The sequence below is a fragment of the Kitasatospora sp. NPDC015120 genome, from assembly GCF_043080305.1.
Taxonomy (GTDB): domain Bacteria; phylum Actinomycetota; class Actinomycetes; order Streptomycetales; family Streptomycetaceae; genus Kitasatospora.
In genome coordinates this window covers 84482-133660 of sequence record NZ_JBIBVJ010000017.1, presented here as the reverse complement: position 1 = coordinate 133660, position 49179 = coordinate 84482, and the positions used below count along the sequence as shown (strand labels likewise).

Below are 49179 nucleotides of genomic sequence, written 5' to 3'. Positions count from 1 at the left end.
TCCCCCGCTACATGGTCCCCGCCGCCTTCGTCACCATCGACGACATCCCCCTCACCCCCAACGGCAAGCTCGACCACCGAGCCCTGCCCGCGCCCAACCGGGAGACGGCCGACGCCAACCGGCGTCACACGCCGCCCCGCACGCCGGTCGAGGAGAAGCTCGCCGCACTGTGGCGCGAGGGCCTGGACGTCACGCGGGTCGGCGTCGAGGACAACTTCTTCGACCTCGGCGGCGACTCCATCCGCGCCGTGCGGATGCTCAACTCCGCACGTCAGGCCGGTCTGGACCTGTCGCTGTGGATGATCTACGAGGCCCGCAGCCTCGCGGAGCTCGCCGGCCTGGTCGGCAGCGAGCAGTCCGACGACGCCGACCGGACGCCGCTCCTGCCGGGCCAGCTCCGGTTGCTGGAGGAGGGCGGGCCGCTGGCCCGTTCGGTCCGGGTGCCGGTGACCGAGCCGCTCGACCCCGAGCTCCTGGAGCAGGCGCTGGCGGCCGTGGTCGCCCAGCACGAGGCGCTGCGCTTCCGGCTGGACTCCAGCGGCACCGCGCCGCGCGGCTGGACGGCGCCGCACGAGTCCGCGCAGCTGGTGCGGACGGTCGACCTGGAATCGGTGCCGGCCGAGCGCCGGGCCGAGGAGATCGCGCTGGCCACCGCGGCCGACCGTGCCGGCCTGGATCCGCAGGCCGGTCCGGTGCTCAGGGCCAGTCTCTGCCGGTTCGGCGGGGACCGGGTGCTCGGCAGCGAGCAGCTCCCCGAACTCTGGCTCACCGCCCACGACCTGGCGGTCGACGCCGACTCCTGGGACACCCTGCTCCTCGACCTCGACGCGGCGTACCGTCGCCTCTCCGAGGGCCGGCCGGCCGAGTGGGCCCGGCCGGCGATGACCTGGCGGCAGTGGGCCGGCCGGGTGGCCAAGCGGGCGGGTGACGCGGAGATCGTCGACCAGGCGGACTTCTGGCTCAACCGGCAGCCGCAGGTCGAGCTGCCGGTCGACCACCCGGAGGCCGTGAACACCTGGGCGGACCGGCGGACGCTCACCACGGTGCTGGCGCCGGAGCCGACCGCCGTGCTGCTCGGCGGTGCCGAGGCCGAGCAGACCCTGCTCGGGGTGCTGGGGCGGGTGCTCACCCGCTGGACCGGCAACGACCGGATCGACATCGAGGTCGGCCGCGACCTCCGCCGCGAGGTTCCCGAACTCCGTGGTGCGGTCGGTGCGTTCGCCGACGGCTTCCCGGTCTCGCTGTGGCTTCCGAAGCGCCGGGACACGGCGGCCGCCGTGCGGTCGGTCTGCGAGCAGCTGCGCGGTGTGCCGGAGCCCTGGTACGGCTACGGGCTGCTGCGCCGCCTCGCGCCGGACGCCGTGGTCGCCGAGGAGCTGGCCGCGCAGCCGGCGCCCCGGGTCCGCTTCTCGTTCGCCCGCCCGGAGGACTCCGTGGGCCGTGGCCCGGCCCTGCCGGGGCTCTTCCTGGCACCGCGCCGGGAGGACGAGGTCCGCGAGGGCTCGGCGGGCCGCGGGCACCAGCTGTCGGTGCGCGCCGAGGTCCAGGACGGCCGGCTGTACCTCGGCTGGACGTACAGTGCCGATCTGCACACCGAGGACACGGTGCGGAAGCTGGCCGAGAGCCTGGTCGCCGAGCTGGGCACCCTGCTCACCGCACCCCGGGCGAACAGCGCCCGGGCGAACGGCGCCCAGGCGGACAACCAGCAGCCGGACAACGAGCAGGCGCAGCGCGACCGCAGCCGCGGGGCCGCTTCGGCCATCGGGCTCGCCATGCCGGAGCTGCTGGCCCGCCACGAGGTGCCGGGCGTCAGCCTGGTGCTGATCCAGGACGGCGAGATCGCCTCGGCCGAGGCGTTCGGCACCCTGGCCGCCGGCGGCAGCGATCCGGTCACCACCGACACGGTGTTCGCGGCCGGTTCGCTCAGCAAGCACGTCACCACCTTCGCGCTGCTCCGGCTGCTGGCCGAGCGGGGCCTGGACCTCGACGAGGACGTCAACGCGCACCTCACCTCGTGGCGGATCCCCGGCGACCCGGCGCCGAAGGTGACGTTCCGTCAGCTGCTCGGCCATCTGGCCGGCTTCGCCCAGCACCCGCGGCTCAACCGGTTCGCCCCGGACGAGCCGGTCCCGACGGTCCTGGACGTCCTGCACGGGCGGCCGCCGGCCGTGACGCCGCCGCCCCGCTTCGCCTCGGCCCCGGGCAGCGCGTTCCTGATGAACACGCTCCACATCTCGATCCTCCAGCAGACGATGAGCGACCTCACCGGGGCGCCCTTCGACGAGGTGGTCCGGACCCTGGTGTTCGGTCCGCTGGGGATGGCGGGGAGCAGCTTCGATCCGGCGTTCCCGAGGACGGGCGGGCGCCCGGTGGCCCTGGGCCACGACGAGCCCGGCCGGCCGCTGCCCGGCGGCTACCAGGTCTACGCGGAGTCGGCGGCGGCCGGTCTGTGGACGACGGCGACCGACCTGGCCCGGCTGGCCGTGGAGGTCCGGCGCGGCTACCTGGGGCTGCCCGGCGCGCTGCTGCCGCGGCCGCTGGTCCGGGAGATGCTGACGCCTCGTTCGGGCCGGCCGTACGGCTGGAGCACGATCGTCGACGACAGCGGGGCCGACCTGGAGTTCGGCCACGGCGGACAGGCGATCGGATACCAGGCGATGTCCGGCCTGCGGGTCCACTCGGGCCTCGGCGGGGTGCTGCTGACCAACGCGACGGCCGGCCGGGAGCTGGTGAAGCGGGTCATCGCCGAGGTGTGGCCGAGCCAGCAGCGGCTGACCGGCCTGTGGCAGCGCGGCCTGGACGACGCCGCGGCCCGCCGGGCCGAGTCCTGACCCTCCGGGTGCGGCCGGGCCCCTCCCGGCCCGGCCGCACCCGGCCCGTACCGATCAGAGCCGACGAGTGGAAGGGAAGACTATGAACACGGCGATAGCCGTCGGTCGTGTGGTCGAGTTGATCGAGGCGCAGGTCGATGCCGCGCCGGAGGCGGTCGCGGTCGTCGCCGAGGGGGCCCGGCTGAGCTACGGCGAGCTGGACCGGCAGGCGAACCGGATCGCCCGGCGGCTGATCGCCCTGGGCGTGCGGCCGGACCGGCCGGTCGGGGTGATGCTGCCGCGCGGCCCGGAGTTGCTGCCGGCGCTGCTCGGGGTGTGGAAGGCGGGCGCGGCGTACCTCCCGCTCGACCTGGGGCTGCCCGCGGGGCGGCTGGAGTTCATGCTGGCGGACAGCGGCGCGGCGGTGCTGATCTGCCGGGCCGGCGCCGCCGGGCGGGTGCCGGCGGGCTTCACCGGGGCGGTGCTCGAACTCGGGGAGGACGGTCCGGCCGTGGAGTCGGACGACAGCTCGCGCCCGGAACGGGCCTCGGACCCCGAGCAGTTGGCGTACGTGATCTACACCTCGGGTTCGACCGGCACCCCCAAGGGCGTGATGGTCACCCACCGTTCGCTGCTGAACGTGGTGCGCTCCGTGACCGAGGACGTGGGGGCCGGCCCGGCGGGCACCTGGCTCGCGGCCACCTCGGTCTCCTTCGACATCTCGGCGTTGGAGCTCTACTCGGCGCTGCTCGACGGCGGCCGGGTGGTCCTGGCCCCGGACGCGGACGCGCGCAATCCCGCGGCGCTGCTGCGGCTGGTCGCCGAGCGGGGTGTCAGCCACGTGCAGGCGACGCCCTCGGGCTGGCGGCTGCTGCTGGCCGCCGGCTTCGACCGGCCGGATGTCCACGCGCTGGTCGGCGGGGAGGCCCTGCCGGTCGCGCTGGCCGGTGAACTGCGGCGCAGGGTAAGCCGGTTGACCAATGTGTACGGTCCGACGGAGACGACCGTCTGGTCCTCGTTCTGGGAGGTTCCGCAGCGGCCGTCGGAGGTGCTCCTCGGCGGCCCGCTGGCCAACACCCGGCTGCACGTGCTGGACGGTGCGGGCCGCCCGGCGGGCGACGGCGGGACCGGCGAACTCTGTATCGCCGGCGACGGGTTGGCCCGCGGCTACGCCAACCGGCCGGATCTCACCGCGGAGCGCTTCGTCCCCGATCCCTGGGGGGAGCCGGGGGCCCGGATGTACCGCACGGGCGACCTGGTGCGGCGCGGGCCCGGGGGCGCGCTGGTCTTCCTCGGGCGGATCGACACCCAGGTCAAGATCAGCGGGTACCGGATCGAACTGGGCGAGATCCAGGCCAGGTTGATCGAGCACCCCGGGGTGCGTGACGCCGTCGTCACGGTGCGGGAGGCGGGTGAGGGAGACCTTCGCCTGATCGCCTACCTGGTGCCCGTGGACCGGGCGCCGGAGGTGGCCGCGCTGCGGGCGCACCTCGCCGCGAGCCTGCCGGACTACATGATCCCGAGCACCTTCATGGCGATCGCCCGGATTCCGCTCAGCATCAGCGGGAAGGTCGACCTCCAGGCGCTCCCGGCGCCGGCCCGGGCGTCCCGCCGGCCCGCGGGACCCGGGCGATGAGCCCTGCCGCGGGAACCGCGGGCACCGCCGGCACCGCCGGCACCGCCGGGAACCCCGACGCCCAGGACACCCCCGACGCTCCCGGCACTCCCGACGCTCCCGACGCTCCCGGCACCCCCGGCACCCCCGGCACCGCGGAGGCCCGGCAGGCCCCGCCGTCCGGCCATCCGCCGCTGCACCGCAACCGGGACTTCACCCGGCTGTGGCTGAGCGCCGGCATCTCCCGGTTCGGCTCCTGCATCGCCATGGTGGCCTTCCCGCTGCTGGCGCTCTACCACACCGGATCGGCGGCCCACGCCGGACTGGTGGGCTTCGCGGCGGCGCTGCCGAACCTGGTCGTCCAGCTGCCGGCCGGCGCCTTCGTGGACCGCTGGGACCGCCGGCCGGTGATGCTCTGGTGTGACGTCATCGGGCTCCTGACGGTGGCCAGTGTCGCGGTCGCCGTCGCCCGGGACGAGGTGTGGCTGCCGCATCTGATGCTGGCCGCGTTCGTGGAGATGAGCCTGGCCACCTTCTACGACCTCGCGGAGCGCGCCGCGGTGCGCAGCGTCGTCTCGGCCGAGCAGTTGCCGACCGCGATGTCGCGCAACGAGGCGCGCGGTTCGGCCATCGGTCTGCTCGGCCAGCCGGCCAGCGGTCTGCTGCTGTCGGCCGCCCACTGGCTGCCGTTCGGCTTCATGGCGGCGGCGAACCTGCTGGCGCTGGGCATGCTGGTGCGGCTGAGGCGGGATCTGCGGGCGGTGGTGGGCGAGCGGTCCGGCCGCCGGCTGTACACGGACATCAGGGACGGGGTCAGCTGGCTGTGGCGGCGGAGGTTCGCCCGGTTCCTGGTCGGGTTCTTCGCGGGCAGCAATCTGATCTTCACCGTGCTCTCGCTGACCGTGATGGTGATCATCCAGCGCAACGGCGGTTCGCCGGCCGACTTCGGGATCGTGGCGGCCGCCCGCGGGATCGGCGGGATCGCCGGCTCGCTCGTCGAGCCGCACCTGTCGCGGCGCTACCGGCTGCACACCGTGCTGGTGATCGTGACGACGCTGTGGGTGGTCCTGATGCCGTTCGTGGCGCTGCTCCACCGGCCGGTGGCGCTGGCGCTGGTGCTGGGCGGTCTGAGCTTCGCCTCCGGGATCCTGAACGTGGCCGCCTGGGTGTTCCAGGTGCAGAACACGCCGGACGAGATGCAGGGCCGGGTGAACGGCACCGCGCGGTTCCTGGGCGCGGGCTTCAACTCCCTCGGTGCGCTGGGCTGCGGCTACCTGCTCGACGCGATCGGGACGACCAGGACCTCGATGCTGCTGTGGGCGGCGGTCGCGGCCCTCGCCGCCGTGGTCGCCTTCAGCCGCACCGCGCGCACCGAGAAGGATGTGGATTGATCCGCATATGACTCATATAGCTGATGTATAGGCATTCTTCGCATCATCGTTCAGTGCATTCATCTCGTCCTTCGACCGGTTGTCCCGGAGGGATCCCCATGACGCAAACGGGCGGCAAGTGGTTTCAGGGGTACGGCGCCGCGGCCCGTCCCGCTCTGCGGTTGGTGTGCTTTCCGCACGCGGGCGGCGTACCGACGTTCTTCCACGGCTGGGCGGCGCACCTGCCGGAGGACATCGAGCTGCGGGCGGCCTGCTACCCGGGGCGCCAGAGCCGCATCCACGAGCGGCCGGTGGAGTCCATGACGGCGCTCGCCGACGAGGCCGCGCAGGCGCTGGCCCCGCTGCTGGACACCCCGATGGCCTTCTTCGGGCACAGCATGGGCGCGGCGCTGGCCTACGAGGTCGCCCGCCGGCTGGACGAACGCCACCGGGTCCAGCCGGTGCGGCTGTTCCTGTCGGGCCAGCCGGCGCCGCACCGCAGGGAGCCGAGCCGGCTGCACCTGGAGGACGACACGACGCTGGTCGCGGCGGTGCGCCGGCTCGGGCTGTCCTCGGCCGACGCGATGGCCGATCCGGAGCTGCTGACCCTGACGCTGCCGGCACTGCGGGCGGACTTCCGGGCGGTGGAGACCTATGCGCCGGAGCCGGCCAAGGTCCGCTGCCCGGTGGTGGCCTACAACGGCGACCAGGACCGGGACTGCCCGCCCGAGACGGTCCGCGCCTGGTCGGAGCTGACCACCGGCCGGTTCGAGTACCGGGCCTTCCCCGGCGGCCACTTCTACCTGGAGGCGCACACCGCCGCGCTGCTGCGGCACCTGGTGGGCCACCTCAGGGACGACCTGCGGCTGGCCCGGGCGGTCCGGGCCGCCGGGTCGCCGGTGCGGGCGGGGGGCGCGTGATGGCGCCGCAGGTCCTCCCGCTCTCGCACACCCAGGAAGCGCAGTGGTTCCTGTACCGGCTGGCGCCGCACAGCGGGGCGTACAACACCGGGCTCGCGGTGCGGATCCGCTCGGCCGTCGACCTCGCGCGGCTGCGGTACGCCGTCGCGGCGCTGGGCGAGCGGCACACGATGCTGCGCTCGCGCTTCGACGTGGTCGGCGGCCGGCCGGTGCGGATCGAGGAACCGCTGGGCGAGCCGGTGCTGACGGTGCGCGAGCTGCCCGGCGCGGACGACCCGGCCCTGCGGGCGGCGGTCCGTGAGGAGCTCGTCCGGCCGTTCGTGCCGGAGTCGGGCGCGCCGTTCCGGTTCGTCCTGCTGACCCGGGGGCCCGCCGACGCGGTGCTGCTGGTCGCGGGGCACCACATCGCCACCGACGCGGCGTCGAACGCTCTGCTGTTGGGCGATCTGCTCAAGAGGTACGAGCGGCCCGCCCCGGCCGGACCGCCGCCGGCGGGCCGCTACCACGACCACGTCGACAAGGAGCGCCGGCTGCTCGCCTCGGCCCGCGGCACGGCGATGGGCGGCCACTGGCGCGAGGTCTGCGCCGAGGTTCCGGCGGCCGAGCTGCCCGCCGACCACCGGCGGCCGGCGGGCCAGTCCTTCGCCGGTGACACCCTGCGGGTGACCGTGCTGCCCGAGCTGGCGGGGCCGGCGCTGTCGGCGGCCGCCGAGTGGGGGGTCACGCCGTACGCCTTCCTGCTGGCCGCCTTCCAGGTGGTGCTGCACCGCTCCACCAGGCAGCGCGAGTTCCTGATCGGTGCCCCGGTCACCACCCGGCTGAGCAGCCGGATGCGCGAGGTGGTCGGCAACTTCATGAACACCATCGTGCTGCGGGCGACGTTCGCCGACGGGGCGACCTTCCGGGACACCGCCGTCGCCGCCAACGCGCAGATCCGCGGCGGCATGGACGCGGGGCGCTACCCCTTCCCGCTGGTCGCCCGCGAGTCGCGCAGCCGGCGGGCCCCCGGGCGGTCGGCGCTGTTCCAGATCACCTTCAACATGCTGTCCACCGCCCATGCGGCGGTCGGGCTGCGCCCGGTGCTGGACACCACCGACGAGGACCGGGTCACCCGGTGCTCCGGGCTGCTGCTGAGCCCCTGGCACCTGCCCCAGCAGGAGGGGCAGGTCGACCTGGCGGTCGACGTGCTGCAGAGCGGCGACGCGTTCGCGGTCGATTTCCGCTACGACACCCGGCTGTACGAGCGGGCGACGGTCGAGCGGCTGGCCGGCCACTATCTGCGCGCGGTCGAGCTGGCGGCCCGCACCCCGGACGCCCGGGTCGCCACGGCACCGCTGTGGCACCCGGTGGGCACGGGACGGCCGGCCGGTCTCGCCGGCCTCACGACGACGAGGTGAACCGCTCCCGTACCGGGTCCGCGGCAACCATGGAGAAAGGAAGTGCGGGATGGGCGACTACCTGGTCGACCGGCTCAGGCGGTACGCACAGGACCGGCCGGAGCGGGACGCGGTCAGCTTCGTGCAGGTCAGCGGGTCCAGCCGGACGACACTGACGCTGGGCTTCGCCGAGCTGGACCGCCGGGCGCGCTCGGTCGCGGCCCGGCTGCGCTCCCGGTGCGCCGAGGGTGACCGGGTCCTGCTGCTGTACCCCACCGGGCTGGACTTCGTCGAGGCGCTGATCGGCTGCATGTACGCCGGTCTGGTGGCGGTGCCGGCGCCGCTGCCGGTGAACAACGGGCGCCGGGGGCCGCGCACGGCCGCGATCCTGCGCAACGCCGGCCCCGCCGTGGTGCTGACCGACAGCCGGTCGCTGGCGGACGTCGTCGAGGCCGTCGCGGAGGCGGGCGCGCCGGAGCTCGCCTGCGTCGCCGGCGACACCTTCGGGCCGGACGAGGACGCCGCCGGGCCGCAGCCGTGGATCGGCGCCGACACCCCGGCCTTCCTCCAGTACACCTCGGGCTCCACCAGCGACCCCAAGGGCGTCGTGGTGACCCACCGCTCGCTGGCCGACAACATCCGGTACATGGAGCGGACGTTCGGCCTCGACGAGTCGATCACCTCCTGCAGCTGGCTGCCGCTGTACCACGACATGGGCCTGGTCGGGATGCTGCTGGCCCCGCTGTTCCTCGGGACCGGCACGGTGCTGCTGTCGCCCGGCGACTTCCTGCGCCGGCCCTACCTGTGGCTGCAGCTGATCGACGAGCACCGGGTGACCAACACGGCGGCCCCGAACTTCGCCTACGAGCTGTGCGCCCGGCAGGTGACGGCGGAGAAGGCGGCGGCGCTGGACCTCTCCAGCCTGCGGACGGCGGTGAACGGCGCGGAGCCGGTCAACCCCGGGACGCTGGCCCGCTTCAACGAGCGCTTCGCGGTCTCGGGGCTCCGGCCGGACGCCGTCGCGCCGTGCTTCGGCATGGCCGAGGCGACCCTGCTGATCACCGCCACGCCGCGCGGCCGGCGGGCGCCGGTCATCGAGGCGGACCGGGCGGCCCTCGAACAGCACGTCCTGGTCCGCGCGGGAAGCGGCGCCGGAGCCGCCGACGGCACGAACGGCGCGAACGGCGCGAACGGCACCGACAGCGCGGACCGCACGAACGGCCCGGCGGAGGCGGACCGGCTGCCGCTGGTGAGCAGCGGCCGGGCCGACTGGATGGACGTGCGGATCGTGCACCCGGAGAGCCGGGTCACCCTGCCCGAGGGGGCGGTCGGCGAGATCTGGGTGCGCGGCGAGAGCGTCTCACCGGGCTACTGGAACAACCCGGAGGAGTCCGCGCGGGCCTTCCGGGCCGTCACCGCCGAGGGGGAGGCCGGATTCCTGCGCACCGGCGACCTCGGGGCGTTCGAGGACGGCGAGCTCTACGTGACCGGCCGGATCAAGGACATGCTCATCATCCGCGGCCGCAACCTCTACCCGCACGACATCGAGCGCGAGGTCGCCGCGATGCACCCCGCCTTCCGGGGCCTGTCGGGCAGCGTCTGCTCGGTCCCCACGGACCAGGAGGACCTCGTGGTGATGCAGGAGCTGCGCGTCCCGCGCGGCGAGGAGGTCGACCCGGGCGAGCTGGCGCGCCGGATCCAGGAGGAGCTGGCGGGCTCGCTCGGGGTGCGGCTGCCCAGCGTGGTGCTGCTGCGCCCGGGGCACGTGCACCGCACCACCAGCGGCAAGGTGCAGCGCTCCCTGATGCGGGAGCTGTTCCTGAGCGGCGGCCTGAAGCCCGTGCACGAGGAGCTGAGCCGGCCGGTCGGGCGCCGCTACCGGGCGGCGGCCGGGGCGGGGGGTGCCGCGTGAGCGCGCCGGACACCACCGTGGCGGCCGCGTTCGACCGGCTGCTGGGCGATCCGCACGACGCCGGACGGCTGTTCTCCTACCCGCGGTGCGCCGAGCTGGACGAGCGGGAGGAGTTCCCGCTGGAGATCTGCCGCGAGCTCGACGTCCTGGGCCTGCCCGCGCAGTACGTGCCCGCCGGGTACGGCGGGGCGCTGGACAGCTTCCCGGAGGCGGTGCAGCTGGTCCGTGCCCTGGCCCGGCGCGACCTCACGGTCGCCGTCGCCCACGCCAAGACCTTCCTCGGCGCGGTCTCGGTCTGGGTCGGTGGCAGCCCGGAGCAGGCCGAGGCGCTCGGCGCCGACGTCGCCCGGGGCACCGTGGTCTCCTGGGGCCTGACCGAACGCGAGCACGGCAGCGACCTGCTGGCCGGGGAGGTCCGGGCCGAGCGCGTCCCGGGCGGCTACCGGATCGACGGGGAGAAGTGGCTGATCAACAACGCCACCCGGGGCGACCTGGTCAGCGTGCTCGCCCGCACCTCCCCGCAGGGCGGCCCGCGCGGCTTCAGCGTCCTGCTGGTGGACAAGCGCCGGCTCGGCCCGGCGCAGTACCGTCCGCTCCCGGCCGCCCGGCTGCACGGGATCCGCGGCGCGGACATCAGCGGCGTCGTGTTCTCCGGGGCCGAGGTGCCGCGGACGGCGCTGGTCGGCGCCGAGGGCGACGGCATCGAGACGGTGCTCAAGAGCCTCCAGCTGACCCGCACCCTGTGCGCGTCGCTGTCGCTCGGCGCGGGCGACCAGGCGCTGGGCATGGCCACCGGCTACGCACTGACCCGGCTGAACCACGGGCGGCGGCTGATCGACCTGCCGCAGTCGCGCCGGCTGCTCGCGCAGTCCTACGCGGACCTGCTCGCGGCGGAGGCGCTGACCCTGGTGGCCGGCCGGTCGATCCACGCGCTCACCGAGGAGCTCGCGCTCGTCTCGGCGGCGACGAAGTACCTGGTCCCCGCCCTGGTGGACCAGGCCCTCGGCCGGCTCGCCCGGCTGATCGGCACCCGTTCGCTGCTGCGCGGCGACACCTTCGCCGACGGCCGCTTCCAGAAGGTGCTGCGCGACCACCGGATCGTCGGCATCTTCGACGGCAACTCGGTGATCAACCTGCACGCGCTGGTCAACCTGTTCCCGCTGATCGCCCGCGGCCACCGGCGCGGCGCCGCGCCCGGCGCCGGGCTGCGGACGGCGACCACCCTCACCGAACCGCTGCCCGCGTTCGACCCGGGGCGGCTGGAGCTGCTGCCCCGCGACGGCTGCGGGCTGCTGCGGGCGCTGCCGGCGGCGGTCGAGGAGCTGCACGCCCTCGCGGACGCCGGCACCGTCCCCGCCTCGCTCGCCGGGTGCGCGGCCGAACTGGCCGGCGTCGCCGAGGAGCTGATCGGCCGGATCGGCGCCTACCGGCCCGTGCCGGCGGGGGCCCCCGCCGAGGCCTTCGACCTCGCCGAGCGCTACGCCCGCTGCCTCGCCGCCGCCGCGGCGGTGCACCTGTGGCTCCGCAACCGGGACTCCGAGCTCGCCGTGGCGGGCCACGGGCTCTGGGACTCCGGGCTGTGGCTGGAGGGCTGCCTGGTGCGGCTGCTGCGCTCGCTGCGCCCGGTCCGCACCGCGTACCTCGCCGCCGACGGCGGACAGGACCCGGAGCAGGCCGTCGACCGGCTGGTGGACCCGCTCGTCGACCAGTTCACCGCCGGGCGGCTGCCCTCGCTGCTGCCCTACCAGCTCACCGGAGCCGCCGCATGACCGCCACCGACACCGCCTCCCCGGCCCGGCCCGCACCGGCGGGCCCGTTCGCCGACCTGGACACCCCGGACCCGCTGGAGCTGCTGCTCGGCGACCCGACCGACCCCGGCAACCCGGTCGGCTACCAGGCGTTCGTCGACGCCGACGAGCACGGGGACTTCCTTCCCGCCGGCCGCAAGGCCATGGAGGCCTACGGGATCGGCGCGGAGTTCGTGCCGACGGCGCTCGGCGGCCGGCTCGCGCAGGCCGACCAACTCGCCCGGGTGCTGCGCACGGTGTTCCGCCGGGACGGCGCCCTGGGCCTGGGGTTCGGCGCGATCAACCTGATCGCCTCCTCCACCGTCTGGGCGGCCGGTGACCGGGCGCAGCGCCGGTGGCTGGCCGACGTCCTGCTGGGCAACGGCCAGACCGCCGGCGCGATCACCGAACTCGCCCACGGCGACGACCTCGCCCGCACCCGGCTGACGGCCACCCCGCGCGGCGCCGAGCTGGTGCTCGACGGCCGCAAGGAGGTGATCAACAACATCGCCCGGGCGCACGCGATCACCGTCCTCGCCAGGACCAGCACCGAGCCCGGCAACCGCAGCCACTCGCTGCTGCTGGTCGACCCGGCCGCGGTGCCGCGCGACCGGCTGCGCTTCCTGCCCCGCTTCCGCACCTCCGGGATGCGCGCCACCCACCTGGGCGGGGTGGAGTTCCTGGAGTGCCCCGTCCCCGCCTCGGCGGTGGTCGGCGAGACCGGCGACGCCATGGAGACGGTGCTGCGCTGCTTCCAGGTCACCAAGTCGGTGGCGAGCAGTGCGATGGTCGGCGCGCTCGACACCATGCTGCGCACGGTCACCGACTTCACGCTGCGGCGCCGGCTGTACGACCGCACGGTGGCCGAACTGCCCCACGCCAGGGCGCAGCTGACCGCCGCGTTCACCGATCTGCTGGTCTGCGACAGCCTGGCGACCACGGTGTGCCGCTCGCTGCACGTGCTGCCGGGCCAGACCAGCGTCTACGCGGCGGCCGCCAAGTACCTGGTCCCGATGATCGCGCAGAACGCGGCCGACGGCCTGGCGGTGCTGCTCAGCGCCCGGTCGTTCCTGCGCGAGGGCCCGCACGCGGTGTTCCAGAAGCACCTGCGGGACCTTCCGGTCGCGGCGCTGGCGCACTCCGGGGCCACCATCTGCCAGGCGACGATGATCCCGCAGCTGCCGAGGCTGGCCCGCAAGAGCTGGTTCTCCTCGGCCGCGCCGGACCCGGTCCTGTTCCGGTTCGGCGAGCCGCTGCCGGACCTGGACTTCGGCCGGCTGGCGGCCGGCGCCGGGCCGGACGACCGGCTGATCGCGACCCTGCCGGCGGCCGACCTCTCGGCCGATCCGGCGCTGCGGGTGCTGCACGGACGGCTGCTGGAGGAGCTGCGGGCCCTGAAGGACGGCTGGACCGGGCTGCCGCCGCGCAACCGGACGCCGTTCGCCGGGCCGGTCGCCTTCGAGCTCGCGGAGCGCTACGCCGTCCTGCTGGCGGCCGCCGCCTGCGTGGGCGTGTGGCAGCACAACCAGGACCACCCCAGCCCGTTCGTCCGCGACCCGGCGTGGCTGGTCTGCGCCCTCGACCGGCTGACCGCGCGGCTGGGGTACGACCCCGTCGACGGCGCGCGGGAGGCCGGCCGCGCGGTCTTCGCGGAACTCACCGCCCGGCACGCGGCCAACACCGGCTTCGACCTGATCGGCCGCCGGCTCTGCTGAGCCGGCGCCACCGCCCTCCCCACCACCCTCCCCACCGCTCGGAATCCCAAGAGAGGAACCCGATCATGACCGCCCCCGTCGAGGAAGCCGTCGACTGCCCCACCCCGGAGGAGATCCGCGCGCTGCTGATCCACCACGTGGTGTCCTTCCTGGAGTGTCCGGAGAGCGACATCGACCCGGACGTCCCCCTGATCCAGTACGGCCTGGACTCGATCTTCGCGCTCACCCTGTGCGGGGACATCGAGGACGAGTACGACATCGACATCAAGTCGACCCTGGTGTGGGACCACCCCACCGTCAACGGCATCACCGGCTACGTGCACGGGATCCTGAGCGAGAAGGCGCGGGAGATCTGATGGCCCCCGACACCGCCGTGCCCACCGAGCCGCTGGACCTGGCCTCCTTCGGTCCGCGGATGCTCACCGACCCCTACCCGGTCCTCGCCGAGCTGCGCGAGCGCGGCCCGGCCCACCGGGTGCGGCTGTTCGACGGCAGCGAGGCGTGGCTGATCGTCAGCTACCCCGAGGCCCGCGCCGCACTCGCCGACCCCCGCTTCCGCAAGGACTGGTCGGCGGCCGACCCCGCGCTGCGCAAGGAGGTGATGGGCGACGGCAGCGAGGGCGGTTCGCGGCCCAAGGTCGGCCGGCACATGCTGTCCGCCGACCCGCCGGACCACACCCGGCTGCGGAACCTGGTGTCCCGGGCCTTCACGCCGCGCCGGATCGAGCGGCTGCGCCCGACGATCCAGCGGACCACCGACGACCTGCTCGACGCGATGCTGCCGCAGGGGCGCGCCGACCTGCTGGACGCGCTGGCCTACCCGCTGTCGATGGCGGTGATCTGCGAGCTGCTCGGCGTGCCGGTGCCCGACCAGGAGCAGTTCCGCCGCTGGTCGGGCTACCTGGTGGTGAACGACCGGACCCCGGCCGCCGCCGAGGCCGCGCAGCGCTTCCACGCCTACCTCCGGGAGCTGGTCGCCGCCAAGCGGGAGTCCCCCGGCAGCGATGTGCTGAGCGCGCTGATCCAGGTCCAGGACGACGACGGCGACCGGCTGTCCGAGGAGGAGCTGCACGCGACGACCCTGCTGCTGCTCCTGGCCGGCCACGAGACCACCCTCAACATGATCGGCAACGCGGTGCTCTCGCTGCTGCGGCACCCGGACCAGCTGGCGGCGCTGCGCGCGGACTGGTCGCTGATCGACGGCGCCATCGCCGAGTCGCTGCGCTACCAGGGCCCGTTGAAGACCGCCAGCGTCCGCTTCGCCGCCGAGGAGGTGCGGATCGGCGACACGGTGATCCCCGCCGACGGCAGCCCCGTGCTGGTGGCCCTGGCGGCGGCCGACCGGGACCCGGGCCGGTACCAGGACCCGGACCGCTTCGACATCACCAGGAACACCACCGGGCACCTGGCGTTCGGGCACGGGGTGCACTACTGCCTCGGCGCGCCGCTGGCGCGGCTGGAGGGGGCGGTGGTGGTCCGGTCGCTGCTGGAGCGCTGCCCGGACCTGGCGCTCGACGTGCCGGTCGAGGAGCTGGGCTGGCGCGGCGGCATCGCCCTGCGGGGCATGACCGAACTGCCGGTCCGCTTCACGCCCGTGCGCGGGTGACGGCCGGTCCCGGGGCGGGGATCCCGGGCACGGGGGCTGTAGCCAGTACCCGGGCGAAGACGGGTAGCAGGGGGAGCGACCGCGCCCCGCGATTCGGGAATCGTGGGGGGCACGCCGCCCCGCCCGCGCAGAGCAGGAGACATCCCCGTGACAGCCGTCCCGCCCGCCACCCCGTCCCGGCGCCGTAGCACGGTCGGGCGGGTCGTGGCGGGCACGGCGGCGGTGGCCTCGGCGGCGGCCCTGGCCGGCGCCGCGTCCGCCCCGTACGTGCGGCGCGAACGCTTCGACCGGCCGCTGCCCCTGCTGTCGCTGCGCCGGCTGGACGGCCTGCTGCGGGCCCGGGCGGGCGAGCGGCTGCTGGAGATCGGCCCCGGTTCGGGGCGTCAGGCCCTGCACGTCGCGCCGCAGTTGGGCCGCGAGGGGCGGCTGGACATCGTCGACGTCCGGCACCGGGCGCTGGACCGGGTCGTGCGCAGGGCGGCGGGCAACGGCATCGGCACCGTCGTGCCGTGCCTGGCCGACGTCCACCACCTCCCGTTCGGCGACGCGGTCTTCGACGCCGCTTACCTGGTCACGGTGCTCGGCGCGTTCCCGGCCCCGGCGGGGACGCTGGCCGAGCTGCGGCGGGTGCTCAAGCCGGGCGGCCGGCTGGTCGTGGGCGAGTGCTTCCACCGTCACCGGCTGCGGGTGCCCGCCCTGGCCGCCCACGCGGCCCGCGCCGGGCTGCGGGTCGAGGCGCTGAGCGGCCCGTCCTTCGCCTACTACGCGCTCCTCCAGCCGCTTCCCGGCCGCCGCTGACGGCCGGGGCACCGTCAGCGGGCGCGCCGGGCGTAGGCCTGGGAGACGGCGACGAGCTCCCGGGCGTCGGCGCCGAGCCCGCTCGCGGAGGGGAACGCCACCCGGGTGGCGGGCAGCGCGGCGTTGGGATCCTCGACGGCCGGCTTCAGGGCGAGGGCCTCGGCGATGTGGCGGGCGAGGCGGTCGGCGGGCCCGCCGGCGAGGTCGTCGGCGGGGGCGACGCGCGCCAGGTAGGGGCTCAGCCGCACCAGCGCGTCACGGCACTCGATGAGCCGGCGGTAGAACCGGGCGTGGGTGTGGCGCAGCCCCAGCCGGCCGAAGCGGGTGCCCTCCGGCTCCCGGGCCAGGACGAGTTCGGGGTAGGCGTCGGCGAGGACGGTCCACAGCGGGGCGAGCCCCTCGTACATCCGGCGGTGGTGCAGCACCGAGCGGACGTAGGCGACCAGCCGGGCGCCGGCCGCGTAGCAGAGGCCGGCCAGCACCAGGCCCGTCCCCCAGTCGTCCGGCGACCAGCCGCCGGTGTCGAACGCCGGGTGCGGCCCCGGTCCGCCGGTCCGCAGGCCCGCCCGGACCAGCCGGGCGGCCGAGGCGGCCGCGACCACGCCGAGCCCGAGCGTCACCGTGCGCAGTCCGAGCGCCAGGTGCCGCCCGGCCGGGCGGGCGTAGCGCCCCGCCCACAGCGCCGAGGCCAGGCAGGCGTAGAGCAGGTAGCCGTTGCCGATCACGGCGAAGGCCGCGAGGGAGGTCCGCGCCGCCCCGGGGGTGCCCGGCGGGTGGCCGCGCAGGTCCTCGGGCGTGGCGAGCGTGCACAGCGCCAGGGCGGCCACCACGGCGGCGAGCAGTGCCGCCTCGAAGCGCATCCGGGCCCGGGTCTCGCGGTACCCGCCGCGCAGGGCGGAGACGAAGAAGAGGGTCAGCGCCGCCAGCCCCGCCATGGAGGCCGCGCCGGAGGCGAGTTCGCCGACGCCGGCGGCCGTGACCGCGTCGGTGGCGCTCAGCACCGCGGGGAAGCCGAGGAGCTCACCGGCGGTCAGCAGGAGCAGCGAGGCCACCAAGACGCGCAGCGCGCGGTCGAACGGCGCGCGCACCAGGTCGACCGCCTTCCACACCGACCCGGCGACCAGGACGACGGTGGCGGGTTCCCGGAGGATCACGTCCGCCCCCAGCGGGAGCCGAGGGCGGCGCGCAGTACCCCGGGCGCCGTGGCCTGGGGGCCGCGGGGCGGGAGGTCGCCGGTGACCACGGCCCACTCCTGGAGGATCGTGGCGACGAGTTCGGCCTCGCGCTCGTTGTCCTCGTCGTAGCAGGTCCGCAGGAAGCCCCGGCGCCGGTGCTCCCAGGGGTACTCCGGGCCGAGGTCGGGGAAGGCCGCGGCCCCGGTCCCGTCGTCCTGGTGGTCGGCGAGCAGGTGGCCGATCTCGTGGAGGATGATGTGGTCCTGGTGGACCCGGGTGGTCTCCTGCTGGTAGAAGATGCAGTCGTCGTCGTCCCGCGACATCCAGACCCCGAACGGCCCGGGGACCGGCAGCGGCCACGGGATCAGCCGGATCGGCTTGCCCCGGTACTCGCCCAGCCGTCGGCACAGCTCGTCGACCCGCAGCGGGGGCTGGATTTCGAGCTTGCGCAGGAGACGCTTGCAGGAGCGGCGGAGATCGCGTTCGCGTACAGACACGCGTCCATGCTCACACTGCGGGGTCCGCCGCTCCAGCCTGGTCGAGACTTGCCATCATCTTTAGCAACTGTTCCCGCATCGCGGGCGTCATCGCCCCGGCCCGCATCGCGATCGCCCGCACCTGGTGGCTCGCGAGCCCGCGCTGCAGCAGCTCGTCCTCGGCCGAGGACTCGGCGACCAGCCACTGCACCGTGACCCGTGGGGCCCCCGGCTCGCGGTGGTCGTCGAAGAACTTGGCGAGCCCTTCCAGCACGCTCAGCGTCGGGTTCGTGTGCGAGCCGTTGCGCAGCATCGCCAGGTAGCTGCGCGACAGCGTCGCCGGGTGCGACGGGTCCTCGGTGACCGCCTTGGCCACCTGCGCCGTCGAGTACTCCCACTGCCGGCCGTGCGCGTCGGTCCGCCGCGTGCGCGCGAACAACGCGTTCAGCCTCTCGGCGAGCGACCGCCCGCCTTCCCTCTCGTCCACCACCGTGCCCGCACCTCCCGGCCGGATCGCCGTCCGCCCGCCCGTGAACCGGCTCCCCGGTTCGGCCTCCTTCTGGGCGCTCCCAGACTACTTGACCATGCAAACCGTCAGCTGCCAATATATTGGCCATTCCGCCAATGAGAGAAGCGTGGGGTCGAAGATGTTCTCCGGGCGGGTGACAGCTCCATAGGGCAGTGCGGAGAGCCGCACATGACAGCGCATGGGGGCGACATGGAGTTCCGACTGCTCGGCCCGGTCGAGGCCGGCCGGTGTACCGGGCCGATCGAGATCCTGGGCACCAAGGAGAACACCCTGCTGGCGGCGCTGCTGCTGGCCCGGGGCAAGGTCGTGTCCGACGAGCGGCTGACCGAACTGCTGTGGGGCTGGGACCCTCCCAAGACGGTGAGCGCGCAGATCTACACCTACATCTCCCGGCTGCGCAAACGGCTCGGCCCGGAGGTCGAGCTCGTCCGCCGCCAGCCCGGCTACCTGCTGGACGTCCGCGGCTCCCGGGTCGACGTCACCGAGTTCGAACGACTGGCCCGGCTCGGCACCGTCGCCCTCCAGGACGGGCGCCACGCCGACGCCGCCGAACTGCTGCGCGACGCGCTCGGCCTGTGGAGCGGCACCGCCCTGGCGAACGTCACCCCCCACCTCACCCAGGCCTACGGGCCGCAGCTGGAGGAGACCAGGGCGGCCACCCTGGAGCAGCGCATCGAGGCCGACCTGGCGCTCGGCGCCCACCACGGCCTCATCGCCGAACTCACCGGCCTGGTGGCCGAGTTCCCGGTGCGGGAGCGGCTGAGGGCGCAGCTGATGACCGCCCTGTACCGGTGCGGGCGGCAGAGCGACGCGCTGGCCGTGTTCCACGAGGGCCGCCGGGTCCTCTCCGAGGAACTGGGCATCGACCCCTCGGCCGTCCTCACCGACACCTACCAGGCGGTGCTGACGGGCAGCCTCGACCCGGGCGTGCCGCTGCCCGACCCCGAGGCCTCCCCGGCGCCCGAGCCGCTCCCGTTCCCGGGCCCCCCGGTCACCCTGCCCCCGGACCTGCCCGACTTCGTCGGCCGCCGGCGGGAGTTCGAGCGGCTGTGCGCCCTGCTGCGGCCCGCGCCCGGCACCGGGGGCTCCGGCGGACCGCGCCGGTTCCTGGTGACCGGCATGGGAGGCGTCGGCAAGACCGCCCTCGCCCTGCACGCGGTGCACCACCTGCGGGAGTCCTTCCCCGACGGCCGCCTCCACGTCACCCTGTGCCGGGCCGACGGCGAGCCCAAGGACCCGCGGGAGGTCCTCACCGGCCTGCTGCGCGCCCTGGGCGAGCGGCCCGGCCCGCCCGGGGAGGACCTGGACGACCTGGTGCGGCGCTACCGCGCCGCCACCTACGACAAGCGCATGCTGATCCTGCTCGACCACGCCGTCGGCGACCTCCAGCTGGAACCGCTGCTGCCGAGCACCCCGGGCCCCACCCTGCTGATCACCGGCCGCACCGTGCTGGCCGGGGTCCCCCGGGAGCACACCCTGCCGCTGGGACCGCTGGAGGACGACGACGCGCACCTGCTGCTCCGCGCCGTCCTGGGCGCCGACCGGGCCGCCGAGTCACCGGCCGACCTCGACGAGCTCGTCACCCACTGCGCCGGCCTGCCACTGGCCCTGCGGATCGCGGGCGCCCGGTACGCCGCCCGCCCCCGGGGCTCCGCCACCCGGCTGGCCCGGCGGCTCGCGGACCGCACCGCCCGGCTCGACGAACTGCGCCTGGGCGACCTCGACGTGCGGCAGAGCCTGCTGCTGTCGGTGCGGCGGCTGGCCCCGGACAGCCAGGCCTTCCTGCGCCGCCTCGCCCGGATCCGGCGCGGCTCCTTCTCCGCGGCGGAGGCCGCGACCGCCCTGGCGGTGCCGGCCGGGGCCGCCGAACGGATGATGGAGGGCCTGGTCGACGCGTCCCTGATGGACGTCGCCGGCGCCGACCGCGAGGAGCGGCTGCGGTACCACTTCCACGAACTGGTGCACCTGCTGGCCGCCGAACCCGCCCCCGAGCCGGTCCCGGTGGTGCGTCTGCCCGTCCAGGTCCGCGCGTTCGTCCAGGCCCCCCGGACCGCCCGGCTCACCGCCAAGGGCGCCGTGCGCCCGCCGCTGGCCCTCGGCCGGACCGGCAGCGCGTGCTGACGCGCAGGGGCGCGTCCGGCCGCATCCGGTCGTATAGAGGAAATACAGCCCCGGCTGTGACGGTGACGGTCATGCAGATCAATCGCAACCTCCTGAAGGCGGCCCTCACCGCAACGGTGACGGGCGCCGCGCTCCTGGTCCCGGTGATGCCCGCGGGCGCCACCACCACCGCCACCTCCACGGTCACCACCGTCACCGCCGGTTCCGGCGTCACGACGGTGCAGCCCTGCGGGGAGTCCACCAGCGGCGAGAACCGCTACTGGCGGAACTGCGAGACCCACTCCGTCAAGATCAGCGCGTACTACATCGACGGCTGGACCGACCGCTACTGCGTGGCCGCCGGGGCCACCCAGGCCATGTCCAACGCGGGCCTGCTCTGGGTCAGCGTCCTCGGCGACAACTGTTGAGACCGCGGGCCGGCCGCCGTCACCCCCGGGGCCCGCGGGCCCGACCGCGGCCGGCCCGCACCCTCCCCCGGCGTGGGACCGGGGGCGGGCCGCCGGGGCGTCGCATAGTCGGAAGGTCCGAGACCTTCCGATCATGAGACGAGCCGACCATGCGCCCGCTCCGCCGACCGGCCCTCGCGGCGGCCCTCCCGCTGCTCCTCGCCGCCACCGCCTGCGGCTCCCCGGCCGCCCCGCCGCCGGCGGACGTCCGGAGCCCCGCCCCCACCGCCGCCGCCTCCCCGGCCGGGCCGCGGGCGTTCACCCTGGTCGCCACCGGCGACGTGCTGCCCCACAGCGAGATCATCCGGCAGGCCCAGGAGGACGCGGGCGGGTCCGGTTACGACTTCGGCCGGATGTTCGCCGACGTCGCGCCGCTGATCAGCGGCGCCGACCTGGCCATCTGCCACATGGAGACCGTCTACGGCGCCGACGGCGGACCGTTCACCGGCTACCCGTCCTTCAAGTCCCCGCCGCAGATCGCCCGGGCGCTCAAGGACGCCGGCTACACCTCCTGCGACACCGCCTCCAACCACACCCTCGACGACGGCGCCGCCGGGATCCGCCGCACCCTCGACGCCATGGACGCGGTGGGCCTGGCCCACACCGGCTCCGCCCGCGACGCGACCGAGGCCGGCCGACCCGCACTGCTGCGGGCCGGCGGCGCCACCGTGGCCCACCTCGCCTACACCTACGGCACCAACGGCATCCCGCTGCCCGCCGACCGCCCCTGGGCGGTGAACCTGATCGACCGGGACCGGATGCTCGCCGACGCCCGGGCCGCCCGGGCGGGCGGCGCCGACCTCGTCGTCGTCAGCGTCCACTGGGGCACCGAGTGGCAGGACGCCCCGAACGAGCAGCAGCTCACGCTGGCCCGCGAGCTGGCCGCCCGCCAGGCCGACGGCCGCCCGGCGGCCGACCTGATCCTCGGCACCCACGCCCACATCCCGCAGGCCTACGAGAAGATCGACGACACCTGGACCGTCTACGGCCTCGGCGACCAGCTCGCCGGCCACATGTTCACCTACGACGGCGCCGAGGACCCGCGCGGCAACTGGAGCTCGATCGCCCGCTTCACCGTCGCCCCGCCGAACCCACCGGGCGGCCGATGGACGGTCACCAAGGCCGAGTTCATCCCCCAGGTGACCGACCTCGGCCCGCCCTTCCGCATCCTCGACCTCCGCCGGGCCGCCCGCCGCGACCCCGCCCGCACCGACTACACCCGCGCCCTGGACCACATCCGCACGGTGGTCCTCAGCCGCAACGCCGCCTCGGCCGGCCTCACCATGGCCCCCCAGGACGGCGAGTAGACCGCCCCCGCACTCTCCCTCCCCCGGATCTCCGCCAGGTCCGGATCACGGGAACACCGGCCTTCCTGCGGGCAGGCCGGACCATGAGCGCCCTTCCCCTCCCCCGCCGGAACGCCGTCCGGGCGCCGGCCGTCGCCGTCACCCTCCGGCACCTGGACCGTGCCGGCCGCCGGGCCTCAGGCCGCCCGCCGCCGGGCGGCGATGACGGCCGCGCCCAGGACGCACGCGACGGCGGCGGTGACGTAGGCGAGGTGGTAGCCCGCGAGCCGGTCGTCGCGGGTCGCGGCGACCAGCACCATCACCGCGACTCCCACGCCGGCCCCGATCTGCTGCGTCACCACGTTCACCGCCCCGGCGACGGCGTGCCGCTCCGGCGGGACGCCGGTGAGTCCGGCGGAGGTCATCGAGGGGAAGTTGAGGCCCTGTCCGATGCCGCTGACCACCAGCCCGGGCAGCACGTGCAGCAGGTAGTCGCCGTCGTGCGGGGTGCCCAGCCACAGGCCGGTGCCGACACCGATCAGGACCAGGCCGACCGCCATCAGGGTGCGCGGGGCGTACCGGGCGAGCAGCCGGCCGGTGGCGAAGTTGGCGGTCAGGAACACGGCCGCGGACATCGGCACCAGCGCCAGACCGGACTCGAAGGGCGAGTAGTCCAGCATGCCCTGCAGATACAGCGGTGCGAAGAACAGCATCCCGACCGAGCCCATGTACTGGAGGAACGCCGCCAGGCTCGCGGCCCGCACCGAGGCGAGCCGGAAGAGGCCGAGGGGCAGCACCGGATCGGCGGTGCGGTGCTCCCGGACGACGAACAGCACCAGACAGAGCACCGCGCCCGCGAGCAGCGCCCACACCGCCGCGCCGTCCGTGCTCACGCCGACGACGAGGAGGGTGAGCCCGAGGGTGCCGGTGATCGCGCCGGGCAGGTCCAGCCGGCCGCGGTGCCCGACGCCGCCCGGCAGGCCGGCCCGGGTCGCGGCCAGCACGGCGACGCCCAGCAGCACCGAGAACCACAGCACCGAGCGCCAGCCGAGGAGCTGGGTGAGGACGCCGCCCAGCAGCACCCCTCCGCTGAAGCTCGCGGCGCCGACCGCCGCGTACACGCTGAACGCCCGGTTGCGGGCCGGACCGGCCGGGAACGTCTCGGTCAGCAGGGCCAGTGCGGCCGGACCCGACAGGGCGGCGCCGATCCCCTGGACAGCGCGCGCCCAGCAGCACCGCGATGTCCGGGGCCACCGCCCCGGCCAGCGCGGACACGGTGAACAGTGCGACCCCGGCCTCGAACACCCGCCGCCGTCCGAGGACGTCGGCGAGCCGGCCGCCCACCAGCAGGAAGCCGGCGAAGGTGACCGCGTAGGCGGTCATGACCCACTGGAGCGTGCTGTCGCCCAGGTCGAAGCGTTCCCCGACGGACGGCAGGGCGGCGTTGAGCACTCCGAGCCCGCTCACGTCCAGGGCGAGCGCCCCGGCCAGGACGCCGAGCGCCAGACCCGGCCTGCGGACCGGCGAGCCTTCGGACAAGGAGCCGCCGACATCGACTGACGCAATATCAGATCCATCAACTGCCATGCCGGTCAGCTTGCATGGACCGATCATCTGGTGTCCAGCCCGCCTCGTGCCTATGATACCGGAGCGCGCCCTTCAGAAGGTCATGCTCCTGTCATCCATCGGGCAGTGACGACAGGACACCGGGCACCGCTGAACCGGACCACCCTCCCGCAACCGCCAAGTCGATCCGATTCCGACCGTGTGACGCCGGGTCGGCCCCCGTCCCTGCGCACCGCCGGAACCCGCGCGCCCCGTGCGCGGCTGCACCTGTCATGCCCAGGTCAGTCCACTCGCCGACCTCGGCCGCGCCGGCCGGTGCCCCGGCCCGCCCTCTTCCCTTCTCTCCCTTTCCTCCATCCGCCCTGCTGAGGGAGTCACCATGCCCCAAGACCATGCAGCGCGAGACCTGTCCGCCGTGACGGACTTCCTGGTGTCCCGTTGTGCCGAGCTCCTGGACCTCCCCCCGTCCGCGATCGACCGCCGGGCACCGATGCACCGCTACGGGCTGGACTCACTGAGGTCGGTGAACCTCGCGGCCGCGCTCTCCGGGTTCATTGGTTGGCAGGTACCTGCCACCTGGATCTGGCAGTACCCGACCGCCGACGCTCTGGCCCGGGCCCTCGTCGACGGACCGCAGGCCGCCGCCCGGGCCCCGGGCACCGACCGCGGCGAGCGCCGCCCGTCCCCGCACGAGCCCGTCGCGGTCGTCGGCATCGGCTGCCGGTTCCCCGGCGGACCGGACCCCTCCGCCTTCTGGCGGCTGCTCACCGAGGGCGGCGACGCCGTCGGACCGGTCCCGGCCGCACGGCGCGAGCTGCTGAACGACCGGGTGCGCTGGGGCGGCTTCATCGACGGCATCGACCGCTTCGACCCGCTGTTCTTCGGCATCTCACCGCGCGAAGCCGTCCAGATGGACCCCCAGCAGCGGCTGGTCCTCGAACTCTGCTGGGAGGCGCTGGAGGACGCGGGAATCCCGCCCCTGAGCCTGGCCGGCAGCGACACCGGCGTGTTCATGGCCTCCTGTTGGGGCGACTACGCCGCACTGGCCCACTACCGCGGGCCGGACGCGCAGATCACCCCGCACACCGCGACCGGCATGCATGACGGCATCATCGCCAACCGGGTCTCCTACCTGCTCGGCCTCCAGGGCCCGAGCATGGCCGTCGACGCCGCCTGCGCCGGCTCGCTGGTCTCGGTGCACGTCGGCTGCCAGTCGATCCAGCTCGGCGAGAGCGACCTGGTGCTGGCCGGCGGCGTCAATCTGAGCTTCGTCTCCGACTACTACACCGCCATGGACCAGATGGGCGCGCTCGCCCCGGACGGCCGCTGCAAGTCCTTCGACGCCCGCGCCGACGGCTACGTCCGCGGCGAGGGCGCCGGCGTGGTCGTGCTCGCCCCGCTGAGCGTGGCCCTGGAGCGCGACCTGCCGGTGTACTGCCTGATCAAGGGCAGCTCCTCGAACAACGACGGTCCGAGCAACGGCATGACGGCGCCGAACCCCCAGGCGCAGGAGAAGATGCTGCGCACCGCGTACCGGCGGGCGGGCATCGACCCGCACCTCGTGGACTACATCGAGTGCCACGGCTCCGCGACGCCCCTCGGCGACCCGATCGAGGCCAACGCCATCGGCGCGGTGCTGGGCGGCACCGACCGCGCGGAACCGCTGCGGCTGGGCTCCGTCAAGTCCAACGTGGGCCATCTGGAGGCCGCCGCCGGCATCGCCGGCCTGGTCAAACTCGCGCTGGCGATGCGCAACGGCGTGCTGCCGCCGAGCCTGCACTACAGCACGCCCAACCCGCAGATCCTGTTCGACGCCCATCACCTCACCGTCCAGGACCGGCTGACGCCCTGGCCGCGCCGCTCCGACGCCCGCCGCGGCGGCGTCAGCTCCTTCGGCTTCGGCGGCGCGATCTGCCACGTGGCCGTCGAGGAACTGCCGCGCCCCGAGAGCGCGCTGCTCCTGCTGGCCGCCGACTCCCGGGAGGAGCTGGCCCGGCGCGCCCTGGCGCTGCGCGACGAGACCGACCTGCGCGCGCTCTGCCGCCGCACCCCCGGCGACGGCGCGTTCCGGCTGGCGGCCACCGCCCGCGACATGGCCGAGCTCAGGAGCAAGCTCGACGCCTTCGCCTCCGGCGCGGCGGCCGGCGGGCTGAGCGTCGGCGAGTCCGCCGGGCGCAGCCCCCGGGTGGCGTTCCTGTTCTCCGGAAACGGCTCGCAGTGGGCCGGCATGGGCCGCCAACTGCTCGCCGGGCTGCCGGTGTTCCGGCGCTCCATGATGGCGTCCGACCATCGGATGCGGGAGCTGCTGGGCTTCTCGATCGTCGAGCAGCTGCTCTCCCCCGAGGGCCGCCTCGACGACATGGACGTCTTCCAGCCGCTGCTGTTCGCGCTGCAGGTCGCGCTCGCCGAGGCCTGGCGCGCGCTGGGCGTGGAGCCGGTGGTCGTGGCCGGACAGAGCGTCGGCGAGTTCGCCGCCGCCCACGTCGCGGGCGCGCTCGACTTCGACGACGCCTCCCGGCTGGCCGCCCACCACGGGCGGCTGCTCCAGCAGCTGGCCGTGGGGCGCGGCGAGGGCATCGTGGTGATGATCCCCGCGGCCCGGGTCGAGCCGTACCTGAGCGGCCTGCTCACCGTCTCCGGCCGCAACGGGCCGGGCTCCACCCTGGTCACCGGGACCCCGGAGGAGATCGACGCGCTCGTGGCGCGGCTGACCGACGAGGGCGTCACCAGCCACCGGGTGCGGATGGGCCACGCCCCGCACTCCCCGCTGGTCGACCAGGTGCTCGCTCCGCTGCGGGCCGCGCTCGACGGCCTCCGGCCCCGGACCGCCCGGATCCCGATGATCTCCTCGGTCACCGGTGAGCGGGTCGACGGCGCGGAACTCGGGCCGGACTACTGGGCGGACAACCTGCGCCGGGAGATCCGGATGGTCGACGCCCTCACCGGCCTGCGCGACCACGACGTCGACGCGGTGGTCGAGATCAGCCCGCACCCCGTCCTGCTCAAGCCGGCGGCGGAGGTCCTGGGCGCGGCCACCCTGCCCTCGCTGCGGCGCGGCGCCGACGAGGCCGACGTGCTGCTCGGCTCGCTCGGCGCCCTGTACGCGGCCGGACTGCCCGTCGCCGCCCACCCGTTCCTGGCGGGCGACCGGGGGCGGCACGTCGCGCCGGGCCGCGGCGACGCGGTACCCGACGGGCAGGTGCACCTCGTCACCGTCTCGGCCCGGACGGCGGGCGCGCTGAGCGACACCTGCCGCGAGCTGTCCAACCACGTCGAACGCGACCCCGGGCTGCGGGTCCGCGACCTCGCCTACACGCTGGCCGCCCGGCGCAGCCACCACGGCCACCGGATCGCCCTGTTCGCCCGCGGCCGGCAGGACGTCCTGGACGGGCTCGCCCGGGTCGCCGCCGGGCAGCCGCACCCCGACGTCGTCACGGGCACGGTCTCCGGCGGCGCCGACCGCCGGGTGGCGCTGGTGTTCTCGGGCGGCGGCACCCAGTGGGTCGGCATGGGCCGTGAACTCCTGCGTTCGCACGCCGGTTTCCGCACCTGGATGCACGCCTGCGACGCCGCCGTGCGCGCGGCCGGCGGCCCCGCGGTGCTCGACCGGCTCGCCGCCCCGGCCGAGGCGGCGGGGTACGAGGAGATGGACGTCCAGCAGCCGGTGCTGTTCGCCCTCCAGGTGTCGCTGGCGAAGGTCTGGCTCTCGCTCGGCATCGAACCGGCCGCCGTGGTCGGGCACAGCCTGGGCGAGGTCGCGGCCGCCTGTGTGGCCGGCGCGCTGTCGCTGGAGGACGCCGCCCGCGTGGTGGTCACCCGCTCGCGGCTGCTCCAGCACCTGGCCGCCGAGGGCGCCATGATCTCGGTGGACCTGCCGGAGGCGGAGCTGCGGCCGTGGCTCGCCCGCCACGCCGCGCACGCGGCCGTCGCCGTGGTCAACAGCCCGACCAGCGCGGCGGTCTCCGGTTCGCCCGAGGCCGTCGGCGCCCTGGAGGCCGGCCTGCGGGCGGCCGGGGTCTCGGTCCGGCGGATCCGGGTGGAACGGCCGGTGCACAGCCCCGGCATGGATCCGCTGATCGGGCCGCTGCGCGCGGGCATCGAGGGCATCACCCCGCTGCCTCCCGGCATCGACTTCCACTCCACGGCGCTGGCCGGCGCGGTGAACCCGGTGGCCGACGAGGACTACTGGGTGCAGAACCTGCGCAACCAGGTCCGGTTCGCCGCGACGATCGGCGCGCTGGTCGACCGGGGTGTCGCCACCTTCATCGAGATCGGCCCGCACGAGACGCTGCGCGGCGCGGTCGAGGAGATCGCGCTCACCCGCGGCGCCCCGGTGCACGCGGTCAACTCGCTGCGGCGCGGCGAGAGCGACGTCCGCTGCCTGCTGGGCGCCGCCGCCTCGCTGTACGTCCGGGGCGTGCCGCTGACCTTCGACGCGCTGTTCTCCGACGACGTCGAGCTGGTGGAGACCCCGCTCGTCCAGTGGCAGAAGGAGCGCTACTGGATCGACACCGAGCCCCGCGCCGTGCCCGCGCCCGTGCCGGCCCCGGCCGTCGAGGCCGCGCCGGCGGCCGTGGCGGCGCAGCGGGCCGCTGCCGCGCCGACGGCGCAGCGGCGCCCGGTGGAGGAGGTGGTGCTAGCCGAACTCGCCGACGCGCTGGGCGTGCCGGTCGCGCGGTTCGAGGCCGACGCCGCGCTGCGGGACTTCGGTCTGGACTCGATGCTGGCGATCCGGCTGGTCAACCGGATGCAGTCGCTGCTCGGGCACCGGGTGTCGCCGGTGGTGTTCCTGGACGGGCGGAGCATCGCCGAGGTGGTCGCCCACTTCGCGGGGCTCACCACCGGGGCACCGGCCGCACCCGCCCCGGCCCCCGTCCCCTCCCCCGTTCCCGACCCCGACCCCGACCCCGACCCCGGCCGGGGCTTCCTCGACGAGCTGTCCGAACTGGACGCCGAGGAACTGGTGGAGGAACTGGACGCGCGCGGACTGCTGGAGGCCACCGGCGCACCGGCCCTGGAGCAGCTGCGCGCCGGGGGTTCCGGGCTCCTGGTCGCCCCGGCCTCGCACGGCCAGGCCTCGCTCTGGTTCATGCAGATGGTCGCGCCGGACGCCGTGCCCTACAACTTCATGGTGGCCGCCCGGATCCGCACCGCGGTCGACGAGAAGGCCCTCGAACGCGCGGTCCGCGCCGTCCTGGACCGCCATCCCGCCCTGCGCACGCTGTTCGTGGAGGCGGGCGGCCGCCCGTACCAGGTGGTGCTGGACGAGCCGGTGTACGAGTTCACCGTGGTGGACGGCTCCGCCCTGGATCCCGAGGAGGCCCGCGAGGAGCTCGCCCGCCGCGGCCACGAACCGCTCGACCTGGACAACGGGCCGCTGGTGCGGGTCGTCCTCCTGACCCGGGAACCGGCCGACCACTACCTGCTGGTGCTCGTCCACCACATCGCGTCGGACGCGGCCTCGGCCGAGGTGATGATCCGCGAGATCCAGGAGTTCTACCAGGGCGCCGACCCGGCCGGGCGCGAACCGGCCGCCCCGTACACCGCGTTCGTCGCCCGCGAGCGGAAGTGGCTGGCGGATCCGGCGGCCGACGCAGCGCTGGACTGGTGGTCGCGGCAGCTGGAGGACCCGCCCGCCCACCTCGACCTGTCCGACAAGGAGCGGCCGCCGGGCGTCACCTACGAGGGCCGGGACCTCGCGTTCCGCTGGAGCACCGAGGAGACCCGCCTGCTGCGGGAGTTCGCGATGCGCGAGGGCGTCTCGGTCAGCACGGTGGTGCTGGCCGGGTTCTTCGCCACGCTCAACCGCGCGGTCGGCACCGAGGACGCAGTGCTGGCCACCGCGATCGCCCAGCGCTCCGAGCCGGGCTGGGAATCCGCCGTCGGCTACTACCTCAACACCGTGCTGGTCCGGGCGAACCCGGCCCCCGACCGCAGCTTCCGGAAGCTGGTGGGCCAGGTGCACGCCTTCTCGCTCGGCCTCCTGGAACACATGGACTACCCGCTCGACCTGCTGGCCTCCCAGCTGAAGCCGCCGCGCGTCGAAGGCCGTTCGCCGTGGTTCGACGTGGTGGTGAACTGGCTGTCCTCGGACGCCTTCCCGCGCTCCGTCAAGCTCTTCCACGGCGTCGGCGACACCCTGTCGCCGGACGGCGCGCTGCCGCTCGAACCGCTCCAGGTGCGCCGGCACCTCGCCAAGTTCGACCTGGAGGTCTCGATGGCCGACATCGACGGCCGGGTGGCCGGCCACGTCCAGTTCAAGCCGGGCTACCTGGAGCGGCACACCGTCACCGCGCTGCTCGCGCTCTACCGCACGGTGCTCTTCGACTCGATCGCCCACCCCGACCTGGCCCTCGGCGCCGTCGCGCCGGCCGGCCTCCCCGAGGAGACGGACCAATGACCGGGACCCTGCACTCCGAGTTCCTCGCGCAAGCGGTCAAGAACCCCGACGCGACCGCCGTCTACTCCGACGCCGGCGTCCTGACGTACGGCGAGCTGGACGAGCGTTCCCGGCTGCTGGCCGAGCGGCTGACCGCCGGGGGCGCGGGCCCCGGCGTGCCGGTCGGCATCTGCGTCGAGCGCACCCCCGACCTGCTGGTCGCCGTCCTGGCGGTCCTGCGCACCGGATCCTGCTACCTGCCGCTGGACCCGGACTACCCCGCCGACCGGCTGGCCTTCATGGTCGGTGACAGCGGGACCGGGCTGCTGCTGACCACGCCCGCCTCCCGGGCCGCCTGCCCGCCGGGGCCGACCGTGGTGGTGCTGGGCGACACCGTGACCACCGAGCCCGGCGCCGGGCCGACGGCGGTGGTGCCCGAGGACACCGCGTACATCATCTACACCTCGGGCTCCACCGGCCGGCCCAAGGGCGTGGCCGTGCGGCACGGCGGCTGCGTGGCGATGCTCTCCGAGATGGACCGCGTCCTGGAGGGCTGCGACCTGAGCGGCGTGGCGGCGGCGAGCTCGGTCTGCTTCGACATGTCCGTGATGGAGATCTTCAACGCGCTCTGCCGCGGCGGCGCCGTGGTGCTCGTCGAGAGCGCCGTGCACCTGGCGGAGAGCCGGTACGCCGACCGGATCACCCATCTGAACGTCGTGCCGTCGGTCATGAACGGCCTGCTCGACGCGGGGGCGCTGCCACCGAACGTGCGCTCCCTCGTGTTCGGCGGCGAGGCGCTGCGCCGCAAGCTGGTGGACCGGGCCTACCGCGAGACCACCGCGGAGCGGGTGTACAACGCCTACGGCCCCACCGAGGGCACCGTGTTCTGCACCTTCGGCCTGGTGCCCGAGGACGGGACCGAGGAGCCGACGATCGGCCCGCCGACGAGCACCGACCGCATCCACGTGCTGGACGGTGAGCTGAAGCCGGTCCCGGCCGGTGAGCCCGGCGAGCTCTTCCTCGGCGGCGCCAAGGTGGCCCACGGCTACGTCAACCGGCCGCGGACCACGGCCGAGCGCTTCCTGCCGGACCCGTTCGACGGCGGTGGCGCGCGGATGTACCGCACCGGCGACCTGGTGGCGTTCACCCCGTCGGGCGAGCTGCGCTTCCTCGGCCGCACCGACCACCAGGTCAAACTGCGCGGCTACCGCATCGAGCTGGAGGAGGTCGAGGCCCGGTTGACCGCCTGCCCCGAGGTGCGGCAGGCCGCCGCCGCCGTCCGGGGCAACCGGCTGCTGGGCTACGTGGTGCCCGCGGGCGGGGGCGCCGCGCCGGACGGCCCGCGGCTGGACGCCGCGCTCCAGGGCGCCATCACCGGACGGCTCGCCGCCGAACTGCCCGACTACCTGGTGCCCGCGACGCTGGTGTTCCTGGCCGCCCTGCCGCTGGGGCCGGGCGGGAAGCTCGACCGCGCGGCGCTGCCCGAGCCGCCGGCCGCCGGCACCGGCGCCCCGCTGACGGCCGCGAGCACGCCGACCGAGGCGGCGCTGGCGGAGATCTGGGGCCGGCTGCTCGACCTCGACCCCTCGGGCATCGACGTCCGGTCCGCCTTCTACGACCTGGGCGGCGACTCGCTGCTGCTGGTCCGCCTCGCCCGGCTGATGACCCGGCACTTCGAGCGGCGCGTCCGGGTGCCCGACCTCTTCAGCTTCCGCGACATCGCCTCCCTCGCCCGCTGGCTCGACGACGAGAGCGGCGACGCCCCCGAGGCGGTCCGGTCCGCCCGCGCTCGTGCCACCGCCCGCCGTGCCGCCCTGCGCGGACGCGGCGGCGCCACCGGCCGCTGAGCCACCCCTCCCCTCGACGACGAAGCAGGAGCCTTCCCATGACCGAGAGCCCCGAGCAGGAGTACGACCCGGGCGACGTGGCCGTGATCGGCATGTCCCTGCGGGCACCCGGAGCCCGCACCAAGGAACAGTTCTGGGACAACCTGGTCCACGGCCGGGAGTCCATCACCTTCCTGGCCAAGGACGACATCCAGGTGGACGAGACGCTGATCCACAGCCCGTTCTACGTCCGGGCGTGCGGCGTGCTCGACACCTACGACCGGTTCGACCCCTCGGTGTTCGGCATCAGCGAGCGGATGGCGGCCGCGATGACGCCGGAGAACCGGCTGTTCCTGGAGAGCGCCTGGGAGACGCTGGAGGACGGCGGCTACGACCCCGACCGGCTGAAGGCCGAGGTCGGCATGTACGGCGCCAACAACCCGCAGACCGCCGCGCTCTACAGCTCCCCGCCGGACCGGGTGTCGGTCGGCCCCGAGGCGATCGAGGCCAGCCTGGCCTGGTCGCCGGACACCATGACCTCCAACGCGCTGTACTACATGGGGCTGACCGGTGAGGCCGTCACCGTCGCCGCCGTCTGCGCGGGCTTCCACTACGCGGTGCACCTGGCCTGCCAGTCGCTGCTGCTCGGCCAGACCGACCTGGCGGTCGCCGGCGGCGCGATGGTCCGGCTGCCGCACCCCCGCGGCCACCTGTGGGAGGAGAACCGCATCCTGTCGAAGGACGGTCACTGCCGCCCGTTCGACGCCAACGGCACCGGCACCGCGCTGTCCAGCGGTGTGGTCACCGTGCTGCTGAAGCCGCTGGGCCGCGCCGTCGCCGACCGCGACCACATCTACGCGGTGGTCAAGGGATCGGCCGTCAACAACAACGGGGTCAGCGCGATGGCGTACGGCCTGGCGCAGCCCGAGCGGCTGAGCGCCTGCATCGCGAGCGCCATGGAGGTCGGCGGCGTCACCCCGGACACGGTGTCCATGTACGAGGCGAACGGGCTCGGCATGCCGGTCACCGACGGGCTGGAGGTGCACGCGGCGAGCATGGCCTTCGGCAAGCAGACCGCGACCACCTCGATCGGCGGGGTCAAGGGCAACGTGGGCCACGGCGGCGTGGTGTCGGGCGGCTTCGGCGCGGTCAAGGCCGCGCTGGCGCTGTACCACCGCACGCTGCCGGCGACGATCAACCTGACCGAGGTCGACCCGGACCTCGATCTGCCGGGCACCCCCTTCGTGCCACAGCTCGAAGCGGCCCGCTGGGAGCCGCAGGCCGGCGTCCGCCGCGCCGGGATCACCTCGATCGGGGGCGGCGGCTACAACGCGCACCTGGTGCTGGAGGAGGCGCCGGCCACCGCCGCGCGGGCCCCCGAGGAGACGGGCCGGCCGAGGCTGGCCACCCTGTCCGCCCTGGACGACGAGGCCCTGGCCCGTCAGCGCGAGCGGCTCAGGCAGTGGCTGGAGGCCGACCCCGGGCTCCGGCTGGACGACGTCTGCTTCAGCCTCAACCTCGGCCGCAAGGTGATGGCCCGGCGGTGGGCGGCCGTGGTCCGCAGCCGCGCGGAACTGATCGCGGCGCTGTCCGGCGACGCCGCCGGCGGACCGGCCGCCGTCAGCACCGCCGACGCCCCGCCGCCGGGCCCCGACGACTTCACCCGCACCGAACGGGGCATCGTGCCCTCCGGTCCGCACGCGCGGGCGCTGTCCGAGCTGGCCGCCGCCTGGGTGGGCGGCCGACAGGTGGACTTCGAGGCCCTGCACCGCGGGGAGGCCAGCCACCGGGTGCCGCTGCCCGCCTACCCGTTCCGGCCCCGCCGCTTCTGGCGGACGGACTGGTGACCATGACCACCCCGGCACTGGACACCGTGGACCTGGGCGACCCGGCCACCTTCGCCGGCCACGACCTCGCCGGCTTCTGGCGCACCCTGCGCGACACCGCCCCGCTGCACTGGAACCCGCCGGCCGACGGGCGGCCCGGCTTCTGGGTGCTCTCGCGCCACGAGGACATCCTGAACGCCTACCGGGACACCGTGAACCTCACGTCCCAGCGCGGCAATGTGCTCGTCACCCTGCTGGAGGGCGGTGACGCCGGCGCCGGCCGGATGCTGGCCGTCACCGACGGGCCCCGGCACCTGGAGCTGCGCAAGATCCTCCAGCGGGTGCTCTCCCCGCGGGTGCTCGACGAGGTCGCGCTGACCGTGCGGGCCAACACCCGGCGGTGGATCCGCGAGGCCGTCGAGTCGGGCGGCTGCGACTTCGCGGAGCGGATCGCGAGCCGGATCCCGATGACCACGATCTCGAACCTGCTCGGCGTGCCCGAGCAGGACCGGGAGTACCTGCTCGGCCTGACCAGGACCGCGCTCTCGGCCGACGACGAGTCCGTCGACGAGCTCGACTCCGAGATGGCCCGCAACGAGATCCTGATGTACTTCATGGACGTCGTCGAGGAACGCCGCGAGAACCCGGGCGACGACGTGATCAGCATGCTGATCGACAGCGCCGTCGACGGCGTTCCGCTGTCCGACGAGGACGTCGTGCTCAACTGCTACAGCCTGATCATCGGCGGCGACGAGACCAGCCGGCTGACGATGATCGACTGCGTCCGCACCCTCGCCGCCCGGCCGGAGCAGTGGCGGCGGCTCAAGCGCGGCGAGGTGGCCGTCGGGACCGCCGTCGAGGAGGTGCTGCGCTGGGCCTCGCCCACCATGCACTTCGGGCGCAGCGTCGAGCGGGAGACCGAACTGCACGGCGTGCGGCTGCGCCCGGGCGAGATCGTCACGCTCTGGCACGCCTCGGGCAACCGGGACGAACGGGTCTTCGCCCGGCCCGGGGTGTTCGACCTCGGCCGCACCCCCAACAAGCACCTGGCCTTCGGCTACGGCCCGCACTTCTGCGTCGGCTCGTACCTGGCGAAGGTGGAGATCGCCGAACTACTCAAGGCGCTGCGGGACTTCACCACCGGCTTCGAGCAGACCGGCGAGGCCCTGCCGATCCGGTCCAACTTCCTGACCGGGTTCTCCACCATGCCGGTGCTGTTCCACCCCGACCACGCCGGACTGAAGGCACCCGACCCGCGACCGCAGGAGGACCGGTGAACATCTACATCTCGGGACAGGGGGCGTTCGCGGTGCAGGTCGCGGAGGCCCTGCTGGACAAGGGGCACAAGATCACCGGGGCGGCCGCGCCCCGGCTGCGCAAGGGGAGGTCCGACGAGGGCGACGCGATGTGCTGGGACCGCCTGCGCTCCTGGGCCTACCACCGGGACATCCCCTGGACGGACTGCGCCGAACTGCGGGCCGGGCACGTCCCGGACGGCGTGGACGTCATCATCGCCGCGCACTCGCACGCCTTCCTCGGCCGCCGGACCCGCGCCCGGGCCGGCATCGCGACGATCGGCTACCACCCCAGCCTGCTGCCGCTGCACCGCGGCCGGGACGCGATCCGGTGGACGATCCGCGACGGCGACAAGGTGACCGGCGGGAGCGTCTACCACCTCACCGAGCGCACCGACGCCGGCCCGCTCGCCGCCCAGGAGCACCTGCTCGTGCCCCCGGGCTCGACCGCGCAGAGCCTGTGGCGCGAGCATCTGGCACCGCTCGGGGTGCGCCTGCTGCTCCGGGTGGTCGCCGACCTCGCCGCCGGCCGGCACATCGAGGTCCCCCAGGACGAGAAGCTGGCGACCTGGGAGCCCGCGATGGGCGCTCCCCCGCTGTTCAAGCCCGAACTCATCGCGCTGCCCGGCTCGGTGAGGGTCGACAGCAGCGCGTGGGCGCTCCACGAGCGGTAGGCCGGCCGGGTCCCCGGCGGGGGCCCGGTGCCTCCGCCGGGCGCCGGGGGCCGCGGCGCGGTCAGGCGAGCGCCTTCTCCAGGGCGGCGAGGTAGCTGCGCATCAGGTGGTCGCGGATGCCCTCGCCGTCCGGGGAGAACGCGGCGGCGCCCAGCCCCTTGGCGCGGTCGGCCAGGCCGCCCACGAGTCCGGTCCGCTCGCGCAGGCGGCCCGCCGAGTCGATGTGGTGCAGCGTCTCCACATGGGTGAAGGCGGGCTCCGGGGGCAGCTGCGGCACGATGTCGTTGGCGTGGACGAAACGGTGGGTGCGGCCCTGGAGGCCCTTGTCGTAGGCGGCGGCCAGCAGCCGGTCGCAGGTGCGGGGCTGGCCGAAGGTGTAGACGCCGTCGGCCCGCAGCCGGGGGTCCTCCAGGCTCAGCCGGGCGGCGGTGAGCATCGCGAGCGCCCCGCCGAGGCTGTGACCGGTGAACCAGACGCTCTGCCCGTCGGTGCGCAGCTCGGCGAGGGTCTTGGCGACGTCGGGGAAGACGGATTCGAGGGCCTCGGCGAAGCCGTAGTGGACGAAGCCGGTGCGGGCGGGACCGGGCCAGGGCGGAGTGGTGCTGTCGGTGAGCCAGTCACGGATCTGCGCGGGCTCGGTGCCGCGGAAGGCGGTGACGATCATGTGCTCGCCGGCCATCGTGTAGGCCTGGGTGTCCTGGAGCGGGAACGGCGGGGTGAAGCGGGTGCGGTGGTGGCGCACGGTGTCGAAACCCCACGCCCGGGCCTGCGCCTCGATGGTGGCCTCGTCCTTGTAGGCGAGGTCGGCGGCCTTGGCCAGGTTGTAGGCGAGCGCAAGGCCGAAGCCGGTGGCGCGCTGGTCGAAGGTGGTGGGTACGGCCACGGTGGGACGCTCCTGTCGGGTCGGCGGGCGGGACGACGCGGCCACGGCGGGCCTCGCCCGCGCCCCGTCCCGGGCGAACGGTCCGCGACGGCCCGGTGACCACCAGTGACGCTACCCCGGCCGGAGTTCGCGGGCGACCGGACGGCGGGGCCCCGGAGCGGGAGGTTCCGCCGCCGGGGCCCGCCCGCGCCTAGCAGATCCTCGGCAGCTGCTCCCCCATCGGCAGGTCCACCACCCGGGTGCCGCCGAACGCCGTCCGGGCGACGACCGTGCCGGGGTGGTCGGCCACACACGCGCCGATCACCGCCGCGCCCGCGCCGCGGGGGTGCGCCCGCATGGCCGCGAGCACCGCGTCCGCCTCCTCGCGCGGCACGAAGGCGACCAGCTTGCCCTCGTTGGCGACGTACATCGGGTCGAGGCCCAGCACGGCGCAGGCGTTGGCCACTGCGGGCGGCACCGGAACGGCCCGCTCGTTCACCACCACGCCGACGCCGGCCGCCGTCGCGATCTCGTTGAGTGCCGCACCCAGCCCGCCCCGGGTGGGGTCGCGCAGCGCGTGCAGATCCGGGGTGACGGCGAGCATCGCCTCGACCAGGCCGCCGAGCGCGGCGCAGTCGCTCTCGACCGTGACCCCGAACTCCAGGCCTTCGCGCACGCTCATGATCGCGACCCCGTGCAGCCCGATGTCCCCGCTGACGATCACCACGTCGCCCGGCACCGCCCGCTGCGGAGCGATGTGCACGCCCGCCGGGACGAGCCCGATGCCGGCGGTGTTCAGGTAGACGCCGTCGCCGCGGCCCGCCTCCACCACCTTGGTGTCTCCGGTGACCACCTCCACCCCGGCCGCCCGGGCGGCGGCACCGAGGGCCTTCGCCACCCGGTCCACCACGGCCATCTCCACCCCTTCCTCCAGGATGAAGCCGCAGGAGAGGTAGGCGGGCCGCGCCCCGCTCATCGCGAGGTCGTTGACCGTGCCGTTGACGGCGAGGTCGCCGATGCTGCCACCGGGGAAGAACAGCGGCCGCACCACGTAGGAGTCGGTGGAGAACGCGAGCCGGGCGCCGCCGAGCTCCAGCACGGCGGAGTCCGCGAGGCCGGCGAGGGTCCGGTTGCCGTAGGCCGGGGCGAACAGACCCGCCACGAGTTCGGCGGACATCGCCCCGCCGCCCCCGTGTCCCATCACCACCCGGGGGTGGTCGCGCAGCGGCAGCGGGCAGCTCCAGCCGGAGGGGTCCGGTCCGGTCAGGGTCACGGTGTCAGCCAACGGGGCTCACCTCCCGGGAGACGCCCGGCGCGCCGAGCCGCCGGTAGAGGTAGTACGCGGCGCAGGCGCCCTCGCTCGACACCATGGTGGCGCCCAGCGGGGTGCGCGGGGTGCAGACGGTGCCGAACGCCTCGCACCGGTCGGGCTTGAGCAGCCCCTGCAGCACCTCGCCGCTGCGGCACGCCGCCGGCTCGCGGGTGGTGATCCCGGTGACGTCGAAGCGGTGCTCGGCGTCGTGGTCGCGGTAGCGCGGCGAGAGCCGCCAGCCGCTGCCCGGGATGACGCCGATCCCCCGCCAGGCCCGGTCGGTCACCTCGAAGACGTCCGCCAGCATCGCCCGGGCCGCCGGGTTGCCCTCCGGCCGCACGGCCCGCGGGTAGGCGTTGTCGACGGTGTGCTCGCCGCGCTCCAACTGCCGTACGGTGCGCCGGATCCCCTCCAGGATGTCCAGCGGCTCGAAGCCGGTGACCACGATCGGCACCCGATGGCGCGCGGCCAGCTCCGGGTACTCCTCGACACCCATCACGCTGCACACGTGCCCGGCCGCGAGGAAGGCCTGCACCCGGCAGTCCGGCGCGTTCATGATGGCCTCGACGGCCGGGGGCACCCGGACGTGCGAGACCAGCATGCTGAAGTTGCGCACGCCCTGCTTCCTGGCCTGGTGGACGGCCATCGCGTTGGGCGGGGCGGTGGTCTCGAAGCCGATGCCGAAGAACACCACCTCGCGGTCCGGGTTCTCCCGGGCGATCCGCAGCGCGTCCAGCGGCGAGTAGACCACCCGGACGTCGCCGCCCTCGCCGCGGACCCGGAACAGGTCGCGGTCGGTGCCCGGCACCCGCAGCATGTCGCCGAAGGAGCAGAAGATCACCCCGGGCCGGGAGGCGATCGCCAGCGCCCGGTCGATCACCTCCAGCGGGGTCACACAGACCGGGCAGCCCGGCCCGTGGATCAACTCAACTCCCTCGGGCAGCAGTTGGTCGATCCCGTGCCGAATGATGCTGTGCGTCTGCCCGCCACACACCTCCATCAGCGCCCACGGCCTGGTCACCGCGGCCCGGATGTCGGCGAGCAGCCCGCCCGCCAGCTCCGGGTTCTGGAACTCCTCCAGGTACCTCAACTCCGCTCCTCCGTTCCGGCCGGCCCGGCCGCCGCCTCCCACGGATCACCGAACTCCTCCTGCAACAGGCCGAGTTCGGCGAACAGGTCGAGGGTCCGCCGGGCCGACTCCTCGTCCAGCCGCTGCAGGGCGAACCCCACGTGCACGATGGCGTACTCACCCACCGCCAGATCGGGGAGGTACTCCAGGCAGACGTCCTTGACGACGCCGCCGAAATCGACGACCGCCATCCGCGTGCCGTCGCGCTCCGCGATCTCCATCACCCTGCCGGGCACCGCCAGACACATCCGCCCTCTCCTCTCAACCGGCGCCCGGGCCGCCGGCCCGGGCGGCCACCATCAGCTGGCCGAGCGCCAGCCCGCCGTCATTGGGGGGCACCCGGCGGTGGCGCAGCACGGTGAAGCCGTCGGCCCGCAGGTCCCGGCCGCAGCCGGCGGAGAGCAGCGCGTTGGCGAAGACCCCGCCGCTCAGCGCGACCGTCTCCAGCCCGCAGTGCTCGCGGGCGGCCCGGCACATCGCGCGGACCAGGCCGGCCACCGCGGCGTGGAAGCGGGCGGCGACCAGGCCGGCCGGCGCCCCGGCGGCGAGGTCGGCGACCACCGCCGCCAGCACCGGTCCCGGGTCGCCGACCAGCACGCCGCCGTGCGGGCGCAGCGCGAAGGCGTAGCCGTCGGCCGGGCCGTGGTCCCGTGCCGCCGCCTCCAGTTCGACCGCCGCCTGCGCCTCGTAGCCGGCCAGCTGGCAGACCCCGGCCAGCGAGGAGACGGCGTCGAACAGCCGGCCCATGCTGGAGGTCGGCACGCAGTTCAGCGAGCGGGTCAGCTGCCGCTCCAGTACCGCGAGTTCCCCCTCGGGACAGGCCCGGACGGCGGGCAGCGAGGCGCTCCAGGGCAGACCGGCGGCCCACAGGTGGGCGAGCGCCATCCGGTAGGGGCGGCGCACCGCCGTGTCGCCGCCGGGCAGCGGCACGTACCCGAGGTGCCCGAACCGCCGGAAGCCGTCGTAGTCGGCGAGCAGCACCTCGCCGCCCCAGACCGCGCCGTCGTCGCCGTAGCCGGTGCCGTCGAAGGCGACCCCGATGACCGGGCGGCGGCCGTCGAGCCCGTGCTCCGCCATGACCGAGGCGATGTGGGCGTGGTGGTGCTGCACCGTCCGCGGCTCCGCCGCCGGGTGGGTGCGCCGGGCGTGCCGGGCGGAGCGGTAGCCGGGGTGGCGGTCGACCACCAGGACCTCGGGCCGCACGCCGGTGACGGCCGCCAGCTGCGCCACCGCGCGGTCGAAGGCGCCGAGGGTGGCGAGGTCGTCCATGTCGCCGATGTGCCCGGACAGCCAGGCGTAGCCGCCGTCCGCCAGCGCGAAGGTGTTCTTGAGGTCCCCGCCGGCGGCCAGCGCGGGCCGGACCGGCACGGGCAGCGGCAGCGGCAGCGGCGCGTGGCCGCGCGAGCGCCGCAGCGGCAGCTGCTCCCCGTCGACGACCCGGACCACCGAGTCCTCGCAGGGGACGTGGATGGCCCGGTCGTGCGTCAGCCAGGCGTCGGCCAGCGGCGCGAGCCGGGCGAGGGCCTCGGCGTCGTCGGTGACGATGGGCTCGCCGGACAGGTTGGCGCTGGTCATCACCAGCAGCCCGGGGCCGGGCGGGGCGAGCAGCAGATGGTGCAGCGGGGTGTACGGCAGCATCACCCCGAGGTCGGGGCTGCCGGGCGCCACCGCGTCCAGCCCGTCCGGGGCCGGGCCGCAGCGGCGCAGCAGCACGATCGGCCGGGCCGGGCCGGTGAGCAGTTCCTCCTCGACCGGGCCGAGGCGGACGAGCGCGGCGAGCTGCGTGAGGTCGCGGGCCATCAGGGCGAAGGGCTTGGCGCCGCGGCGCTTGCGCCGGCGCAGCCGGGTGACGCCGGGTGCGTGGCGTGCGTCGCACGCCAGGTGGTAACCGCCGAGGCCCTTGACGGCGAGGACCGCCCCCTCGCGCAGCAGCCGGCGGGCCCCGTCGAGGGCGGCCTCGCGCTCGACGGCGGGCCGGCCGGGCACGGTGAGGGTGAGCCGGGGCCCGCAGGCGTGGCAGCAGAGCGGCTGGGCGTGGAAGCGCCGGTCGGCGGGGTCGGTGTACTCCCGGGTGCAGTCCGGGCAGAGCGGGAAGCCGGCCATGGTGGTGTTGGCGCGGTCGTAGGGCAGCCCGGTGACGATGGTGTGGCGCGGTCCGCAGTTGGTGCAGCTGATGAACGGGTGGCGGTGGCGGCGGTCGTCCGGGTCGGTGAGTTCGGCGAGGCAGTCGGCGCAGGTGGCGGTGTCCGGCGGCACCGGGGTCCGGCGCGGGCCGCCGGCGCGGGACGGCGCGATGGCGAAGCCGCGGGCGCCGGTGGGGGTGAGCGGCGCGTGTTCCACGGCGGCGACCAGGGCGAGCGGCGGTGCGTCCCCGGCGATCCGGCGGCAGAACGCCTCGACCGCCTCCGGCCCGCCCTCGACCTCGGCGAGCACGCCTTCGCCGGTGTTGGTGACGGTGCCGGCGAGGCCGAGCTCGGTGGCGAGGGCGAAGACGAAGGGCCGGAAGCCGACGCCCTGGACGACGCCGCTGACGGCCACCCGGCGCCGTACCGTCACGACCGCTCCGCCGCCGCACCCGCGGGCGCGTGCGGGTGCCCGGGCCCGTGGGAGTGCCCGGGCCCGTGGGAGTGCCCGTGCGGGTGCCCGTGCTGCGGCGCACCCGCCATCACCGGCCGGTGGACCGGCGCGCCGTCCAGCACCGCGCGGGCCCGCTCCAGCAGCGTGCCCACCCCCTGCCCGGTGCGGGCCGAGGTGTGGACCACCTCCACGCCCGGGTTGACCCGGGCGACGGCGGCCAGGAACGCGGCCTCGTCGAACTCCACCGCCGCCGCGAGGTCGGCCTTGGTCACCAGCACCAGGTTGGCCAGGCCGAACGCGGTCGGGTACTTGAGCGGCTTGTCCTCCCCCTCGGTGACCGAGGCGAGCACCACCCGCAGCGACTCGCCGAGGTCGTAGGAGGCCGGGCAGACCAGGTTGCCGACGTTCTCCACGAACAGCAGCCGGGTGTCCCGCGGCAGCCAGCCGGCCAGCTGCGCGGTGAGCATCTCGGTCTCCAGGTGGCACAGCCCGTCGGTGAGCACCTGTTTCACCGGCGCGCCCGAACGGGCCAGCCGCAGCGCGTCGTTCTCCGTCGCGAGGTCGGCGGTCAGCGCCGCGACCGCGATCCCGCGCTCCCGGGCCAGCGCGAGTTCGGCCTCCAGCAGCGCCGTCTTCCCGCTGCCCGGGCTGGAGAGCAGGTTCACCGCGACGGTGCCCCGGGCGAGCAGCCGGGCGCGCAGTTCACGGGCGCCCTCGTCGTTGCGGGCGAGGACCGCCTGCCGGAGTTCCACCGTGCGACACATGGGTTCAGCCTTCCTGTCCGGCGCCGGTACCGGCGCCCGGCGGGTGTGCGGCCCACTCCACGCCGAGGATCTGCAGTTCGCGGCCCGCCAGCAGTTCGACCCGGCCGCCGGCGCAGTGCGGGCAGCCCAGGTCGGGCGGCATGCCGACGGCCCACTCGGTCGCGCACGGCCCGCACCTGGCCCGCCCCGGCACCGCCTCGGTCTCCAGCACGGCGCCCGCCACCAGCGTTCCGGCACAAGCCAGTTCGAAGCAGAAGCCGAGCGCCGCGGGCACCACTCCGGCCAGTTCGCCGATCTGCAGGCGCACCCGCGCGACCGCCCGGGCCCCGTGCCGGCGCGCCGCGGCGTCCACCTGGTCGACGACGGCCGTCGCGATCGACATCTCGTGCATGGGCCCCGTTCCCGGCTGGGAGGCAACAGGCCCCATTACAGGCCGCGGCGGCGGCAGCGGCCCGCAGCCGCGCCGCCGCCGCGCCCGGGACTACGCCGGACGCACCAGCGCGCCGTTCACATCCGGCGGATGCGCAGATAGCGCTTCAGGTCGTCCAGGTTCTGCACGACCAGGGCCACGACGGCGGCCAGGACGGCCGCGCACAGCAGCTTCCTCATGACGGTGAGACCTCTCTCTTGGCGAGCTCCGGCGCACCGACGGTCCGCAGGACCAGCCGGACCGCCTCCTCGACGGCGGCGGCCACCGGTGCGCTCAGTCCGATCCCCTCCTCCAGCGACTGCGGTTCGCAGCCCACCACGAGGATCCGGTCGGGCCGCGATCCGCCCGTTCCGGCGGCCAGCGTGCCGAGCAGCGCGAGCACGGCGTCCGGCCCCATCCGGTGCCCGTCCAGGACGGGCACCTCCACCGGCCCGGCGTCCGCCTCGACGAGGTACACCGTGCCCGGCTCGCCACCGCGGGCGACGGCGTCGACGAGCACGAGCGTCCGGTAGCCGTCGAGGAGCCGGTACGCCAGGTGGACCCCGCGCACGCCGGCGTCGAGCAGTTCGACGCCGGCCGGCAGCGGGTGCCCGCGCAGCCTCCGCACGGTCTCCACCCCGAAGCCGTCGTCGCCGAGGAAGATGTTGCCCACCCCGGCGACCAGCACCTTTCCCGGCGTCACGGCGCCTCCAGCGGGGTGATCTCGTCGGGCTGGAAGTACCGGTAGCGGCCCTGGGCGCGCCACAGGTCCGCGCCCGGGTCGTCCTCCAGCGTGACCGCCAGGTGCACCGCGCCGTCGACGTCGTGCAGCACGGCCTCGACCACGGCGGTGCGGCCGGCCAAGAAGAGGTCCTGGGCGTCGGTGCGCCGCCGTCCCGGCCGCAGCAGGACCCGGCTTCCGGCGCCGACCTCGCGGCCGTCGACCAGGACCCGGTCCCGCGCGGGATCGACCTCCGGATCGTCGCCCGGGTCCCACCAGGGCTGCCCGGGCGCGTTGCCGGTGACCCCGCGCAGGCCCCGGACGGCGCCGTGCAGCCGCTCCAGCACCTCCGGGGGCATCGAGTCGGCGAGGTCGATCACCGCGCCGGCCCGGTCGTCGGTGCCCCGGGCCTCGCGCTTCTCGCGGTCGGTCAGGGCGGCGGTGCGCAGGGCGAGGATCTCGTCGATCTCGGTGGCGTCGTAGAGCGCGCCGGGGCTCTCGGGAGCGATGGCGGGGTGGTCCTCCAGGATGATCGGCGAGGAGAGGACCACCCGGTCGCGGCCGGGCGGGCCCGCCAGCACCGGCCAGGTGTGCTCGTTGCGGCACTGCGCGGCGGCGGCCCGCGCCCACTCGGGCGGGTCGGCCGGGGACAGGAAGGCGCCGTGGTCGAGCCCCAGCAGCAGGTGCGCCGAGACCAGCGAGCGCGCCAGCGCGGTGTCCCGCCCGTCCTCCGGCCGCGGCGCCCAGTCGGTGGTGTTCTCCACCACCGCGGTCAGCAGCCGCACCGGGTACGGACCGGGCACGTCACGGGCGGTCAGCCGCAGCAGGCCGTCGGTGCGCTCCCAGCGGCGCAGCAGCCGGCCGACGACGGCGCCGTCCGCGCGCAGCACCTCCACCTCCCGGCCCGCCGGGAGGTGGAAGGGCCGCACCACCTCTGCCTCCAGTTCCCCGACGGGCACCACGACTTCGACGCGTTCCTCGACGCCCTCGTCCCACGGCACCAGGACCCGGTCGGCGAGCTCCAGTTCGGCGGTCTCCTCGTAGCCGCCGCGGGGCAGGGCGCGTTCGACCGTGCGCTGCCGGGCCCGCAGGAAGCGCAGCTCGACGGCCAGCCGGTCGCCGGGGCGCGGCTCCATCAGGCACTCGGTGCGCTGGTGGAAGTGTTCGCCGCTGTCCGCGCCGTAACCGGGCGGGACGAGCACGCCGAACTGCCAGCGCAGCCGGTTCTTCGCCGCGGAGGCCCGGTAGGGGTAGAGCACGTAGCCCTCGAACAGTACGGCGTCGGCGATCTGCCGGGCCTGGGCGAACCTGGCCTCGATCTCGGGCGTGAAGGCGGGGTCGGGGGCGGTCACCGGGCCGCCTCCCCGACCTCGGCGCCGGCCAGCAGCGCGCGCACGGTCGCCTCCCAGGACGGCAGGGCGCGGCGCGAGCGGTAGGCGAGCAGCGCGTCCATCACGTCCTCGGGCAGCCGCAGCCAGCCGCAGCCGGGGAAGTGCCGGTCGATCGCCTCGCGCCACACCCGTACCGGCATCCGCACCGCGGCCTCCCGGTCCCAGGGCACCGGGGAGACCTGGAAGCCGCCGGGGCCGGCGAAGGCGGTGCCGGAGAACAGCAGCAGCAGCGGGACCTCGCCGTCGTCCAGGGCCCTGAGGTAGCGGGCGGCGGCGACGTCCTGGTCGTAGGTGCAGGGGACGGGCAGGTCGAGCTCGGTCTCGCCGGTGAAGCCGGGGACCATCAGCGGCACCTGGGCGAACTCCACCGGGTGGAGGGTGGTGCCCCAGCGTGCGCGCTCGCCGAACAGGTCGCCGAGCCGGCCGGCCTCCGCCTCGGCGTAGCCGCGCCGGGCGGGCTCGATGCGCAGCTGGCAGCGCAGCGCCAGGGCGTGCACCCGGGCCCCGGGCGGCGCGGTGATCCGCAGCCGGAAGAGCAGGGTGGGCCCGGCGGCGTGCTCAGCCGCGCGGACAGCGGTGCAGGTGAAGGCGAGCGGGGTCATCCGGGTACGTCCTCTCGCAGCGGCCGGGCGCGTTCGGCGAGCCGGGCGAAGAAGGCGTCGAGTTCGGCCCGGGCCTCGGCCCCGCCGTCGAACCCCTTCCAGCAGCGCCGCAGTCGGCCGACCAGTTCGTAGCAGGTGTCGATCGGCACCAGCAGGCAGTGGATCCCGGCGTCGGTGCGGCGCAGCAGCAGCGCCTCCACGTCGGGTTCCAGGACGGCGGCGAGCCGGCTGCCGCCGAGGGCGGCCCGCCAGGCGGCCTCGTCCGGTTCGCTCTCGGTGGCCCCGCCGGGGCCGGGGTAGAGCAGCACGAGCCGGTCCTGCCGGGCGTTGCGGAAGAGGAAGGCGGTGCCGACCGGGATCCCGAGGGCCGCCCAGGCCCGCTCGTCGATCCGGTGCCCGGGGTCGGGCTCGGTGAGGTGGCGGTCGGGGACGTGCCGGTAGCGGCCGCCGGCCGCGCCCGGCCGGCGGAAGAGCAGCGCGCAGGCGGTGCAGACGCAGGTGAGGTTCTGCTCCTCGGTGTCCACCAGGTGCCGGTGGGACGGGGGGACGCCCTGGCCGCAGAAGGCGCAGCACTCGGGCTGCGGTGGTGCGGGCTCGCGCAGCCGGTGCAGCAGGGCGGTGCCGGGGCGGGCGAGCCGGCGGGCGCTCACCGGGCGGCCTCCGCCGGCTCGCCCGGGCGGGTGCCGATCTGCAGCAGCCGGGGGGCGCGCTCGAACTCCAGGGCGGTCACCTCGGGGGCGTGGCAGGCGAGCTGCGCCTCGATGTCCTCCTCGGAGCAGCCGCAGCCGCCGCCGGTGCGGCGCAGCCGGACGGTGCCGGTGGCGGGGTCGAAGCCGGCCGCCTCGACCGTCCCGGGCAGGGCGGCCAGCGCCCGGTGGATCCGGGCGGTGGTGTCCTCGGGGTGCAGGTCGTGCAGGACGAGCAGGGCGGCGACCGCCGGGTCGTCCAGCAGCGCGGCGAGGGCGGGGGCGGGCAGTGCGCCGACGAGCCGGGCGAGGCCGTCGTGGTAGAAGTCCATGAGGTCGCGCACCAGGTGTTCGCCGGCCTGCTGGGCCGCGCCGTCCCCGTCGCCGAGCCGGTCGAGCCGGTCCAGGGCCTCCTGGATGCGCCGGCCGGTCTGTTCGGCCGTCATGCGGTGAGTCCGCTCAGGCCGGTGGGCACGTGCATCTGCTGCACGGTCCGCCCGCCGCCGACGTACATGTGCACGCCGCAGGGCAGACAGGGGTCGAAGCTGCGCACCGCCCGCATGATGTCGATGCCCTTGAAGCTGTCCGGCGGGTTCTCCTCGAAGATCGGGGTGTTCTGCACGGCGTCCTCGTAGGGCCCGGGCGTGCCGTGGCTGTCGCGCACGCTGGCGTTCCACGGGGTCGGCGGGTACGGGTGGTAGTTGGCGATCTTCCCGTCGCGGATCACCATGTGGTGCGACAGGACGCCGCGCACGGCCTCGGTGAAGCCGCAGCCGATGGACTCGTCCGGCACCTCGAAGCGCTCCCAGGTCCGGCTGCGCCCGGCCCGGACCTCGTCCAGCGCCTTCTCGGTGAAGTGCAGGGCGCAGGCGGCCGCGTAGGCCTGGAAGTAGGTGCGGGCGCGGTTGCGTTCGAGGGCGTTGCTCCACTGCGGGATCGTCCACTCGAAGGTGGTCTCCGGCTTGGTCATCGAGCGCGGCAGGTTGATCAGCACGCTGTGGCCGGTGGCCTTGACGTAGCCGATGTCGACCAGCCCGGACAGGGCGGTGGACCAGAGCCGGGCGATCGGGCCGCCGCCGGTGTCCAGGGCGAGGTGGTCGGTGCCGTCGAACCAGCGCGGGGACATCACCCAGCTGTACTTGTCGTCGAAGTCGCGCTTCTGCGGGGCGGGGATGGTGTGCTGGTTCCAGGGGTGGCGGGGGTCGACCGGGTTGCCGAGCGGGTCGTGGGTGACGAAGAGCTCCTCGCCCTGCCAGTCGCGGTAGTAGGAGCTGCCGAGCAGGATGCGGATGCCGAGGTTGATCCGGGTGAGGTCGTTGGTGACCAGCTTGCCGTCGACCACCACGCCGGGGGTGACGAACATCTTCCGGCCCCAGTCGGTCATGTTGCGGTAGGTGAAGTCGCAGTGGTCGGGGTCGTTGAGGCTGCCCCAGCAGCCGAGCAGGACGCGCCGGCGGCCGACCTCCTCGTAGCCGGGCAGCGCCTCGTAGAAGAAGTCGAAGAGGTCGTCGTGGAGCGGCACGACCTTCTTCATGAACTCCACGTAGCGCATCAGCCGGGTCAGGTAGTCGGTGAACAGCTGGACGGTGGCGACCGTGCCGACCCCGCCCGCGTAGAGCGTGGAGGGGTGCACGTGGCGGCCCTCCATCAGGCAGAACATCTCCCGGGTGTAGCGGCTGACCTGGAGCGCCTCGCGGTAGAACTCGCCCTCGATGGGGTTGAGCGAGCGCATGATGTCGGCGATCGTGCGGTAGCCGTGGTCGCCGGCGTGCGGGGCCTCGGTGCGCTCGGCGCGCTCCAGCACGCCGGGGTTGGTCTCGCGGACCATCTTCTCGCAGTAGTCCACCCCGACCAGGTTCTCCTGGAAGATGTTGTGGTCGAACATGTACTCGGCGGCCTCGCCGAGGTTGATGATCCACTCGCCGAGGTGGGGCGGCTTCACGCCGTAGGCCATGTTCTGCGCGTAGACCGAGCAGGTGGCGTGGTTGTCGCCGCAGATGCCGCAGATGCGGCTGGTGATGAAGTGGGCGTCGCGGGGGTCCTTGCCCCGCAGGAAGACGCTGTAGCCGCGGAACACCGAGGAGGTGCTGTAGCACTCCGCGACCTTCTTCTGCTTGAAGTCGATCTTCGTGTGGATGCCCAGGCTGCCCACGATCCGGGTGATCGGGTCCCAGGACATCTCCACCAGGCCGCTGCCGTCCCCGGCCGCCCTGCTCGTCGCTGTCATCGTCTCTGTCGTGCCCTTCTCTGGAGGCGGGGAGGGGGTGCGGCGGGGCCGCCGCGCCCCGCGGGCGCGGCGGCCCCGCCGGGGCCCCCCGCGGGCGGGGGCCCGCCGGCCCCCGCCGTGAAGCAAGAGGCGCACCAGCCGATGGGCCGAGCCGGACTCCTGGGTGTCGGAAAGGTCAGACCGCCGCGCGGACCATGTCCGCCTGCGGGCCCTTCTGCCCCTGAGAGATCTCGAACTCGACCCGCTGGCCCTCCTCAAGGGTGCGGTAGCCGTCCATCTGGATCGCGCTGTAGTGGACGAAGACGTCCGCACCACCGTCGACCGCGATGAAGCCGTAGCCCTTCTCCGCGTTGAACCACTTGACGGTGCCCTGAGCCATTCCGAACTCCCCTAGTGCTGTGCTGGCCCTTCACGCCCCCGCAGGTCTGCGGACGCGGGTCTGGTTGGAGGCCGGCCCGGGGAACCCCCCCTGGGCGCGGCCGTGCATGCCGCAATCCTCCCGGGTCCGCCGAACGGCATCCGGCGAACGGGCGATTGCGTCGACCGCGGCTGAATGTATCCGGATCGACGCCCTCTGCAACAGGGCCAATGTCGGGGAATTCACCCGGCATCGCAGCGGACAGGACGGGCGCAATCGACAGGAAAGCCGCAATTCCCACCGGACATAGCGGACGTATTACCCAAAATCCCCGGCAGAATTCTGACACCGGCCTGACATGTTTCCCGGGGCCCACGCCCGGCCCCGTCTCACGGGGCGGCCGGCGACGGCGGTGGCGGTGCGGTGGATTCGTTCCCGGACAAGGGAGGAGGGCGGCCCCTGTTCCCGGTCGAGCGACACTTTACTCCGACCGGGACCGAAAATATTCCCGCCAAAATACGCGCGGCCGTCCGCGGCCCGGAATTCCGTGCCGCGGCCGGCCCGGGACCCGCCCGTGCGGCCCGCGGGGACGGGCCCGGCCGGGCTCAGCCGCCGGCGGCCCCCGGGGTGAAC

37 protein-coding genes and 1 pseudogene are annotated in these 49179 nt (G+C 74.8%); 19 read left to right on the top strand and 19 right to left on the bottom strand.

Annotated features, from left to right (window positions below; genetic code table 11):
* The 11 genes from ACF1AK_RS28865 to ACF1AK_RS28815 all read left to right on the top strand — a co-directional run.
* The coding region (locus ACF1AK_RS28865; protein WP_391501758.1) for a serine hydrolase at nucleotides 1-2831 on the top strand (2831 nt) is incomplete at its 5' end.
* Nucleotides 2832-2913: 82 nt separating this feature from the next.
* On the top strand, nucleotides 2914-4446 hold the full coding sequence (locus ACF1AK_RS28860; RefSeq protein ID WP_391501757.1) for an amino acid adenylation domain-containing protein: 1533 nt from the start codon (nucleotides 2914-2916) through the stop codon (nucleotides 4444-4446).
* Nucleotides 4443-5816 carry an MFS transporter gene (locus ACF1AK_RS28855; RefSeq protein WP_391501756.1) on the top strand — a complete coding sequence of 458 codons (1374 nt, stop codon included), beginning with the start codon at nucleotides 4443-4445 and terminating at the stop codon, nucleotides 5814-5816. The genes ACF1AK_RS28860 and ACF1AK_RS28855 overlap by 4 nt, the downstream gene beginning before the upstream one ends.
* Nucleotides 5817-5914: 98 nt before the next feature.
* Complete coding sequence (locus tag ACF1AK_RS28850; protein WP_391501755.1) at nucleotides 5915-6715, top strand: thioesterase II family protein; 801 nt, start codon at nucleotides 5915-5917, stop codon at nucleotides 6713-6715.
* On the top strand, nucleotides 6715-8112 hold the full coding sequence (locus ACF1AK_RS28845) for a condensation domain-containing protein (protein ID WP_391501754.1): 1398 nt from the start codon (nucleotides 6715-6717) through the stop codon (nucleotides 8110-8112). Before ACF1AK_RS28850 ends, ACF1AK_RS28845 begins: the two co-directional genes overlap by 1 nt.
* A gap of 49 nt (nucleotides 8113-8161) precedes the next feature.
* A complete protein-coding gene (locus ACF1AK_RS28840; RefSeq protein WP_391501753.1) occupies nucleotides 8162-10003 on the top strand; it encodes a fatty acyl-AMP ligase in 1842 nt (613 codons plus the stop codon).
* On the top strand, nucleotides 10000-11772 hold the full coding sequence (locus tag ACF1AK_RS28835; RefSeq protein WP_391501752.1) for an acyl-CoA dehydrogenase family protein: 1773 nt from the start codon (nucleotides 10000-10002) through the stop codon (nucleotides 11770-11772). Before ACF1AK_RS28840 ends, ACF1AK_RS28835 begins: the two co-directional genes overlap by 4 nt.
* On the top strand, nucleotides 11769-13505 hold the full coding sequence (locus ACF1AK_RS28830) for an acyl-CoA dehydrogenase (protein ID WP_391501751.1): 1737 nt from the start codon (nucleotides 11769-11771) through the stop codon (nucleotides 13503-13505). The genes ACF1AK_RS28835 and ACF1AK_RS28830 overlap by 4 nt, the downstream gene beginning before the upstream one ends.
* Before the next feature lie 65 nt (nucleotides 13506-13570).
* Nucleotides 13571-13861 carry an acyl carrier protein gene (locus tag ACF1AK_RS28825; RefSeq protein ID WP_380290357.1) on the top strand — a complete coding sequence of 97 codons (291 nt, stop codon included), beginning with the start codon at nucleotides 13571-13573 and terminating at the stop codon, nucleotides 13859-13861.
* Complete coding sequence (locus tag ACF1AK_RS28820; RefSeq protein ID WP_391501750.1) at nucleotides 13861-15111, top strand: cytochrome P450; 1251 nt, start codon at nucleotides 13861-13863, stop codon at nucleotides 15109-15111. The genes ACF1AK_RS28825 and ACF1AK_RS28820 overlap by 1 nt, the downstream gene beginning before the upstream one ends.
* A gap of 204 nt (nucleotides 15112-15315) precedes the next feature.
* A complete protein-coding gene (locus ACF1AK_RS28815) occupies nucleotides 15316-15909 on the top strand; it encodes a class I SAM-dependent methyltransferase (protein WP_391501749.1) in 594 nt (197 codons plus the stop codon).
* Nucleotides 15910-15923: 14 nt separating this feature from the next.
* Here ACF1AK_RS28815 and ACF1AK_RS28810 read toward each other — a convergent pair whose 3' ends face one another.
* Genes ACF1AK_RS28810 through ACF1AK_RS28800 form a run of 3 tightly spaced genes read right to left on the bottom strand, consistent with a single transcriptional unit; the run spans nucleotide 15924 to nucleotide 17999 of the window.
* Nucleotides 15924-17063, bottom strand: a complete 1140-nt coding sequence (locus ACF1AK_RS28810; protein ID WP_391501748.1) for an MAB_1171c family putative transporter — start codon at nucleotides 17061-17063, stop codon at nucleotides 15924-15926.
* Nucleotides 17060-17581 carry a hypothetical protein gene (locus tag ACF1AK_RS28805; RefSeq protein ID WP_391501747.1) on the bottom strand — a complete coding sequence of 174 codons (522 nt, stop codon included), beginning with the start codon at nucleotides 17579-17581 and terminating at the stop codon, nucleotides 17060-17062. Before ACF1AK_RS28805 ends, ACF1AK_RS28810 begins: the two co-directional genes overlap by 4 nt.
* A 10-nt stretch (nucleotides 17582-17591) precedes the next feature.
* Nucleotides 17592-17999, bottom strand: a complete 408-nt coding sequence (locus ACF1AK_RS28800) for a hypothetical protein (protein WP_391501746.1) — start codon at nucleotides 17997-17999, stop codon at nucleotides 17592-17594.
* A 258-nt stretch (nucleotides 18000-18257) separates the two neighbouring features.
* On the opposite strand from ACF1AK_RS28800, the gene ACF1AK_RS28795 reads away from it, so the two are divergent.
* From ACF1AK_RS28795 to ACF1AK_RS28785, 3 genes are all read left to right on the top strand, one after another.
* On the top strand, nucleotides 18258-20210 hold the full coding sequence (locus tag ACF1AK_RS28795; RefSeq protein WP_391501745.1) for a BTAD domain-containing putative transcriptional regulator: 1953 nt from the start codon (nucleotides 18258-18260) through the stop codon (nucleotides 20208-20210).
* 71 nt (nucleotides 20211-20281) lie between these two features.
* Nucleotides 20282-20617, top strand: coding sequence for a hypothetical protein (locus tag ACF1AK_RS28790; protein ID WP_391501744.1), 336 nt, complete (start codon nucleotides 20282-20284; stop codon nucleotides 20615-20617).
* Between the two features lie 149 nt (nucleotides 20618-20766).
* Nucleotides 20767-21963, top strand: coding sequence for a CapA family protein (locus ACF1AK_RS28785; protein WP_391501743.1), 1197 nt, complete (start codon nucleotides 20767-20769; stop codon nucleotides 21961-21963).
* Between the two features lie 176 nt (nucleotides 21964-22139).
* Here the strand turns inward: ACF1AK_RS28785 and ACF1AK_RS28780 are convergent.
* Nucleotides 22140-23529: pseudogene (locus ACF1AK_RS28780) on the bottom strand (MFS transporter).
* A 358-nt stretch (nucleotides 23530-23887) separates the two neighbouring features.
* Here ACF1AK_RS28780 and ACF1AK_RS28775 point away from each other — a divergent pair.
* Genes ACF1AK_RS28775 through ACF1AK_RS28755 form a run of 5 tightly spaced genes read left to right on the top strand, consistent with a single transcriptional unit; the run spans nucleotide 23888 to nucleotide 35508 of the window.
* Entirely contained in the window at nucleotides 23888-29908 is a 6021-nt protein-coding gene (locus tag ACF1AK_RS28775) for an acyltransferase domain-containing protein (RefSeq protein ID WP_391501742.1), read from the top strand.
* Nucleotides 29905-31734 (top strand): amino acid adenylation domain-containing protein, encoded by a 1830-nt coding sequence (locus ACF1AK_RS28770; protein WP_391501741.1) that lies wholly within the window; start codon nucleotides 29905-29907, stop codon nucleotides 31732-31734. The genes ACF1AK_RS28775 and ACF1AK_RS28770 overlap by 4 nt, the downstream gene beginning before the upstream one ends.
* Before the next feature lie 38 nt (nucleotides 31735-31772).
* On the top strand, nucleotides 31773-33560 hold the full coding sequence (locus ACF1AK_RS28765; RefSeq protein ID WP_391501740.1) for a beta-ketoacyl synthase N-terminal-like domain-containing protein: 1788 nt from the start codon (nucleotides 31773-31775) through the stop codon (nucleotides 33558-33560).
* Nucleotides 33557-34816, top strand: a complete 1260-nt coding sequence (locus ACF1AK_RS28760; RefSeq protein WP_391501739.1) for a cytochrome P450 — start codon at nucleotides 33557-33559, stop codon at nucleotides 34814-34816. The genes ACF1AK_RS28765 and ACF1AK_RS28760 overlap by 4 nt, the downstream gene beginning before the upstream one ends.
* Entirely contained in the window at nucleotides 34813-35508 is a 696-nt protein-coding gene (locus ACF1AK_RS28755; protein WP_391501738.1) for a formyltransferase family protein, read from the top strand. Before ACF1AK_RS28760 ends, ACF1AK_RS28755 begins: the two co-directional genes overlap by 4 nt.
* A gap of 61 nt (nucleotides 35509-35569) precedes the next feature.
* On the opposite strand, the gene ACF1AK_RS28750 is transcribed toward ACF1AK_RS28755, so the two are convergent.
* The 15 genes from ACF1AK_RS28750 to ACF1AK_RS28680 all read right to left on the bottom strand — a co-directional run bounded on the left by ACF1AK_RS28750 (nucleotide 35570) and on the right by ACF1AK_RS28680 (nucleotide 48567).
* A complete protein-coding gene (locus ACF1AK_RS28750) occupies nucleotides 35570-36391 on the bottom strand; it encodes a lipase family protein (RefSeq protein WP_391501737.1) in 822 nt (273 codons plus the stop codon).
* A 190-nt stretch (nucleotides 36392-36581) separates the two neighbouring features.
* On the bottom strand, nucleotides 36582-37655 hold the full coding sequence (hypE, locus tag ACF1AK_RS28745; RefSeq protein WP_391501736.1) for a hydrogenase expression/formation protein HypE: 1074 nt from the start codon (nucleotides 37653-37655) through the stop codon (nucleotides 36582-36584).
* The gene (gene hypD, locus ACF1AK_RS28740) at nucleotides 37648-38772 is read right to left on the bottom strand and encodes a hydrogenase formation protein HypD (protein ID WP_391501735.1); all 1125 of its coding nucleotides are present in this window, start codon (nucleotides 38770-38772) and stop codon (nucleotides 37648-37650) included. The genes hypE and hypD overlap by 8 nt, the downstream gene beginning before the upstream one ends.
* Nucleotides 38769-39059: a HypC/HybG/HupF family hydrogenase formation chaperone gene (locus ACF1AK_RS28735; RefSeq protein WP_380290313.1), complete on the bottom strand. Its 291-nt coding sequence runs from the start codon at nucleotides 39057-39059 to the stop codon at nucleotides 38769-38771. The genes hypD and ACF1AK_RS28735 overlap by 4 nt, the downstream gene beginning before the upstream one ends.
* 13 nt (nucleotides 39060-39072) lie before the next feature.
* Nucleotides 39073-41367 carry a carbamoyltransferase HypF gene (hypF, locus tag ACF1AK_RS28730; protein WP_391501734.1) on the bottom strand — a complete coding sequence of 765 codons (2295 nt, stop codon included), beginning with the start codon at nucleotides 41365-41367 and terminating at the stop codon, nucleotides 39073-39075.
* Nucleotides 41364-42152, bottom strand: a complete 789-nt coding sequence (hypB, locus tag ACF1AK_RS28725) for a hydrogenase nickel incorporation protein HypB (RefSeq protein WP_391501733.1) — start codon at nucleotides 42150-42152, stop codon at nucleotides 41364-41366. The genes hypF and hypB overlap by 4 nt, the downstream gene beginning before the upstream one ends.
* 4 nt (nucleotides 42153-42156) lie before the next feature.
* Nucleotides 42157-42543: a hydrogenase maturation nickel metallochaperone HypA gene (gene hypA / locus ACF1AK_RS28720; RefSeq protein ID WP_391501732.1), complete on the bottom strand. Its 387-nt coding sequence runs from the start codon at nucleotides 42541-42543 to the stop codon at nucleotides 42157-42159.
* A 116-nt stretch (nucleotides 42544-42659) separates the two neighbouring features.
* Nucleotides 42660-42761 carry a DUF6893 family small protein gene (locus tag ACF1AK_RS28715; RefSeq protein WP_380283557.1) on the bottom strand — a complete coding sequence of 34 codons (102 nt, stop codon included), beginning with the start codon at nucleotides 42759-42761 and terminating at the stop codon, nucleotides 42660-42662.
* The gene (locus tag ACF1AK_RS28710) at nucleotides 42758-43264 is read right to left on the bottom strand and encodes a hydrogenase maturation protease (RefSeq protein WP_391501731.1); all 507 of its coding nucleotides are present in this window, start codon (nucleotides 43262-43264) and stop codon (nucleotides 42758-42760) included. Before ACF1AK_RS28710 ends, ACF1AK_RS28715 begins: the two co-directional genes overlap by 4 nt.
* Nucleotides 43261-44634 (bottom strand): hypothetical protein, encoded by a 1374-nt coding sequence (locus tag ACF1AK_RS28705; protein WP_391501730.1) that lies wholly within the window; start codon nucleotides 44632-44634, stop codon nucleotides 43261-43263. The genes ACF1AK_RS28710 and ACF1AK_RS28705 overlap by 4 nt, the downstream gene beginning before the upstream one ends.
* Entirely contained in the window at nucleotides 44631-45275 is a 645-nt protein-coding gene (locus tag ACF1AK_RS28700) for a DUF6084 family protein (protein WP_391501729.1), read from the bottom strand. Before ACF1AK_RS28700 ends, ACF1AK_RS28705 begins: the two co-directional genes overlap by 4 nt.
* Nucleotides 45272-45925 (bottom strand): DUF5947 family protein, encoded by a 654-nt coding sequence (locus tag ACF1AK_RS28695; RefSeq protein WP_391501728.1) that lies wholly within the window; start codon nucleotides 45923-45925, stop codon nucleotides 45272-45274. Before ACF1AK_RS28695 ends, ACF1AK_RS28700 begins: the two co-directional genes overlap by 4 nt.
* The gene (locus ACF1AK_RS28690) at nucleotides 45922-46407 is read right to left on the bottom strand and encodes a thioredoxin (RefSeq protein ID WP_391501727.1); all 486 of its coding nucleotides are present in this window, start codon (nucleotides 46405-46407) and stop codon (nucleotides 45922-45924) included. The genes ACF1AK_RS28695 and ACF1AK_RS28690 overlap by 4 nt, the downstream gene beginning before the upstream one ends.
* Complete coding sequence (locus ACF1AK_RS28685) at nucleotides 46404-48188, bottom strand: nickel-dependent hydrogenase large subunit (RefSeq protein ID WP_391501726.1); 1785 nt, start codon at nucleotides 48186-48188, stop codon at nucleotides 46404-46406. Before ACF1AK_RS28685 ends, ACF1AK_RS28690 begins: the two co-directional genes overlap by 4 nt.
* A gap of 175 nt (nucleotides 48189-48363) precedes the next feature.
* Nucleotides 48364-48567 (bottom strand): cold-shock protein, encoded by a 204-nt coding sequence (locus ACF1AK_RS28680; protein ID WP_030289665.1) that lies wholly within the window; start codon nucleotides 48565-48567, stop codon nucleotides 48364-48366.
* Between the last annotated feature and the right edge of the window lie 612 nt (nucleotides 48568-49179).

Coding starts and splice junctions, on each gene's coding strand:
- ACF1AK_RS28860 (WP_391501757.1), top strand. CDS start 2,914: ATGAACACGGCGATAGCCGTCGGTCGTGTGGTCGAGTTGATCGAGGCG.
- ACF1AK_RS28855 (WP_391501756.1), top strand. CDS start 4,443: ATGAGCCCTGCCGCGGGAACCGCGGGCACCGCCGGCACCGCCGGCACC.
- ACF1AK_RS28850 (WP_391501755.1), top strand. CDS start 5,915: ATGACGCAAACGGGCGGCAAGTGGTTTCAGGGGTACGGCGCCGCGGCC.
- ACF1AK_RS28845 (WP_391501754.1), top strand. CDS start 6,715: ATGGCGCCGCAGGTCCTCCCGCTCTCGCACACCCAGGAAGCGCAGTGG.
- ACF1AK_RS28840 (WP_391501753.1), top strand. CDS start 8,162: ATGGGCGACTACCTGGTCGACCGGCTCAGGCGGTACGCACAGGACCGG.
- ACF1AK_RS28830 (WP_391501751.1), top strand. CDS start 11,769: ATGACCGCCACCGACACCGCCTCCCCGGCCCGGCCCGCACCGGCGGGC.
- ACF1AK_RS28825 (WP_380290357.1), top strand. CDS start 13,571: ATGACCGCCCCCGTCGAGGAAGCCGTCGACTGCCCCACCCCGGAGGAG.
- ACF1AK_RS28820 (WP_391501750.1), top strand. CDS start 13,861: ATGGCCCCCGACACCGCCGTGCCCACCGAGCCGCTGGACCTGGCCTCC.
- ACF1AK_RS28795 (WP_391501745.1), top strand. CDS start 18,258: ATGACAGCGCATGGGGGCGACATGGAGTTCCGACTGCTCGGCCCGGTC.
- ACF1AK_RS28790 (WP_391501744.1), top strand. CDS start 20,282: ATGCAGATCAATCGCAACCTCCTGAAGGCGGCCCTCACCGCAACGGTG.
- ACF1AK_RS28785 (WP_391501743.1), top strand. CDS start 20,767: ATGCGCCCGCTCCGCCGACCGGCCCTCGCGGCGGCCCTCCCGCTGCTC.
- ACF1AK_RS28775 (WP_391501742.1), top strand. CDS start 23,888: ATGCCCCAAGACCATGCAGCGCGAGACCTGTCCGCCGTGACGGACTTC.
- ACF1AK_RS28770 (WP_391501741.1), top strand. CDS start 29,905: ATGACCGGGACCCTGCACTCCGAGTTCCTCGCGCAAGCGGTCAAGAAC.
- ACF1AK_RS28765 (WP_391501740.1), top strand. CDS start 31,773: ATGACCGAGAGCCCCGAGCAGGAGTACGACCCGGGCGACGTGGCCGTG.
- ACF1AK_RS28735 (WP_380290313.1), bottom strand. CDS start 39,059: ATGTGTCTGGCGGTGCCCGGCAGGGTGATGGAGATCGCGGAGCGCGAC.
- hypB (WP_391501733.1), bottom strand. CDS start 42,152: ATGTGTCGCACGGTGGAACTCCGGCAGGCGGTCCTCGCCCGCAACGAC.
- hypA (WP_391501732.1), bottom strand. CDS start 42,543: ATGCACGAGATGTCGATCGCGACGGCCGTCGTCGACCAGGTGGACGCC.
- ACF1AK_RS28715 (WP_380283557.1), bottom strand. CDS start 42,761: ATGAGGAAGCTGCTGTGCGCGGCCGTCCTGGCCGCCGTCGTGGCCCTG.
- ACF1AK_RS28700 (WP_391501729.1), bottom strand. CDS start 45,275: ATGACCCCGCTCGCCTTCACCTGCACCGCTGTCCGCGCGGCTGAGCAC.
- ACF1AK_RS28690 (WP_391501727.1), bottom strand. CDS start 46,407: ATGACGGCCGAACAGACCGGCCGGCGCATCCAGGAGGCCCTGGACCGG.
- ACF1AK_RS28685 (WP_391501726.1), bottom strand. CDS start 48,188: ATGACAGCGACGAGCAGGGCGGCCGGGGACGGCAGCGGCCTGGTGGAG.
- ACF1AK_RS28680 (WP_030289665.1), bottom strand. CDS start 48,567: ATGGCTCAGGGCACCGTCAAGTGGTTCAACGCGGAGAAGGGCTACGGC.